Here is a 57671-nt window from a genome sequence, read left to right as displayed (position 1 = left end):
GCGATGTCAGCCGCTCGGCGTATGCGGCCAGCGGGTCACCCGAAGGCAGCTGCGCCCGCAGCAACCGGCCCACGTCGGACAGCGACACGTCCGGGGCGGCCCCGCGCACGTCGCCGCCGGCCAGCGGGATCTCGAAGTCCAGTTCCCGCAGGCGATCCCGCAGGCCGATCCGGCGCAGCGTCATGCCGGGCGCGAGCGGTCCCAACGGCGTGTCGAACATCGGGACCAGCGCGACGGCCAGCTCGGGCGCGGTGACGCCGACCGGCCACCACGCCAGGGCGCGCCGCACCTGCTCTTCGAGCTCGGCGGCCAGGTCGGCGGCGCCCGGGTCGGCGGTCTCGAGCACCGCGTGCACCAACGAGCCGAACGCCGCGCCCGCCGGCAGCGCCGCCATCGGCGAGACGACCGTCGCGTCGGGGCTGGGTGTCGTGACTGCGGTGTCCACCTCGTCGTCGCGCGTGCCGACCTCCGGCTCGCTTTCCACCCCGGCCGCCTCGCCGCCCGTTTCCATGCCGCGGACCAGCGCCGAGTACGAGGTCCGCCGCCACCGGGTGTCGATCGCCCGATGAAAGTGCCGCACGCCGAAATCGGCCGATTCGCTAATTGTTTCGACCGCGGCGGGGGCGACGACGGCCGATTCCTCCACCGCGGGCCCGCCGGCGTCCTCCCATCCCTTGAACACCGCCCAGGCGTCCTCGTCGGTGAGGGTGGCCGCGTCGCACCTGTCGGGCACCCCGGCCTCGTCCGCGCCGCGGCCGCGCAACAGCCGCGACAGGCCGCCGTTGCGCTCGTCCCACGACGGCGCCCACCAGGCGACCACCTGCGACTCGGCGCGGGTCAGCGCCACATACGTGACCCGAATGTTGTTGCGGGCCTCTTCGGTTCGGTGCAATTCGTCGGCGCGGCGACGGTCGCGGTCGTTCTTGGCGCCGAGGTAGAAGCAGCGCCGTTCGTCCTCGTCGTGATAGAGCAGGATGTCGTCTTTGCGGATGTTGCGGTTGAACGCGAACGGCAGGTACACGATGGGGAACTGCAGGCCCTTGGCCACATAGACCGTCATGATCTGCACGGCGGCGGCATCGCTGTCCAGGCGGCGGTTGTGTTCGGTGGCGCCGTTGCGGCGGTCGCATTGACGGCGCAGCCAATCGCGCAACGACGGCAGGCCGTAGTGCTCGCGATGGGCGGTGTCGTGCAGCAGTTGCGCGATGTGCGCCAGGTCGGTCATGTGCCGCTCGCCGCCGTACTGCGAGAGCACCCGACGACCCATGCCGCCCAGCTGCGCGGCCTCGAACACCGCCGCGATGCCGCGCTGCCGCGCGTAGTTCGCCCACTCCCGCAGCGTGTCCGCGACCCGGTCGGTGAGCACATCCCCTTCGGCGGCAAGGGTTTCGGCGGTGGCGCCGAAGAACATGGTGCAGGCTGCGGCGCGGACCAGCCCGCTGCGGTGCGGTGCGTCGAACGCTTCCAGCAGGCACAGCCAGTCTTTGGCGGCCTGGGATTCGAACACGTCCGTGTCACCGGTGTAGATCGCCGCGATGCCGGCCGCCGCCAACGCGTCACGGCATGCCCGCGCTTCCTCGTGCCGTTCGACGATCACCGCGATGTCACCGGCGCCGACCGCGGAGCCGTCATGGGTGGCACCGCTCGCCAGCAGCGCCCCGATATCGGCGGCCAGGTCGGCGGGGATGTGGCGCCGCAGCACCCCGATCGGGATGGTGTCGGTGCCGGCGAAGCCGAGCCCGGCCCGCTTTACCACGCGCAGCCGAAACGGCGCATTGTGCGGCGCACCGGCCAGTCGATGTCCGTCGTGGTGGGCCTTGATGTCGCGTACGACGATCTCGGGATGGCCCAGCGCCGCGCCCCGCAGGACCGTCTGCAGCCGCGAGACCAACGCGCTGTCGCTGCGCCAGTTGACGCTCAGCGTGTACCGGGCATCGGCGCTGCGGGCCGCCTCCAGGTAGGTGAAGATGTCGCCGCCGCGGAAACCGTAGATGGCCTGTTTCGGATCGCCGATCAGAACCAGCGTCGAGTGGCCGCTGAACGCGCAGTTGAGCACTCGCCACTGGATGGGGTCCGTGTCCTGGAACTCGTCCACCATCACGATCCGCCAGCGACCCCGCATTCGCTCGCGGGCCGGGGAGCCTTCCTGCTCAAGGGCTTTGGCGAGCCGGGTGAGGAGGTCGTTGAAGCCGAGGATGCGTAGCCGGCGCTTGCGGTGCTCGAGTTCCTCGCGGACCGCCGCGGCGAAGCGCAACCGCACCCCGGCCTCGCTGTCCGGGTCGGGGTCCAGCGGCCGCCAGTCGGCGCAGGGGTCGTTGACGACGGCGCGGGACAGTTCGAGTGCCTGCCGGTAGCTCAACACCGGGTCGCCTTCTTCTCGCCCGAACCGGGCGAGGTAGCGGTCGTCGACGATCTCGGTGACCAGGTCGTCGAGGTCTTCCTCCAGCCTGACGTCGGAGCCGGTGTCGCCTGCCACGCCCAGCGACCGCAGCACCGACCCGCAGAACTCGTGCGTCGTGGCGATGGTGGCCGCGTCGAAATTCGCCAGCGCATCCCGCAGCCTGGCCCGTCGGCAACGGCGTTCCTCGGCGCTGCCGCGCAGCAAGTGCTCGACCAACTCGGAGCCGGCCGGGGCGCGGCCCTCCAGCGCCGCCACCGCGGCGACGATCTGACCGCGGACGCGCTCGCGCAACTCCCGACTTGCGTTGCGGTTGAACGTGATCAGCAGCATCTCGCCGAGCGTCACGCCGGTCTCGGCGAGAAACCGGGTGACCAGACCGGCCAGCGCGAACGTCTTACCGGTGCCGGCGCTGGCTTCCAGCACGGTGGTCGAGCCGTGTCGGGGCAGCGGGCCCAGGAGGTCGAAGCGATCCATCAGCCCAGGTGTCCCTCGGCCGCCAGCACCGGCGACCACAGCCGTGCGGCCAGCGCGCCCAACCGGGTGTCCTCCCCGGGCATTTCCTCGCCCGGTCGGGGTGGCCGCAACAGCACGGACAGCGGTGCGCGTTCCCCCCAGACCCGCACGTGCGCACGGTCGGCGTCGTCACCGGGACTGAACTTGCTGCCCGCCCACCTGGCCTGCGCGGCCGCGCGCGGGTCCTCGCCGTTCCGGCGGGCCTCGGCCCAGGCATACGAGGTTTTCAGCGGCAGCGGCAGCGGCTCGCGGCGGCCCGCGTCGTACAGCGCCACCAAGCCCTGCAACACCGTGAGCGGATCCGGCGGCGGCGCGAAAACCCGTTGTGCGATTCGGTTTTGGCTCTGGCCGCGGCCGATGCACAGCGCCGTCCAGGGGTGGCCGGGCATTCCGGCGGCCAGCGCGACCAAGCAGATCCACGATGCCAGCACATGCTTGGGCGCCAGCTTCGAGTAGCTCACCGACACCGTCCGCTCGGCGAACACCGGGGTGACCGTGCCGGTGAGCCGCCGACCGGCGCCGAGGTCGATCGCCAGGTCGTGCGCTTCGCCGTCGACGGTGCGGTGCCGCAGCGCGGTCAGCGCGAGTTCGCGTGCGCGGTCGCGGATGTCCTTCGCCTTGCGCACGCCGAGCCGCCCGGGCGGCAGCGTCCCGCGGCGCCACTCGGCGTTGGCGGCGGTGTCCGGGTGCATGCCGCCGAGCATGTCGTGCAGCATCCGGTCGCCGACGGCCCAGGCCTCCAGGGCGTCGATCTCCACCGGCATCGCGTCGCTGATCTCGTCGACGTCCCACGGCAGTGTGCAATCCAGCGCGCGGAAGAAGCCCTTGACCGGGTCTTTGAAGAAGTCGAGCAGATCGGCGAGGGCCACGTCCGTCTTGGGCGGCGGCGGCAGCAGGTCGGTGATGAAAGGCGCTGGGGGGCAACGCTTCCCGGTTGCGGCCCGGGCGGCGGCCAGCGCGGTCGGGTCGAAGGTGAACGGCTTGCCGGGCACCACGAAGCCCGGGGTGACGTTGCGGCGGTCGAACGGCTGCAACGGGTGCTCGGTGACCACGTGGGAGCGCACCGGGCCCGGCGTCGTCTGGTCCAGCGCATCGAGCAACTCGTCGAGCGGCACCGCGGGCGGGCGCGGGTAGCCGGCGTACGGGTCGGCGCCGGTGTAGGTGATCACCAGCGTCTCGGTGGCCGCGCACACCGCGTCGAGCAGCAATTGCCGGTCCTCCGAACGGACGTCGCGGTCCCCGGTCATCGGGTGGCGCGCCAGCGCGTCGTCACCGTCTGCGACCAGCAGGCGCGGGAACACGCCGTCGTCCAGGCCGACCAGGCACACCACCCGGTGCGGCACCGAGCGCATGGGCACCATCGTGCACACCGTGAGCGTCCCCGTGCGGAAATTCGCGCGGGTGGGCCGCCCCGCCAGGTGGGCGGAAAGCAGCGCCCGCACGTCGGGCAGCCGCAGCGGCGTGGAGCTGTGCGCGTCGGCCTGCTCGACGACCTTGGCGAACTCCCGCTGCAGCTGCGCCTCCTGCCAGGCGTCGTCGGAGTGGGTCAATCCCGCGACGCCCTCCGCCAACGTCGACAGCCATTCGGTCAAAGGCTTTGCACCGCCGAGATTTTGGACGACGCCGTGCAGCCGGGCCACGTATTCGGCCAGCCGCCCGGCCAGTTGCACCTTGTCGCTGCCGACGTCGTCGAGCGGCAGCGCGGTGTCCAGCCAGGCCTGCGAGTCGTCGGACATCGCCACGCCGGTGAGGATGCGGTCCAGGCCGAAGCGCCAGGTGTTGTGGACGATGTGGTCCAGCCCGTACGGCGCGCGATCCTCCTTGTCGAAGCCCCATCGGATGTTGGCCTCCCGGACCCAGTCGGTGATCGCCTCCAGGTCGTCGTCGCTGAACCGGAAGCGGGACCGGATCGGGGCGGCCTGCGCGAGGTTGAGCACCTGGCTGGCGGTGGCGCGGGTTCCGGCCAGCGAAAGCAATTCGGCCGCCACCGCGAGCAGCGGGTTGGTCTGCGTGAGCGCCCGGTCGGCCAGGCGAACCCGCAGCTGGTGCGCCGGATGGCTGTCGCCCGCGGTCTCGCCGAGCCCGAACCCGGCGACGATCAACGAGGCGTAGGTCTCGATGTCGGGGCACATCACCACGATGTCGCGCGGCTCCAGCGTCGGGTCGTCCTGCAGCAGGCCGAGCAGAACCTCGCGCAGCACGTCGATCTGGCGGGCCGGCCCGTGACAGCTGTGCACCTGCACCGAGCGGTCGCCGGGCGCGAGCGCGCGTCCTTCGGGCCGCACCGCGTTGGCGGCGATGTCCGATTGCAGCCAGCCCAGCAGCGTGCCGGGAGTGCTTGCGCGCGTGAGGTATTCGTCGCTGGCGGGGTGGGCGGGCAGCATGCGTTGCAGCTCGCGCAGGTCGCGGCCGAGGGTTTCCAGCAACGGATGACGGGCGGCGTGGCGGCTGCCGTCCTCGTCGCGGGGGACCGCGCCGTGCAGATTGGCGAGCGCCTGCCACAGGTCGTCGCTGGGGTGCGGCAGCCACAGGTGCAGATCGTGGTGGGTGGCCAGCGCGTCGAGCAGTTCCACCTCGGTCCGGGCCAGCCGGGTGTGCCCGAACAGCGACAGCCGCGACGGCAGCTCGGTCGGGCCCTCGCGCAGCCGGGTCACGGTCTTCTCGTGCCGGACATGCGGTGGATCGGCGTCGACGCGTTCGACCAGCGCGCGCCACAGCTGCGGCTGCCAGTCCAGGTCGGCGTCGAGGCCGCCCTCCCGGCCGTCCAGCCAGTCGGCCAGCAGGTGCGGGCGCTGCCGGGCGTAGGAGGCGAACAGCCCGGCCAGCCGGCGGGCCACCGAGTAGCGCCGCCCGCGGCGCAACTCGGCTTCCAGATCGCCCAGGCCGTGACCCAAATGCGTTGCCAGCGTTGCACACCACGGCTCGTCGAGGCTGCAGTCGATGACCTCCAGCAGCGGCCACGTCATCGCCTCCGGCGACCAGGGATCCTCGTCGGCCGTGCCGGTGATTTCGGCGATCAACGAGGCCGGGCTGCGGAACGCCACCCCCGCACACACCCCGTCGCCGGCGCCGGGCCGGCGGCCCAGGACGTGTGAGAGCCGCTGGCTGAGCCAGCGTTCCACGCCGCGCGCCGGGACCAGCACCAGCTCCTCGGCGAACGGGTCGGCGAGCGGGTTGGCCAACAGCGCGCCGAGACCGGCGGCGAGTAGGTCGGTGCGTTCGGCACGGTGGAGATGGAGGGCCATTGCGCTGCCACCATAGAACGCCGCACCGACAGGCGGGGATGATTCCGCGCCGACATGCCGTTCGGTGGTGGTGGCAGCATGGGCAGAAAACAAAGGAACGGGGCGAACATATGGAAGCGTGGGACGCGATCTGTGCGCGGCGCAATGTGCGGCAATACCAGCCGGAGCCGGTGCCCGAGGCCGACCTCGACCGCATCGCCGAGGCCGGCTGGCGGGCGCCGTCGGCGAAAAACCGGCAGCCGTGGGACTTTGTGATCGTCACCGACCGGGCCCAGCTTCAAGAGCTGTCGACGGTCTGGCGAGGCGCCGGCCACATCGCCGCGGCCGCGGCCGCGATCGCGATCGTGGTGCCGGTGCCGCCGGATGAGCGCCGGCTCGTCACCGACAACTACGACGTCGGCCAGGCCACGATGGCGATGATGATCGCCGCGACCGACTTGGGCATCGGGACGGGCCATTCCTCGGTGGGGGACCAGGAGAAGGCGCGCGCCATCCTGGGTGTGCCCGACGGCCACCAGGTCGCTTTCCTGCTGGGGATCGGCTATCCCGCCGACCGTCCGCTCGCCCCGATCCGCAAGCCGGATCGGCGGCCGTTTTCCGAGGTCGTGCATCACGGAGGGTGGTGACCTCCGTGCATGATCACCGCGGCGACTACGGGACCGACGGCTCGTTCAAGACCATCTCGGCACGCGGGCAGGCGATCGGCATCGTCGCCCAGGCGGCCGCCCTGGCGGCGTGGGCCGGGCTCAGCTGGGCGCGCGGCAGGCGGGTGACGGCCGCGCTGACCGCGGGATGGGCCATTGCGCTGCTGACCGCGCTGGCGTCCTACGTCTATGCGACGCGCTCGGGCAAGTTCGTCGTGTGGGACCGGGTGCTCGACGAGCTGCGGCTGCGCGGTGACGAAACGGTGCTCGACATGGGCTGCGGACGCGGCGCGGTGTTGCTGGCCGCGGCCAAGCGGTTGCCGCGGGGCCGCGCGATCGGTGTCGACCTCTGGCACGCCGACCAGACCGGCAACTCCCGGGACGCCACGCTGGCCAACGCGGCGCTGGAGAACGTTGCCGGCCGCATCGAGGTGCGCACCGCCGACATGACGGCCCTGCCGCTGGCCGACGAGAGCGTGGACGTGGTCGTCAGCAACCTCGCCATCCACAACATCCCGACCCGCGCCGGCCGGCGGCAGGCGCTGATCGAAGCGGCTCGCGTGCTGCGGCCGGGTGGTCGGCTCGCCATCGCCGACCTGTGGGAGACCCGGCAGCACGCCGCCCGGCTGCGGGAGATGGGATGGCGAAACGTGAAGCGCCGCAACGTCGGATGGCGGATGTGGTACGGCGGTCCGTGGTTTTCGACGCGCCTGGTCACGGCGACGAAACCGGCGTGAGGCCCGCGCCCGGCGCCGACGGCCCGGCGGTGCCATGCTGTTCGCATGACGAGAAACGAACTCACCGAACAGATCGTCGTCGCACGGCTGGCGAAAGGGCTGACCTGGCAGGAGTTGGCCGACGCGATCGGCAGGCCGGTGCTGTGGACCACGTCGGCGTTGCTGGGTCAGCACCCGGTACCCGCCGAGCTCGGCAAGGTTCTCGTCGAGATGCTCGGCCTCGACGAGTCGGCGGTGCCCGTGCTGGCGGCGCCGCCCATGCGCGGTGGCCTGCCGACGGCCGTCCCGACGGATCCGACCATCTACCGCTTCTACGAAGCGCTGCAGGTGTACGGCGGCGCCATCAAGGAACTGATCCACGAGCAGTTCGGCGACGGCATCATGAGCGCGATCAACTTCAGCGTCGACCTGCAGAAGAAGCCGCACGAGTCGGGCGACCGCGTCGTCGTGACGTTCGACGGGAAGTTCCTCCCCTACCAATGGGTCTCGGCAGAAGGGTGAAGTGACCGCACCCCGCGTGCGTGTCACACTGGCCACGAGGAGGCGAGCAACGCGGTGGCCAGGGACTTTTCCCGGTCACCGCGTTCGCACGATCAGCGACCGAACTCGGCCTCCAGCCCGTCGATTCCGGCACGGATCGCCTTCAGCGCGTCGGCCCGGGCGCGCAGCTTGGTCGCGGCGTGGGCGTGCTGGTGCAGGCCGGCGAATTCGCGCGCGGCCTCCTCGGCGCGGTCGACGACCATCTCGGGCAACACGATCTCGTCGACAAAGCCTGCGGCAAGCGCGGTTTCACCGAAGAACGTCTTGGCCAGCCCGACGGCCTGCTGGTACGCCGACTGCGTCAGGCGCAGCTTCATGATTTCCAGCGCCGCGTACGGGATCACCATCCCGATCGCCACCTCGTTGGCCTGGATGTTGTAGGCGTGCGCGGCCACCCGGTGGTCGCCCGACGACAACAGGAACGCCCCCATCGCGATGGCGTGGCCGGTACAGGCCATCACCACCGGTTTGGGATGGGACAACAGCCGGTAAGCCAGCTCGAAGCCGCCCCGCAGCATGTCGATCGCGGGTTGCACCTCGCCGGAGGTGAGGATCTTCAGGTCGAATCCGCCGCTGAAAACCCGCTCGTTGCCGGTGATCACCAACGCACCGGCGTTGTCGCTGTCGGCCCGGTCGATCGCCTCGCCCAGGGCCTGCTGCATCGTCGGGCCCAACGCGTTGACCTTGCCGTCGTCCATCCTGATGACCGCGATCGAGTCCTTCAGGGTGTAGGCGACCGGGCCGCTCATAGTTGCTCCTTCGATCCTGGGTCAGACGTGCTGGCTGCGGTGCTTGGCCAGGTCGGCTTCGGCGTTGCCCCAGCGCAGGCTGACGTCGGTGGGCTGGTCGAGCAGCCGGGTGCGCCACCGGTCCTGCGTCTCCTGCACGGCGCCGTTGATCCGTTCGATCTCGCTGCGGAACACATCGGGGCGCGTTTCCTTGCTCGCGTAGTGGAAGTAGGTGAGCAGCCCCCGCAACAGCTCCAGCTTCTGCTTTTCCCGCTTCGCCAAGTCGTGGGTGGTCATCAACTCGATGCGCTGAACGGGCGGCAGCGCGTCCCAGTCCAGCACCACGTTGGTCTGCAGCACGGGCCGGTCGCCCTGCCAGAACCGCCAGCCGCGCGGCTTGTCGGGACGGTCGTGATAGATCACCGACCCGGTGAAGCGCGACTCGATGCCCGTTCCGATCTCGGCGCGATCCAGCGCCGAGTCCCACACCATGCGCCATTCCTGGCCGGGCGCCAGCACCGGCAACTCGCGCGGAAGCTGCAGTTCGACGACGTCGGCGTAGCCGTCGGCGGCGTTCTCGTATTCGGCCACCGTCGGCGGGTTGGGAAACGCGAACCGGATGTCATACGCCGCGGTCTGCCCGAAATTTCGGACGACGAGTTCGATCACGTGCCAGTCGGCGGGATGCGGCTCCATGAACATCGCGACTTGGGGCCTCGTTCGCTCGGCGGCCAGCCGGCGATTGAGTCCGAGTTGCCGGCTGATGAAGATCAGCGTGACGACACCCAGCAAAATCGCGGCCCACGCCGCCCACGCCAACCAGGTGTCGGACCCAACATGGGTGACCCCCTGCCAGGCGCTCTGGATCCACCCCATGAGACCCACCCTTCCGCTCATATCACAGCGGGCTTCCGCAGAGATTCGCTGGCCCGATACTAAAGGCGTGCGGCGCTTGTCGCCGACCCGGGACTATTCAGCGGTAACTGAGCGGAAATGGCCGCCGAGTCGCTTAGCCGCCCATCAACATTCGCCACTGATCGAGATCGGCGGCGCGATACACGTAGTTCGAGCGCTTGACCTCCGATAGCGAAGCGCTCGGCTCGGCCGAATACCAATGTCCGGGAAACACGGTCGGGTCACCCGGCAGCGCGGCGAGCCGCTGCAGGCTGCGATACATCTCATCGGAGTCGCCACCGGGGAAATCGGTGCGTCCGCAGCCGTCGAGAAACAGCGTGTCACCGGCCACCAGGCGGTCCCCCAGCAGGAAGCACTGGCTGCCCGGCGTATGGCCGGGGGTGTGCAGCAGCTCGATTTCGATGTCCCCGACGCTGACCTTGTCGTGGCCTTCATGGGTGGTGAGATCACCCATGCCGATTCCGGTGACCCGCGAAACCCAAAGGGCCTCATGCGTGTTCACATGGACGGGCACGGGTGCTCGCTCGAGCAACTCCGCCAGGCCCTTCAGCTGGAAGCCCATCATCGAACCGCCCACGTGGTCGGGGTGATGATGCGTCACCAGCACCCCGGACAGGTGCATGCCGTCGGCCTCGAGCGCGTCGAGCAGATCGCCGGCGGCGTAGGCGGGATCGACCACGAGGCAGTCCCCGGTTTGCCGGTCCCCGATGAGATAGGAAAAGTTGCGCATCTGCGTCGCGAACATGTCGCCGGCGGCGAAATCGCGACCGGACAGCAGCTGGCGGAAGTACAGCCGGTCCTCAGGCACCCGACCAGACTAGTGCCGATCGCGAGCGCGGCGTAGCCGGGCGATGCGGGTCGGCACCGTCGGGTCGGGTGCCGATCGCGAGCGCGGCGTAGCCGGGCGATGCGGGTCGGCACCGTCGGGTCGGGTGCGATCGCGAGCGCGGCGTAGCCGGGCCCCAGTTTGCCGGGGGGCCGTCGCGCATCGGTTGGGCCCCTGCCTGATGGGTATTGTTGGCCCATGAAGAAGAGGGTCGAGATCGAGATCGACGACGATCTGGTCCAAGAAATAATTCGTCGGTTTCATGTGGCCGACACGCGCGAGGCCGTACATCTCGCGTTGCGGACGTTGGTGGGCGAGTCGGACGCGGCGGACGAGCAAGGTGACGAGTACGACGAGTTCAGCGATCTCAGCGCGTGGCAACCCCGCCATGACGAAAACTAGTCGAGGAGCGGAGCCGCCCCGGGTCACTCCGTGGTTTGGTGACGTTGTGCGCCAGGTTGTACCCTCTTTTAGGCCCGCGGCACGACTGTCGCTTGGCTGAACGGCCCCCTTAGCTCAGTCGGTAGAGCGTTTCCATGGTAAGGAAAAGGTCAACGGTTCGATTCCGTTAGGGGGCTCGGCGGACGCCGAGCTGGCAGGCGGCGCGTAGCAGAGGCGATGTAGCTCAGTCGGTTAGAGCGAACGACTCATAATCGTTAGGTCGCCGGTTCGAGTCCGGCCATCGCTACAGCACAACAACGTGAGTTTTACAGAGCAGAGAGAACGGACATGGCTTCCAGTACCGACGTGCGGCCGAAGATCACCTTGGCATGCGAGGTGTGCAAGCACCGTAACTACATCACCAAGAAGAATCGCCGCAACGACCCCGACCGGATGGAGCTGAAGAAGTTCTGCCCGAATTGCGGCAAGCACCAGCCGCACCGGGAGACCCGCTAGGCGCGTCCCGCCGGCAGTTATCGAGACCGACTAGGTAGGTTCAAAAGCCGTGTCGTTGAGCGCGAACATCGTCGGGATGCACTATCGCTATCCCGACCATTACGAGGTGGAACGGGAGAAGATCCGCGAGTACGCGGTGGCCGTGCAAAACGACGACCCTTACTTCTTCGAGGAGGACGCGGCGGCCGAGCTGGGCAACAAGGGTCTGCTGGCCCCGCTGACGTTCATCTGCGTGTTCGGCTACCAGGCGCAGTCGGCGTTCTTCAAGCACGCCAAGATAGCCGTCGAGGACGCGAAGATCGTCCAGGTCGACCAGGTGCTGAAGTTTATGAAGCCGATCGTGGCGGGCGACAAGCTGTACTGCGACGTGTGGGTGGACTCGATGCGTGAGTCGCACGGCACCCAGATCATCGTGACCAAGAACATCATCACCGACGAGTCCGGTGACGTTGTACAGGAGACCTACACGACCCTGGCGGGCCGTGCCGGCGAGGATGGAGAAAAGGGATTTTCTGATGCCACTGCGTGAGTTCAGTTCGGTCAAGGTGGGCGACAAGCTGCCGGAGAAGACTTATCCGCTGACCCGTCAGGATCTGGTGAACTACGCGGGGGTGTCCGGCGACCTGAACCCGATCCACTGGGACGACGAGATCGCCAAGGTGGTCGGGCTGGATACCGCGATCGCCCACGGCATGCTGACCATGGGGCTGGGCGGCGGCTACGTCACCTCGTGGGTCGGCGACCCCGGCGCGGTGACCGAGTACAACGTGCGGTTCACCGCCGTGGTGCCGGTTCCGAACGACGGCAAGGGCGCCGAGCTGGTGTTCAGCGGACGGGTGAAGTCGGTCGATCCCGACAGCAAGTCGGTGACCATCGCGCTGACGGCGACCACCGGCGGCAAGAAGATTTTCGGACGGGCGATCGCGTCGGCAAAACTGGCGTAGGCGGGGGCTTGCTTTTATGGCTTTGAAAACCGACATCCGCGGGATGATCTGGCGGTACCCGGACTACTTCGTCGTGGGCCGCGAACAGCTCCGCGAGTTCGCCCGCGCCATCAAATGTGACCATCCCGCCTATTTCGACGAGGACGCTGCCGCCGAGCTCGGCTACGACGCGATAGTCGCGCCGCTGACGTTCGTGACGATCCTCGCCAAGTACGTGCAGCTGGATTTCTTCCGGAACGTTGACGTGGGCATGGAAACGATGCAGATCGTCCAGGTCGACCAGCAGTTCCTCTTCCACAAGCCGGTGCTGGCCGGCGACAAGCTGTGGGCCCGGATGGACATCCACTCGGTGAGCGAGCGCTTCGGCGCTGACATCGTCGTCACGAAGAACATCTGCCACAACGACGTCGGCGAACTCGTGCTGGAGTCCTACACCACGCTGATGGGCCAGCAGGGCGAAGAATCCGCCAGGCTCAAGTGGGACAAAGAGTCGGGGCAGGTCATCAGGACGTCGTGATCAGCGTCGGGATTTCTGCCCTCGAGGGGTATCGAGTACACTCGAACCTCGGGGTTTTCCCAGCATCAGCGCGCTTTCCGGGATTCGAAACAATCGGGGAGCGCGCGTGTCATGTAAGCCCCGGCAGGTAAGCGCAGGTTGGCCTGCCAACCGCGAAGGGGCGTAGCTCAACTGGCAGAGCAGCGGTCTCCAAAACCGCAGGTTGCAGGTTCAAGTCCTGTCGCCCCTGCAGAGACGGACCATCGAGGTGGTGCCATGGTGGACACTAGAAGAAGTGCACGATCCACAGTGGGACGGCTCGCGGGACACTAGCAAACAAAGGAGCATGCGGTGAGCGACGAGGGCGACGCAGCCAACGACGCCGCACGCGACGGCGGCGACACCGAGGAGAGCCGCGACAGCGGCGGTCGGACGGCCCTGGTGACCAAGCCGGCGCGGCCGACAGGCAAGCGGTCGCGGCTGCGCGTGGCCGAGGCCGACGACGACGTCGAGGCGGAGTCGCCGGACGAGGTCGAGGCCGCCGAGGAGGACAAGGGCAAGAAGGGTCGCGCCGCCAGGAAGGCCAAGGCCGGCAAGAAGCCGCGGAAGCCCGGCGACCGCTCGGCCAACCCGTTCGTGTTCGTCTACAACTACCTCAAGCAGGTGGTTGCGGAGATGCGGAAGGTGATCTGGCCGAACCGCAAGCAGATGCTCACCTACACCTCGGTGGTGCTCGCGTTTCTCGCCTTCATGGTGGCGCTGGTCGGCCTGGCGGACTTCGGCCTGGCCAAGCTCGTGCTGCTGGTGTTCGGCTGAGCTTTGACAGTGATAGAGAGGACTGAAAACCGTGACTACCTTCGACGGTGACACGTCCGCGGGTGAAGCGGTCGACGTGCAAGAGGTCACTGAAACCTCAGAGACCCCGGAGACCACCGAGATCGCGGTGCAGGCGGAACCGGCCGAGCAGGCGGAACCGGCCGAGGAGGTCGATCCCGCCGCCGCGCTCAAGGCGGAGCTGCGCAGCAAGCCCGGCGACTGGTACGTCATCCACTCGTACGCGGGATACGAGAACAAGGTGAAGGCCAACCTGGAAACGCGCGTGCAGAACCTGGACGTCGGCGACTACATCTTCCAGGTCGAGGTGCCCACCGAAGAGGTCACCGAGATCAAGAACGGCCAGCGCAAGCAGGTCAACCGCAAGGTGCTGCCCGGCTACATCCTGGTGCGCATGGACCTGACCGACGATTCGTGGTCCGCGGTGCGCAACACCCCGGGGGTCACCGGCTTCGTCGGCGCGACGTCGCGCCCGTCGGCGCTGGCCCTCGACGACGTGGTGAAGTTCCTGCTGCCGCGGGGGGCGGCGAAGAAGGCCGCCAAGGGCGCGGCCAGCACCGCGGCCGTCGCCGAGGCGGGCGGCCTGGAACGTCCGACCGTCGAGGTCGACTACGAGGTCGGCGAGTCGGTGACGGTGATGGACGGACCGTTCGCCACGCTGCCCGCCACCATCAACGAGGTCAACGCCGAACAGCAGAAGCTCAAGGTGCTGGTGTCGATCTTCGGCCGCGAAACCCCCGTCGAGCTGACCTTCAGCCAAGTCTCCAAGATCTAGTCCCCCTTAACCCCCAAGAGAAGGAACCGCAACATCTCATGGCCCCGAAGAAGAAAGTCGTCGGGCTGATCAAGCTCCAGATCCAGGCCGGGCAGGCCAACCCCGCCCCGCCCGTCGGGCCCGCCCTCGGCCAGCACGGCGTGAACATCATGGAGTTCTGCAAGGCCTACAACGCCGCCACGGAAAACCAGCGCGGCAACGTGATCCCGGTGGAGATCACGGTCTACGAGGACCGCAGCTTCACCTTCGCGCTCAAGACACCGCCGGCCGCCAAGCTGCTGCTCAAGGCAGCCGGCGTGGGCAAGGGCTCCGCGGAGCCGCACAAGACCAAGGTCGCCAAGGTCAGCTGGGATCAGGTTCGCGAGATCGCCGAGACGAAGAAGGCCGACCTCAACGCCAACGACATCGACGCCGCCGCGAAGATCATCGCCGGCACCGCGCGGTCGATGGGCATCACCGTCGAATAGCAAGTCAAGCCGTGGGAGGGCCAGCTTCGGCCCGCCGACAACCACGACCCCAACATCGGATTGGATGAATCAATGAGCAAGAACAGCAAGGCATTCCGCGCCGCCGCCGAGAAGGTGGACCGCAGCAACCTGTACACCCCGCTGCAGGCGGCCAAGCTCGCCAAGGAGACCTCGTCGACCAAGCAGGACGCGACCGTCGAGGTGGCGATCCGGCTCGGTGTCGACCCGCGCAAGGCCGACCAGATGGTCCGCGGCACGGTCAACCTGCCGCACGGCACCGGCAAGACGGCCCGGGTGGCGGTGTTCGCCGTGGGCGACAAGGCCGAGCAGGCGCAGGCCGCCGGCGCCGACATCGTCGGCAGCGACGACCTGATCGAGAAGATTCAGGGCGGGTTCCTGGACTTCGACGCGGCGATCGCCACCCCGGACCAGATGGCCAAGGTCGGTCGCATCGCCCGCATCCTGGGCCCGCGCGGCCTGATGCCGAACCCGAAGACGGGCACCGTCACCCCCGACGTCGCCAAGGCCGTGTCCGACATCAAGGGCGGCAAGATCAACTTCCGAGTGGACAAGCAGGCCAATCTGCACTTCGTCATCGGCAAGGCGTCGTTCGACGAGAAGAGCCTGGCGGAGAACTACGGCGCCGCGATCGACGAGGTGCTGCGGCTCAAGCCGTCGTCGTCGAAGGGCCGGTACCTGAAGAAGATCACGGTGTCGACGACCACTGGGCCCGGCATTCCGGTGGACCCGGCCGTCACCCGCAACTTCGCCGAGGCCTAGTTCCGGGCTGTCACCCGCCGCACTCGGCGATGCGCCGCCGCAGGAATTCGCGGCCGGGCTCGGAGCCGTTGGACTCCAACGCCATGCGGTACCACCCCGCCGCCTCCCCGGGCCGCCCGGCGCGCCGCAGCAGGTCGGCGCGCACCGTCGCGACGAGGTTCGACCGACCCAGCCGGGGGTCGTGCGCGACCATGTCCAGGGCGGCCAGGCCGGCGTCGGGTCCGTCGCGGAAGCCGAGCGCCAGCGCCCGGTTGGCGCGCACCACCGGCGAGTCGGTGATCTCCACCAGCCGGTCATAGGCCGCGCAGATGGTGGCCCAGTCCGTCTGCTCCCAGGACGGCGCGGTGGCGTGCAGCGCGGCGATCACCGCCTGCGGCAGATAGGGGCCCGGGGATCCCTGGGCCTGCCGCAGCCGGTCCAGCCCACGGGCGATGCGGCCGCGGTCCCAGCGGCGACGGTCCTGTTCGTCGAGGGGCACCAGCATCCCCTCGGCGTCCACCCGGGTCGCGCGCCGCGAATCGTGCAACAGCACAAGGGCGGCCAACGCGTGGGCCTCCCGCTCGTGCGGCATCAGCCCGCACAGCTCCTGCGCCAACCGGACCCCCTCATCGCACAGTTCGTCCCGGATCGCCGACGGCCCCGCCGTCGACCAATAGCCCTCGGTGAACACCGAGTAGATGCAACTGAGCACGTGCGGTGTGCGTTCGGGCAGCAGCTCGGGTGGTGGCACCCGCAGCGGGATGTTGGCGTGGCGAACCTTGTTCTTGGCGCGCGTGATTCGCTGCCCGACGGCCGCCTCGCTCTGCAGCAGCGCGCGGGCGATCTCGCCGACGGTCAACCCGGACACCAGCCGCAGCGTGAGCGCCAGTTGCGACGGGCGGTCGAGCGCCGGGTGCGCGCAGGTGAACATCATCCGCAGCTCGTCGTCGCGAACCGGATGCGGGTCGGTGCCGTCGGTGCGCGCCAGGATATCGTCCATCACGGCCGCCAATTCCTTTCCGGGGCGCACGGATTCGCGGCGCAGCCGGTCGCGGGCGCGGTTGCGCGCGACGGTCACCAGCCACCCGCCGGGACTGTCCGGCACACCATCGCGAGACCAGGTGCGCAACGCCTCGGCGCAGGCCTCCTGGACGGCGTCCTCCGCGATCGTGAGGTCGCCGGACCACCGCGCGAGCGCGGCGACCGCGGGGCCCCACTCCCGACGGAAGACGCCGTCCAGGTCGGTCATTCGCGCATCTAGAGCGCGGAGACCCCGGCCAGGTGCCGCAACTCCACGGCCGAGGCCGGGATCATCGCGGCCACCTTGACGGCCTCGTCGCGATCCGTGGCGCCGAGCAGGTAGAAGCCGGTGGCCACCTCCGCACCCTCCGCGTAGGGGCCGTCCGTGATGAGGGCCTCGCCGTCGCGCACCCGTACCGTCGTCGCCGTGGACCGGTCGTGCAGGGCGGCGCCGCCGAGCAAGTGATCGCCCGCCGCGGCCATGAACTCCCCGTGGCGCCCGGCCATCGCCTCCCACTCCGGCGTGCCCGGCGTGTGCGCGGACGCGGGGGGCTCGAGCAGCAGCGCGAGCCAGTCGTCGCCGGTGAGCTTGCGCGACGGTTCAAACGAGTGGAACATCGGCCAGACCTCCACGGCCCCGTACTGCGCCACCGGGACGCCACGCGCCAGCGCCAGCGCCTCGTCGAGGTTCTCGGCCTCGAACACGTAGTAACCGCACGCCACCTCGGCGGCCTCGGCGAACGGGCCGTCGGTGGTCACCGGCGCGTCCGGGCCCCCGCTGATGCGCACCGCGGAACCGGGCTGAGCCGTCGGGAGCAGGGCGTCGCCGGCGCGGATCGCCGACCCCGCCTTCGCGTGGAACTCCTCGAAGGCCGTCATGACCTCAGCCCGCTCGTCGGGCGTGAGGTCGCGGTCGCTTTCCCTGCTGATCAATAGGGCGAAGTACTGCATTTGTCGTCACCTCCGGTAGTGAGCGAAACCTGCTGTTCCACTCTCTACCGATTCGACGAACGGCGCAGCCCCGATCCGACAGTCAGGCCGCGCCCGGCTTGAGGTAGGTCACCAGGCGCACGTCAAGCATCTCGTCGGTGAAGTAGTGCTCGCAGCCGCGCAGGTACTTCATGTACCGCTCGTAGACCTCTTCGGAGGTGACCTCGATGGCCTTCTCCTTGTTGGCTTCCAGCGCGTCGCCCCAGATGTGCAGCGTCTTGATGTAGTGCGGCCGCAGCGAAAGTGATTCGGGGACAACAAAACCCGCTTTTTCACCATGCTCGACCATCATCTCGGCGGACGGCAGGCGCCCGCCGGGGAAGATCTCGGTGATGATGAACTTGATGAAGCGCGCCGTCTCGAAGCTCAGCTTCTTTCCGCGGGCGGCCATGTCGAAGGGGTGGTAGCCGACGCTGCTCTGAATGGTCATCCGGCCGTCGTCGGGCATGATGTCGAAGCACCGCTTGAAGAAGTCGTCGTAGTTCTCGTGCCCAAAGTGCTCGAAGGCCTCGATCGACACGATCCGGTCGACCGGCTCGTTGAAGTCCTCCCAGCCGTGCAGGCGGATCTCGTGTGAGCGGCCGGTGTCGAGCGTCCCCAGCACCTGCTCGCAGCGGGCCCGCTGATTTTTGGACAGCGTCAGGCCGATGACGTTGACGTCGAACCGCTCCACGGCGCGTTTCATCGTGGTGCCCCACCCGCAGCCGATGTCCAGCAGCGTCATGCCCGGCTTGAGGTCGAGCTTGTCCAGGTTCAGGTCGATCTTGGCGTACTGGGCCTCTTCCAGCGAGATGTCCCACGGCTCGAAATACGCGCAGCTGTAGGTGCGGGTCGGATCCTGGAACAGCGCGAAGAAATCGTCGGAGACGTCATAGTGCGCCTGGATGTCTTCGAATTGGCGCGTCCGCGTCTTCGTCGGGCCAGTCGGTTGATCAGCCATTTTCCGTCTTGTTCTCCTGGAAGTTCACTGCGGCGATAACGCGGGCACACGTCGTCGCGATAACTGACGTACCACCGTACCGAAGTTCACTTCTCCAACGTGAACTGGTTGCAGTCGATGTAGCCCATGCGGAACGCCTTGGCGCAGCCGGTCAGGAACTTCATGTACCGCTCGTAGACCTCTTCGGACTGGATCGCGACGGCCTCGTCCCGGTGGGCCTCGAGCGCCTCGGCCCAGAAGTCCAGGGTCTTGCCGAAGTCCTGCTGCAGCGACTGTATGCGGGTCACCTTGAAGCCGACCTTCTCCGAGTGTTCCTCGACGGTCTCGATCATCGGCAGCCGCCCACCCGGGAAGATCTCGGTCACGATGAACCGGATGAACTTGGCCATCTCCATCGTCAGGGGGATGCCGCGCTCCATGACCTGCTTCACGTGCAGCCCGGTGATCGCGTGCAGCGCCATCACCCCGTCCGCGGGCATCGCCTCGTAGGCGAACTTGAAGAAGTCGTCGTAGCGGTGGAAGCCGAAGTGCTCCAACGCCTCGATGACGACGATGCGGTCCACCGGATCGCTGAACTCGGCCCAGTCGCGCAGCAACACCCGGCGCGAGCGCGGGCTGTCGACCCCGTCGAGCACCTGCTGGCAATAGGCGTGCTGGTTGCGCGACAGGGTCAGCCCGACGACGTTGACGTCGTAACGCTCGATGGCCCGCTTCATCACCGAGCCCCAGCCGCAGCCGACGTCGAGCAGCGTCATCCCGGGCTGCAGTCCGAGCTTGTCCAATGTGAGGTCGATCTTGGCGACCTGGGCCTCCTGCAGGGTCATCCCCTCGCGCGGGAAGTAGGCGCAGCTGTAGGTGCGGGTCGGATCCACGAACAGCGCGAAGAACTCGTTCGACAGGTCATAGTGCGCCCGCACGTTGTCGGAATCAGACCGCATCCGCGTGGCCCCCACTCGATTTTCAGCCATGTGTCCTCCCGACTGGACAGGCACCTGCACCAGGTGGCCATCCCCGGCACCCTACACGGGGCGGGACGCATCCTATGCATTTAAGGTCGCATGCCCCTGGGTTTTTCGGTCGAGTCCCCCACCTCAGTGTGACGGGTGCTACCGCTATTTCTCCAGGGTGAACTGATTGACGTCGATGTAGCCGGTCCGGAACGCGTCGGCACAGCCGGTCAGGTACTTCATGTACCGCTCGTAGACCTCTTCGGATTGGATCGCGACGGCCTGGTCCCGGTGCGCCTGCAGGGCCTGCGCCCACAGGTCGAGCGTCCTGGCGTAGTGCGGCTGCAGCGACTGCCTGCGGGTCAGCGTGAAACCCGCCTTCGCCGAGTGGTCCTGCACCATCTCGATCGACGGCAGCCGGCCCCCCGGGAAGATCTCGGTGACGATGAACTTGATGAACCGGGCCATCTCGAACGTCAGCGGTATGCCGCGCTCGATACATTGCGGCCCCGTCAGCCCGGTGATGGTGTGCAGCAGCATCACTCCTGGATCGGGCCGGCCGGGCAGGATGCGCCGCGCCATCGCGAAGAAGTCGTCGTAGCGATCGTGGCCGAAGTGCTCGAACGCGCCGATCGACACGATGCGGTCGACCGGCTCGTCGAACTGTTCCCAGCCGGCCAGCAACACCCGCTTGGTGCGGGGGCCGCCCATCGCGTCGAAGGACTTCTGCACGTGGGCGGCCTGGTTCTTCGACAGCGTCAGGCCGACGACGTTGACGTCGTAGCGTTCGACCGCCCGGCGCATCGTGGCACCCCAGCCGCAGCCGACGTCGAGCAGCGTCATGCCGGCCCGCAGCCCAAGCTTGCCCAGCGCCAGGTCGATCTTGGCGAGCTGCGCCTCCTCCAAGGTCATGTCGTCGCGCTCGAAGTACGCGCAGCTGTAGGTCTGGGTGGGGTCCAAAAACAGGCGGAAAAAGTCGTCGGACAGGTCGTAGTGCGCCTGCACGTCGTCGAAGTGCGGCGTCAGATCCTTGGCCATGGCCAGGTAGCCTCCCTCGGCCGTGTCACTTCGTGAGGGTGAATTGCGCGACGTTGATCAGCCCTCGGCGGAACCGCACGGCGCACCCGGTGAGGTAGTGGATGAAGTTGTTGTAGACCTCTTCGGACTGGATGGCGATGGCCCGATCCCGGTTGGCCTCCAGGTTGGCGGCCCAGGTGTCCAGGGTTCGCGCGTAGTGCTGCTGCATCAGCTGGATCTGCCCGACGGAGAACCCCGCGGCGCGCGCGTTGTCGACGATGTCGGGCTCGGAGGGCAGTTCACCCCCGGGGAAGATCGACTCGCGCAGGAACTTCAGGAAGCGCAGGTCGCTCATCGTCAGCGCGATGCCCTGCTCGTGCAACCAGCGACGGTCGTAGGTGAACAAGCTGTGCAACAGCATCCGGCCGTCGCCGGGCAGGATGTCGTAAGACCGTTCGAAGAACGCGCCGTACCGCTCCTTGTGGAAGGCGTCGAAGGCCTCGAACGAGACGATCCGGTCGACCTTCTCCTCGAACTCCTCCCAGCCCTGCAGCCGAGCCTCGGCGCGCCGGCTCGTATCGAGCGCGGCCAGCCTGGCTTTGCTGCGCTCATAGTGGTTGCGGCTCAAGGTAAGTCCGACGACGTTGACGTCGTACTTCTCGACCGCGCGCACCAGCGCACCGCCCCAGCCGCACCCGACGTCGAGCAGCGTCATGCCGGGCTCGAGCTCCAATTTGTCCAGCGCCAAATCCAATTTGGCGAGTTGCGCCTCTTCCAGCGTCATGTCGTCGCGCTCGAAGTAGGCGCACGTGTAGACCCAGGTCGGGTCGAGAAAGAGGCCGAAGAAGTCGTCCGAAATGTCGTACGCCGCTTGCGAGTCCTCGTAATAGGGTTTCAGCTCGGCCATTATTAGACATCCTCCCAACGCCAACCGTACAACGCGGCAAGTGCTCCGTGAAATCGACAGGGTGCTGAAGAAAGCCGCCCGACGCTGGCCTCAGCCGGCCTCGGCGAAGTTGCCGGTCAGCACGTTGATCAACCGATCCCACAGTTGCTGGGGCAGGTCGTGGCCCATGCCGTCGAATAAGAATAGTCGAGCGCCGTCGATGGCGCGTGCGACTGCGCGTCCGCCCGAGGGACGCATCAGTTTATCGGCCCGGCCGTGCAGGACCACGGTCGGTGCGACCGTCCGCCTGTTGTAGCCGAGCAGGCTGCCGCTCGCCATGATCGCGCTGAAGTGCCGGGCGACGCCCCACGGGTAGTAGCAGCGTTCGTAGCCCTCGATGGCCTCGGCGCGGACCTGCTGCTCGGGCGCCCGGTAGCGCGGGCTGCCGGTGATCTCGGTGACGCGCACGACGTTGTCGACGATCACGTCGCGCGGCGATCCGGGCGGCGGGCCTTTGAGGACCGCCAGCAGGGCGCGCGGCGCCGGCGGCGGCAGGAACGGGCGGTTGTTGCTGGAGAAGATGACCGCCAGGCTCCTGGTCCGCTCGGCGAAACGCCCCGCGAAGACCTGCGCGATCATGCCGCCCATCGACGCCCCGACGATGTGCGCGCGTTCGATGCCCAGGTGATCGAGCACCGCGGCGGCGTCGTCGGCCAGGTCCTCCAGCGCGTAAGCCGCCTCGCCGCGCAGCCCGAACCAGAACCGCAGCAGCCGCGGGACCATGGGCTGGCCGGCGCCCGCCTTGGGGGTCTTGCTGGACAGGCCGACGTCGCGGTTGTCGTAGCGGATGACCCGCAGGCCCTGGGCGACGAGCTTCTCGCAGAACCCCGTCCGCCACAGCAGCAGCTGGGCGCCCAAACCCATGATCAGCAGGACGGGCGGGTGGTCGACGTCGCCCATGTCCTCGTAATACAGCTTCAGGTCGCCCGAGATGGCATGCCCGTTACGGATTTCCATCGGGCCGCCCCTAGACCTCCACGTCGCTTTGGTGCTCGCGGCTGACCTCGACCATGAAATTGGCGAAGTAACCCGTCAGCTGCGGGTCCGACATCATCTGCCACTTCGGTGCCAGCAGCTTCATGTACCGCTCGACGTAGAGGAACTGCTTGCCGATCAACACCAGCTCCCGGGGCAGCTTGACGTCGTAGGCGTCGGCGAGCGCCGACAGCTGCCGCCCGATGTCGGCGTAGGACATGTCGCCCAGCGTCTGCATGGTCAGCGGGGTGGCGAACTTTTCCAGGTCCTTGGCGGCCTCGGCCTCTGGCCTCATGGTGCCGACGGCGCCCATCAGCACGACGATCTTGCCGGCCGAGGCGTGGTCCTTCTTCACCAGCAGCGCATACACCAGCTCGCGCAGCAGCCAGCGGGTGCGGGGGTCGATGCGGCCCATGATGCCGAAGTCGAAGAACACGATGCGGCCCTCGTCGTCGACGTACAGGTTCCCGGCGTGCAGGTCGCCGTGGAAGAGCCCGTGTCGCAGCCCGCCCTCGAAAAGCGAGAACAGCAGCGCCTTGACCAGCTCGGTGCCGTCGAAGCCGGCCTGGCGGATGGCCTTGACGTCGTCGATGCGGATGCCGTGCACCCGCTCCATCGTCAGCACCCGGTCGCTGGTGAAGTCCCAGAACACCTGCGGCACCCGGATGTTCTTGCCCAGCGGCGAGGCGTGCAGGTGGGAGACCCAGGCCTCCATCGACTGGGCCTCGAGGCGGAAGTTCAGCTCCTCGGCCAGGTTGTCGGAGAAGTCGGCGACCACGTCCTGCGCCGACAGGCGGCGTCCCAGCTTGGCCAGCTCGACGGCCTGGGCGAACCGCTTGAGGATCTGCAGGTCGGCGGCGACCCGGCGCCGGATACCCGGGCGCTGGATCTTGACGACGACCTCCTCGCCGCTGTGCAGGGTCGCGTAGTGCACCTGCGCGATGGACGCCGACGCGAACGGAGTTTCGTCCCACTTGGCGAACAGGTCGGCGGGGTCGCCGCCGAGCTCCTCGACGAAGAGCTTGTGCACCTCTTTCGGGTCGGCGGGCGGCACCCGGTCGAGCAGCCCGCGAAATTCGCGGGACAGCGACTCGCCGAACGCGCCGGGACTCGAGGCGATGATCTGTCCGAATTTCACGTACGTCGGCCCGAGGTCGGCGAACGTGTCCGGGAGCTGCTTGATCACCTTCTGCTGCCACGGCCCCCTGCCGGGCAGCTTGGTGACGACGCGGGCGGCGGCGCGGGTGACCTGCCAACCGGTGGCTGCTACCCGGGCCGCTTCGACCGGCAGCGGCACCCGGTCGAGCTTGGCCACCTCGCGGTGTTTGGTAGTAGTCATTCCAGCAGTCTGCCAAATCGTGGCTGTCAAGTCCCAATTGCTGTGAGCGCGCTCACCGGGCCCCGGCGAGGGCGAAGTGCGCGGTCCGCTACTTCTTCCAGGGCCGGACCCATCCTTCGATCTCCCAGTTCTCCAGACCGGCGATCAACTCGTACATGGTGGCGCCGTCGATGGTCTCCCGGACGATGTCGGCGTGCCCGGCGTGGCGCGCCAGCTCGTTGATCGCGTGCAGGATCACCCAGCGCACCGACCAGGCCTTCTGATTCTTGGGGAACCAGGGGATGTCCTGGGGAACGGGCACCGCGGCGTCGAGGTCGGCGGTGTCGACCAGCCGCAGCGATTCGGCGTTCTGGGCCTCGAAGGCGGCCAGCAGCCCGGCCAGCGTCTCGTCGGGCCGCATCACGTGCTGGTCGCCGAATTCCTTGGTGATCTCGTCGAACGGCCGCGGGTCCTTCGGCGGCGCCTCCGGTGCGGCGGCGACCCGCGCCATCCAGTTGCGCTGCATGGCGGTGACGTGCTTGATCAACCCGCCGACCGAGAGCGCGCTGGCCGACGGCGTCGAGCGGGCCTGTTCGTCGGTGAGGCCGTAAGAGACGGCGAAATAAGCGCTTTGGTGGAACGCCAGGAATTCGCGCAGGGCGTTGCGTTCGTCGGTGACGGGCGGGGCGAGGGCGGGCATGACCAGATCCTAGGTCCAGATGCCGACACCGCCGCCCCTCGCGTCGTAAGGTGCGGGGGTGCAGGTGATTTCGGCGGGCTCGACCGAGCTTTTCGTCGGGCCGCCGGACGCGCCGCTGCAGCTGGCGCGCGTGGACGTGGCGGGCTGCGCCGAGCCGACCCCGATCCGCATCGACGGCGACGGCCTGAGCGGCGAGGCGGTGGCCCCGGCCGGGGCCGGGGTCGTCGAGGTGCCGGTCACGGTCGACGGTGCGGCCGTCGGTCAGCGCCGGGCCGCGCGGGTGCGAGCCGGTTCGGTCACCGCGCCATTCGAGTTCACGGTCGCCGAGCCGGGGTGGACCATGTTCATGGTCAGCCACTTCCACTACGACCCGGTCTGGTGGAACACCCAGGGCGCCTACACCAGCGAGTGGGCCGAAGACCCGCCGGGGCGGCAGACCAACGGCTTCGAGCTGGTCCACGCGCACCTGGAGATGGCGCGCCGCGAGCCCGAATACAAGTTCGTGCTGGCCGAGGTGGACTACCTCAAGCCGTACTGGGACACCCACCCCGAGGACCGTGCCGACCTGCGCCGGTTCCTGGCCGAGGGCCGCGTCGAGGTGATGGGCGGCACCTACAACGAACCCAACACCAACCTCACGGGACCGGAAACCACCATCCGGAACCTGGTGCACGGCAGCGGGTTTCAGCGCCGCGTGCTGGGCGCCGACCCGGCCACCGCGTGGCAGCTCGACGTGTTCGGCCACGACCCGCAGTTCCCCGGCATGGCCGCCGACGCCGGCCTGACGTCGAGCTCGTGGGCCCGCGGGCCGCACCACCAATGGGGCCCGGGCGGCGGCATCGAACGCATGCAGTTCTGCAGCGAGTTCGAGTGGATCGCGCCGTCGGGTCGCGGCCTGCTCACCCACTACATGCCCGCGCACTACGGGGCCGGGTGGGGGATGGACGAGTCGGCCTCGCTCGCCGAGGCCGAGGCCGCCACCTTCGCGCTGTTCGATCGGCTCAAGAAGGTGGCCCTGACGCGCAACGTGCTGCTGCCCGTGGGTACCGACTACACCCCGCCGAACAAGTGGGTGACCGCCATCCACCGCGACTGGGCCGCGCGCTACACCTGGCCGCGGTTCGTGTGCGCGCTGCCGCGCGAGTTCTTCGCCGCGGTGCGCGCCGAGCTGGCGCAGCGCGGGCGCGAGCCGTCGCCGCAAACCCGCGACATGAACCCGATCTACACGGGCAAGGACGTGTCCTACATCGACACCAAGCAGGCCAACCGGGCCGCCGAGAACGCTGTGCTTGCCGGCGAGCGGTTCGCCGTGTTCGCCGCGCTTATGACGGGCGCCGAGTATCCGCAGCCCGCGTTCGCCAAGGCGTGGGTGCAGCTGGCCTACGGCGCGCACCACGACGCCATCACCGGCTCGGAGTCCGACCAGGTCTACCTGGACCTGCTGACCGGCTGGCGCGACGCCTGGGAGCTGGGGCGGGCGGCCCGCGACAACTCGCTGGCGCGCTTGTCGGCCCTGGTGGTCGGTCAGGTCCTTGGTGACCTCGTGGTGTGGAACCCCCTGGCGCACAGGCGCTCCGACGTCGTGACCGCCCGCCTCGACCCGTCGCCGACCGCCGGGGTTCGGGTGCTCGACCCCGACGGTGTCGAGGTGCCCGCGCACGTCGAACACGACGGGCGCTCGGTCACCTGGCTGGCGCGCGACGTGCCGTCGCTGGGCTGGCGCGCCTACCGGCTGGCGCCTGCCGACCACGCGAACGGCTGGGAATCCATGGCGGGCACGGCGATCGGCAACGAGCACTACCGGCTGGAGGTCGACCCGCGCCGCGGCGGAGGGGTGGTGTCCCTGGTGCGGGAGGGCCGGCAGCTCATCGCCGCCGGCCGGGTGGGCAACGAGCTGGCGCTCTACGAGGAGTACCCGGCGCACCCGCAGCAGGGGGAGGGGCCGTGGCACCTGCTGCCCAAGGGCCCGGTCGTCTGCTCGTCGGAAGCGCCGGCGCGGGTGCGGGCGTACCGCGGCCCGCTCGGTCAGCGACTGGTGGTGCGCGGCCGCGTCGGCGGACTGCTGCGCTACACCCAAACCCTCACGCTGTGGCACGGGGTGGACCGGCTGGACTGCCGCACCGCCATCGACGAATTCACCGGTGCAGACACCTTGTTGCGGCTGCGCTGGCCGTGTCCGGTGCCCGGCGCCATGCCGGTCAGCGAGGTGGGCGACGCCGTCGTCGGGCGGGGCTTCGCGTTGCTGCATGACGGGGACCGCTCCGTGGACACCGCACAGCACCCGTGGACGCTGGACAACCCGGCCTACGGGTGGTTCGGGCTGTCCTCGGCGGTGCGCGTTCGGGTCGGCGACGACGTGCGGGCGGTGTCGGTGGCCGAGGTGGTGACGCCGGCCGAGTCGGTGTCCGGGCCGCTGGCCCGCGAGCTGATGGTCGCGCTGGTCCGCGCCGGCGTCACGGCCACCTGCAGCGGCGCCGACCGGCCGCGCTACGGCTGTCTCGACGTCGACTCCAACCTGCCCGACGTCCGGATCGCGCTAGGCGGCCCCGCCCGCAACTCCTTCGCCAAAGCCGTTCTGGCACAAGCAGATCCGCAATATACCGCCGAGCTCGATCGTCAGCTGGCGGCGACGGGTCGGGCCCGGGTCTGGGTGCCGGCCGAGGCCCCGCTGGCGGCGGCCTGGGTGCCCGGCGCGGACCTTCGATCGCCGCGGGCGCTGCCCGTCCTCGTGGTCGACGGTGACCCGGGGCTCCCCGACGACGGCCTGGCCGCCGCGATCGCGTCGGTGGTCGACGACCTCGGCGACTTCGAGATCGTGGTCGCCCAGGACCCGCGGCGGGCGCCGCCGGGCATGCAACGCTTCGAATCCCACACCGTCGCGCTGCTCAACCGCGGGGTGCCGAGCTTCGCCGTGGACACCGACGGCACCCTGCACACCGCGCTGATGCGGTCTTGCACCGGCTGGCCGTCGGGCACCTGGATCGACGATCCGCGCCGCACCGCCCCCGACGGATCCAACTTCCAGCTTCAGCACTGGACGCACGCCTTCGAATACGCATTGGTCAGCGGCGACGGCGACTGGCGTCAAGCCGAAATCCCAAGCCGCGCCGCACAATTCGCCGATCCGCTGCTGGCGGTCGTCCCGGGCGGGGCACGCGGGGGGCTGGCGCCGTGCGGTTCGCTGCTGCACGTGGAACCGGCCAACACGGTGCAGCTGGGCGCCCTCAAGGCGGCCGGCAACCCGCTGACGACCGGCAGCGCGCGGCCCGTCGACCCCGGCGCGGTAGCCCTGCGATTGGTGGAAACCACCGGAAACGGCGTCCGCGTCGACCTCGGCTCGGGGCCGGGCACGGTGCGCGGGCTGCAGTTCGCCGACCTGCTGGAAAATCCGGGCCGCGACACGACGTCGATAGACCTGCACGGCTACCAGATCGCCACCGTGCTGGCCCGTCTCGAAATACCCTCGTTTTCAACGGCTTCTGAGCGTTCGGCGCGGCTGGCGCCGGACGCGGAGGCCGCTCAGCCGCTGTACGCCCGTTACTGGCTGCACAACCGCGGACCCGCGCCGCTGGGGGGGTTGCCGGCCGTCGCGCACCTGCACCCCCGGCGGGTGACGGCCGTGCCGGGCGGCCAGGTGGCGCTGCGGCTCACCGCGGCCAGTGATTGCAGCGACGCCGCGCTCGCCGGCGCGGTGACCCTGGTGTGTCCGGACGGCTGGTCGGCCGCACCGGCCGAGCTGCCGTTCAGGCTGCGCGCCGGCGAGCACCGCGAGGCCGACCTGGTGCTGTCGGTCCCGCCGCGCGCGCGACCCGGCCTGTACCCGGTGCGCGCCCAGCTGGGCCTCACGGGGGACGACGTTTCCGCGGCCTGGCGGCAGGTGGTCGAGGACGTGTGCGTGGTCGAGGTGGGCGACTGTGCCGAGGCGGAGCTGCTCCACCTCGTCGACGGGCCGGCCGACGTCGAGCTCGCGGCGGGCGGGACGGCCCGGCTGGCCGTGACGGTGGGTTCCCACGCCCGGGCCGACCTGGCGCTGGAGGGGCACTTGATCAGCCCCTGGGGCACGTGGGAGTGGATCGGCCCGGCCGCGCTCGGTGCGGTGCTGCCCGCCGGGGGCGCGGTCGAGCTCGGCTTCGACGTGGCGCCGCCGCCGTGGCTGGACCCCGGCCGGTGGTGGGCGCTGGTCCGGGTGGGCTGCGCCGGCCGGCTGCTCTATTCGCCGGCGGTGCGGGTGACGGTGACATGAGCGCCCGGGTGGTGGCGACCGTCGCCGGGGAGCCGGTGCCCGTCGAGGAGGTCGACGCGGCCGAGGCGCGGCTGCGGGACCGCCCGGGCGCGGCCGCGCTGCCGGCGAGCGGCACCGCCGAGGGCCGGCAGCTGCGGCGCTGGCTCACCCAGCTGCTCGTGACCGAGCGGGTGGTCGCCGCCGAGGCCGCCGCGCGCGGCCTGACCGCGCGGGGCGCCCCGGCCGAGGCCGAGCTGCTGCCCGACGTGACCGCCCGGCTGGAGATCGGCAGCGTCGCCGCCGCCGCGCTGGCCGACCCGCGGGCGCGGGCGCTGTTCGCCGACGTCACCGCCGCGGTCGGGATCGGCGACGACGACGTCGCCGCCTACCACGCCCGCAACCCGCTGCGGTTCGCCGCGCCGCTTTCCGGCCCGCACGGCTGGCGGGCGCCCGCGCGGGTCGGGCCCCCGCTGGAGGAGGTGCGCCCGGCGATCGCCGAGCACCTGCGGGGCGCCGCGCGGCGCCGCGCCTTCCGGGTGTGGCTGGACGCCCGGCGGGCGGCGCTGGTCCGGCTCGCGCCCGGATACGAGCATCCCGGCGACCCGCGCCAACCCGACAACACCCACCGCCACTGATGACCGCGCTCACCCTTTGCCTGGACATCGGCGGCACAAAAATCGCTGCCGCCCTGGCCGATCCCGAAGGCACCCTGGTGCACACCGCCATCCGGCCCACGCCCGCCGGCGGCGCAGCCGAGGAGGTTTGGGCCGCGGTCGCGGCGAGCATCGCCGACGCGATGCGCGTCGCCGACGGTCCCGTCACGGCCGTCGGCATCGGTTCGGCCGGGCCCATCGACCTGCCCGGAGGGAGCGTCAGCCCGATCAATATCCGGTCCTGGCGCGGCTTCCCGCTGCGCGACCGGGTCGCCGCCGCGGTCCCGGGCGTGCCGGTCCGGCTCGGCGGCGACGGCGTGTGCATGGCGCTGGGTGAGCACTGGCGCGGTGCGGGCCGCGACGCGCGCTTCATGCTCGGCATGGTGGTGTCGACGGGCGTGGGCGGGGGATTGGTGCTCGACGGCGTCCCGTACACCGGGCGCACCGGCAACGCCGGCCACGTCGGGCACGTGGTCGTCGAACAGGACGGCCGGGCGTGCGCGTGCGGGGGCCGTGGCTGCGTCGAGACCGTCGCGGCCGGCCCGGCGCTGGTGCGCTGGGCGCGGGACAACGGCTGGTCGGCGCCGCCCGGAGCCGGCGCGAGGGACCTGGCCGCCGCTGCGGCGACCGGCGATCCGCTGGCGGTGCGGGCGTTCCGCCGGGGCGCCACCGCGCTCGCGGCGATGATCGCGTCGGTCGGGGCGGTGTGCGACCTCGACCTCGTCGTCATCGGGGGCGGCGTCGCCAAGTCCGGCGTCGTGCTCTTCGACCCGCTGCGCGCCGCGCTGGCCGATTACGCCGGGCTGGATTTTCTGGCCGCGCTCCGGGTGGTGCCGGCCGGGCTGGGTGGCGAGGCCGGCCTGGTCGGCGCGGCCCGGCTCGCGAGTTTTGGCTGACCGCGGGGCGTCACGCTATTGTGGTGGCGATCCACCGAAGACCGTCGGTCACCGAGCAATCGGTTGAAGGTCCGGGAACATCCCGGCGGCCCACGCAGGAGGACTGAGGCAACTTTCGCCGGCCCGTGCCGGCGCATCTCCACGCCCCGGCCGCTTCCTGCGCCGGGGCGTACTTCCTTCTCAGGCGTTCCTCCGGTGTATCGCGACGACTTTCACCGACAGGAGGTATGCATGGCCAGAGCTGACAAGGCCACCGCCGTTGCAGACATCACGGAGCAGTTCAGGGAGGCGACCGCCACCCTGATCACCGAGTACCGCGGCCTGACCGTGGCCAACCTGGCCGAGCTGCGCCGTTCGCTGGCGGGATCGGCCACCTACACCGTGGCGAAGAACACGCTGATCAAGCGGGCCGCGTCGGAGGCCGGGATCGAGGGCCTCGACGAGCTGTTCGCCGGCCCGACGGCCATCGCGTTCGTCAGCGGGGAGCCGGTTGACGCCGCCAAGGCCATCAAGACCTTCGCCAAGGACAACAAGGCCCTGGTCATCAAGGGCGGCTACATGGATGGCCACCCGCTGACGGTCGCCGAGGTCGAGCGCATCGCGGACCTGGAGTCCCGCGAGGTGCTGCTGGCCAAGCTGGCCGGAGCGATGAAGGGCAACCTCGCCAAGGCGGCCGGCCTGTTCGCCGCCCCGGCCTCGCAGATGGCCCGGCTCGCGGCCGCGCTGCAGGAAAAGAAGGCCACGGAGGCCCCCGCCGCCGCGGCCGAAGCCCCAGCCGAAGCCGCGCCCGAAGCCGAAGCCCCGGCCGAAGCCGAAGCACCGGCAGCAGCCGAATAACCCCCAAAACCCCAAACCAGGAAGGACCCACAATGGCAAAGATGTCTACCGACGACCTGCTCGACGCGTTCAAGGAAATGACGCTGCTCGAGCTCTCCGACTTCGTCAAGAAGTTCGAGGAGACCTTCGAGGTCACCGCGGCCGCCCCGGTCGCCGTCGCTGCGGCGGGCCCCGCCGCCGGTGGCGCGCCCGCCGAGGCCGCCGAGGAGCAGTCGGAGTTCGACGTCATCCTCGAGGCCGCCGGCGACAAGAAGATCGGCGTGATCAAGGTGGTGCGCGAGATCGTCTCCGGCCTGGGCCTCAAGGAGGCCAAGGACCTCGTCGACGGCGCCCCCAAGCCGCTGTTGGAGAAGGTCGCCAAGGAGGCCGCCGACGACGCCAAGGCCAAGCTCGAGGCCGCCGGCGCCACGGTCACCGTCAAGTAGTTCCGTTCACGAAACCCCCGGACCGCCCCGGCGGGCCCCGGGGGTTTCGTGCGCTCAGTGGCCGCCGAAGGCCGCGCGTCGTGACTTTTCGATGCGCTCTGGTGAATCCCCCAGAGCAACAAGGAAATTCGACGTCATCGAGCCGAGTACCGGCGCGACGGCCGCGCCGTCCTCTCCGTAGAAGCCGGCCAATTCGAGCATCACGAACCCGTGCACCAACGCCCAGAACTGCGCGGACGTGGTCACGATCGCTTCATCGGCCGCGATTTCGATTCGGCCCGCCCGCGCGCAGCGCCGCACGGCGCGCACCACGTGCGCGAAGCTGGGGATGTGCTGCTCGATCTCCTCGACCGTCAGCGTCAGTACGTTGCCCGCGGGTGCGGTGATGCCGTGTGCGCTGGTGCTGCCGAACATCAGCCGATACAGGTGCGGGCGCTCGATGGCGTAGCGCCGGTAGGCGGCCCCCAGGGTCAACAGGTCGGCGACCGGGTCGTCGGTCTGTGGCACCGTCAGCGCGGCGTCGAACTGCCGCAGGCCTTCCTCCGCGACCTCGGCGATGAGGCCCCGCATCCCGCCGAAATGGGTGTACACCGCCATCGTCGAGGTCCCCGCGGCGCCGGCCACCCTGCGGGTCTGCAGCGCGTCGGGCCCCTGCTCGTTGAGCAGGCCGACGGCGGCGTGCAGCATCTCGTCGCGAACGCTGCGCTGGGTCTCCGAAGTCATCTTGGGGAACATTATTGCCATGTTCTCATCGCGGGCGTAAGGTTCTCATAACGCTGAAATAACAATGTTATAGGAGCTTGGCAATGACTTCCACGCAGACCGCGCGGTCCCGGAATCCGTACCTCGAGGGCTTTCTGGCGCCGGTGGGCGCCGAGGTGACCGCCACCGACCTGCGGGTCACCGGGCACATCCCCGAGCACCTCGACGGCCGCTATCTGCGCAACGGCCCCAACCCGGCGGAAGAGGTCGACCCGGCCACCTACCACTGGTTCAGCGGCGACGGCATGGTGCACGGCGTCGCGCTGCGCGACGGGAAGGCCCGCTGGTACCGCAACCGCTGGGTGCGCAGCCTGTCGCTGTGCCGCACGCTGGGCGAGCCGGCGCCGGCCCGGCTCGACCCGCGGGCGGGCATGCTTTCGCTGGGCGCCAACACCAACGTCCTGACCCACGCGGGACGGACCCTGGCGCTGGTCGAGGGTGGCGTCGCCAACTACGAGCTGACCGACGAGCTCGACACCGTCGGGACGTGCGACTTCGACGGCACCCTGTCGGGCGGCTACACCGCACATCCGCACCGCGATCCGCGGACCGGCGAATTGCACGCGGTGTCCTATTCGTTTGCCCGCGGGCGCACCGTGCAGTATTCGGTGATCGACACCCGGGGGCGGGCCCGCCGCACCGTCGACATCAAGGTGTCCGGGTCGCCGATGATGCACGACTTCTCGCTGACCGACAAATATGTGGTGATCTACGACCTGCCGGTGACGTTCGACGTGGTGCAGGCGCTGCCGGCGGACATGCCGGGCTGGCTGTCGATGCCGGCCCGCCTGGTGATGCAGTCGCTCATCGGACGCGTCCGGGTGCCGGGCCCGCTCAACGCGATGATGAACCGCGACCCGAAGCACTCCGACCGGATGCCGTACGCGTGGAACCCGAGCTACCCGGCGCGCGTCGGGGTGATGCCCCGCGAGGGTGACAGCTCCGACGTGCGCTGGTTCGACATCGAACCCTGCTACGTCTATCACCCGCTCAACGGCTATTCCGAAACGCGGGGCGGGGCCGAGGTTTTGGTGCTCGACGTGGTCCGCTATTCGCGGATGTTCGACCGCGATCGGCGCGGCCCCGGCGAGGCGCCGCCGACGCTCGAGCGCTGGACCGTCAACCTGGCCAGCGGCGCCGTGTCCACCGAATGCCGCGACGACCGGCCGCAGGAGTTCCCCCGCATCAACGAGGCCCTGCTCGGCCGGCAACACCGCTACGGCTACACCGTCGGTGCATCCTTCCAGGGCGACGAGCCGGCGCTGTACAAGCACGACTACGCGTCCGGGTCCTGCGAGGTCGCCGCGCTCGATCCCGCCCTTGTGCTCGGCGAGATGTCTTTCGTCCCGAACCCCGCGGACGGCCCCGGGGACCGAGCCGAGGACGACGGCGTCCTGATGGGCTACGGCTACCACCGCGACCGCGACGAAGGGCAGCTGGTGTTGCTGGACGCCCAGACCCTCGAATCGGTGGCTACCGTGCACCTGCCGCAGCGGGTGCCGATGGGGTTCCACGGCAACTGGGCGCCGGCTGGCTAACACCCGCGTCAAATAACCGCGCCCCGCGCCGGCGCTCCGATCTCAGGTCGGCCACTTTTTGCCGGCGGCGGCGTCCAACCCTGATGCGGCCCCGCGAGCGTGCGCTACAGTGACTCATGCCACAGAAAAGGGCAGGTGGCGGGCACAAGCGTCGACGGAAGGATCTCCCATGGGCGTCGCTATCGAGGTGAGGGGACTGACCAAGTCCTTCGGTCCCTCGAGGATTTGGGAAGACGTGTCGTTGGATATCCCCGCCGGGGAGGTCAGCGTGCTGCTGGGGCCGTCGGGTACCGGCAAATCGGTGTTCCTGAAGTCGCTGATCGGTCTGCTGCGGCCGGAGCGCGGCTCGATCATGATCGACGGCACGGACATCCTGGAATGCTCGGCCAAGGAGCTGTACGAGATCCGCACCCTGTTCGGGGTGATGTTCCAGGACGGCGCGCTGTTCGGGTCGATGAACCTGTTCGACAACGCGGCGTTCCCGCTGCGCGAGCACACCAAGAAGAAGGAAAGCGAGATCCGTGACATCGTCATGGAGAAGCTGAGCCTGGTGGGTCTGGGCGGCGACGAGAAGAAGTTCCCCGGTGAGATCTCCGGCGGTATGCGCAAGCGCGCCAGCCTGGCCCGGGCGCTGGTGATGGACCCGCAGATCATCCTGTGCGACGAGCCCGACTCGGGTCTGGACCCGGTTCGTACCGCCTACCTGAGCCAGCTGATCCTCGACATCAACGCCCAGATCGACGCCACCGTCCTGATCGTGACGCACAACATCAACATCGCCCGCACCGTGCCGGACAACATGGGCATGCTGTTCCGCCGGAAGCTGGTCATGTTCGGCCCGCGCGAGGTGCTGCTGACCAGCGACGAGCCGGTGGTGCGGCAGTTCCTCAACGGCCGGCGCATCGGCCCGATCGGCATGTCCGAGGAAAAGGACGAGGCGACCATGGCCGAAGAGCAGGCCCTGCTCGACGCGGGCCACCACGCCGGCGGTGTGGAGGAAATCGAGGGCGTGCCGCCGCAGATCGTCGCGACGCCGGGCATGCCGGAGCGCAAGGCCGTCGCGCGCCGCCAGGCCCGGGTCCGCGAGATTCTGCACACGCTGCCCAAGAAGGCCCAGGCGGCGATCCTCGACGACCTGGAGGGCACCCACAAATACCGCGCGAACGAGTTCGGCGGCGGCTAGCGGCCCGGCGGCGGCCTGGCCCGGCGGTGTCATCTGAGAAATTTGCGATAACTCAGTGCAACTTGCCGCCCCGCCCCCTTGACGACAGGGCGTAAACGGGTCAGTCTGTTGGGCAGCATGTGCTCACGGGAAAGTCGATATGCCAGCCAGCGCCGATGTCCCTGGGCAGTTTGTTGTGGGTAGTTGAGGAATGCGCGCGCCTGCGCTATTGTTGGACGTTGCGCTGGCTACCTCCTGCCCACCTCACCCGCCACTTGACACTGTGGTCTTAGCCTGAGCCCCCACCCCGCGGCTTAGCTACTTAGTTGCGCGCGTGAGATCCGGGCAGTTCGTTCGCCGGCCATACCGAAGAAATTGATGCGGCGAGCAGACCGGTGTTCCCGGTTCCCGTGAGTCGCACGAGGTGCTGGAAGGATGCATCTTGGCAGATTCCCGCCAGAGCAAGCGTCGCCAACAGAGTTCCGAAAACTCAAGTTCCACCAATGGCTCCGTGCCCGGGGCACCTAACCGAGTTTCCTTCGCCAAGCTCCGCGAACCGCTCGAGGTTCCGGGGCTTCTCGACGTGCAGACCGACTCCTTCGAGTGGTTGATCGGCTCGTCGCACTGGCGCGAGGCCGCCGCGGCTCGCGGAGAGGCCAACCCGGTGGGCGGCCTGGAAGAGGTCCTCTACGAGCTCTCGCCGATCGAGGACTTCTCGGGCTCGATGTCGCTGTCCTTCTCTGACCCGCGCTTCGACGAGGTCAAGGCGCCGGTCGACGAGTGCAAAGACAAGGACATGACCTACGCGGCCCCGCTGTTCGTCACGGCCGAGTTCATCAACAACAACACCGGTGAGATCAAGAGCCAGACGGTGTTCATGGGCGACTTCCCGATGATGACCGAGAAGGGCACGTTCATCATCAACGGGACCGAGCGCGTCGTCGTCAGCCAGCTGGTGCGCTCGCCCGGCGTGTACTTCGACGAGACCATCGACAAGTCCACCGAGAAGACGCTGCACAGCGTCAAGGTGATCCCCAGCCGCGGGGCCTGGCTGGAGTTCGACGTCGACAAGCGCGACACCGTCGGCGTGCGCATCGACCGCAAGCGCCGGCAGCCGGTGACCGTGCTGCTCAAGGCGCTCGGCTGGACCGCCGAGCGGATCACCGAGCGGTTCGGTTTCTCCGAGATCATGATGTCGACGCTGGAGAAGGACAACACCGCCGGCACCGACGAGGCGCTGCTGGACATCTACCGCAAGCTGCGTCCGGGCGAGCCGCCGACCAAGGAGTCCGCGCAGACCCTGCTGGAGAACCTGTTCTTCAAGGAGAAGCGCTACGACCTGGCCCGGGTGGGCCGCTACAAGGTCAACAAGAAGCTGGGCCTGAACGCGAAGGATTCCGCGAACCCGATCACGACGACGACGCTGACCGAAGAGGACGTCGTCGCGACCATCGAGTACCTGGTCCGCCTGCACGAGGGCCAGGCCACGATGACCGTCCCCGGCGGCGTCGAGGTGCCGGTGGAGACCGACGACATCGACCACTTCGGCAACCGCCGGCTCCGCACGGTCGGTGAGCTGATCCAGAACCAGATCCGGGTCGGCATGTCCAGGATGGAGCGCGTCGTCCGGGAGCGGATGACGACTCAGGACGTCGAGGCGATCACGCCGCAGACGCTGATCAACATCCGGCCGGTGGTCGCCGCGATCAAGGAGTTCTTCGGCACCAGCCAGCTCTCGCAGTTCATGGACCAGAACAACCCGCTGTCGGGGCTGACCCACAAGCGCCGCCTGTCGGCGCTGGGCCCGGGCGGCCTGTCCCGTGAGCGCGCCGGCCTCGAGGTCCGCGACGTGCACCCGTCGCACTACGGCCGCATGTGCCCGATCGAGACCCCGGAGGGCCCGAACATCGGCCTGATCGGTTCGCTGTCGGTGTATGCCCGGGTCAACCCGTTCGGGTTCATCGAGACGCCGTACCGCAAGGTGGTCGACGGAGTGGTCAGCGACGAGATCGTCTACCTGACCGCCGACGAGGAGGACCGCCACGTGGTGGCGCAGGCCAACTCGCCGATCGACGCCGACGGCCGGTTCGTCGAGGGCCGCGTGCTGGTCCGCCGGAAGGCGGGCGAGGTCGAGTACGTGCCCTCGTCCGAGGTGGACTACATGGACGTCTCGCCGCGCCAGATGGTGTCGGTGGCCACCGCCATGATCCCGTTCCTCGAGCACGACGACGCCAACCGTGCCCTGATGGGTGCCAACATGCAGCGCCAGGCGGTTCCGCTGGTGCGCAGCGAGGCGCCGCTGGTGGGCACCGGCATGGAGCTGCGCGCCGCGATCGACGCCGGCGACGTCGTCGTCGCGGACAAGGCCGGGGTGATCGAGGAGGTCTCCGCCGACTACATCACCGTGATGGCCGACGACGGCACCCGGCACACCTACCGGATGCGCAAGTTCGCCCGGTCCAACCACGGCACGTGCGCGAACCAGTCGCCGATCGTGGACGCCGGTGACCGCGTGGAGGCCGGCCAGGTCATCGCCGACGGTCCGTGCACCGAGAACGGCGAGATGGCGCTGGGCAAGAACCTGCTCGTGGCGATCATGCCGTGGGAGGGCCACAACTACGAGGACGCGATCATCCTCTCCAACCGCCTGGTCGAAGAGGACGTGCTCACCTCGATCCACATCGAGGAGCACGAGATCGACGCCCGCGACACCAAGCTGGGCGCCGAGGAGATCACCCGGGACATCCCGAACGTCTCCGACGAGGTGCTGGCGGACCTGGACGAACGGGGCATCGTGCGCATCGGCGCCGAGGTCCGCGACGGCGACATCCTGGTCGGCAAGGTCACGCCCAAGGGTGAGACCGAGCTGACCCCGGAGGAGCGGCTGCTGCGGGCGATCTTCGGCGAGAAGGCCCGCGAGGTTCGCGACACCTCGCTGAAGGTGCCGCACGGCGAGTCCGGCAAGGTCATCGGCATCCGGGTGTTCTCCCGCGAGGACGACGACGAGCTGCCGGCCGGGGTCAACGAGCTGGTCCGCGTGTACGTGGCCCAGAAGCGCAAGATCTCCGACGGCGACAAGCTCGCCGGCCGGCACGGCAACAAGGGCGTGATCGGGAAGATCCTGGCGCAGGAGGACATGCCGTTCCTCCCGGACGGCACCCCGGTGGACATCATCCTGAACACGCACGGTGTGCCGCGACGGATGAACATCGGCCAGATCCTGGAAACGCACCTCGGCTGGTGCGCGCACAGCGGCTGGAAGGTCGACAGTGGCAACGGCACCCCGGAGTGGGCCGCCAACCTGCCCGAGGACCTGCTGCACGCGGAGCCCAACGCCATCGTGTCGACGCCGGTGTTCGACGGCGCGCAGGAGGCCGAGCTGCAGGGCCTGCTGTCCGCCACGCTGCCCAACCGCGACGGCGACGTGCTGGTGAACGGCGACGGCAAGGCGGTGCTGTTCGACGGCCGCAGCGGCGAGCCGTTCCCGTACCCGGTGACCGTCGGCTTCATGTACATCATGAAGCTGCACCACCTGGTGGACGACAAGATCCACGCCCGCTCCACCGGCCCGTACTCGATGATCACCCAGCAGCCGCTGGGTGGTAAGGCGCAGTTCGGTGGCCAGCGGTTCGGCGAGATGGAGTGCTGGGCCATGCAGGCCTACGGCGCCGCGTACACGCTGCAGGAGCTGTTGACCATCAAGTCCGACGACACCGTCGGCCGGGTCAAGGTCTACGAGGCGATCGTCAAGGGCGAGAACATCCCGGAGCCGGGCATCCCCGAGTCGTTCAAGGTGCTGCTCAAGGAGCTGCAGTCGCTGTGCCTCAACGTCGAGGTGCTGTCGTCCGACGGCGCGGCCATAGAGCTGCGCGAGGGCGAGGACGAGGACCTGGAGCGGGCCGCGGCCAACCTGGGAATCAACCTGTCCCGCAACGAATCCGCCTCCGTAGAAGATCTGGCTTAGTGGACTTGGCAACACAATTACTAAACCCGCAAGGGGAAAGGGAGTTACGTGCTCGACGTCAACTTCTTCGATGAACTCCGTATCGGCCTGGCCACCGCGGAGGACATCCGGCAATGGTCTTACGGCGAGGTCAAGAAGCCGGAGACGATCAACTACCGCACGCTGAAGCCGGAGAAGGACGGCCTGTTCTGCGAGAAGATCTTCGGACCGACTCGCGACTGGGAGTGCTACTGCGGCAAGTACAAGCGCGTCCGCTTCAAGGGCATCATCTGTGAGCGCTGCGGCGTCGAGGTGACCCGCGCCAAGGTGCGCCGCGAGCGGATGGGCCACATCGAGCTCGCCGCCCCCGTCACGCACATCTGGTACTTCAAGGGCGTGCCGAGCCGGCTGGGGTACCTGCTCGACCTGGCCCCGAAGGATCTCGAGAAGATCATCTACTTCGCGGCGTACGTGATCACCTCGGTCGACGACGAGATGCGGCACAACGAGCTGTCCACGCTCGAGGCCGAGATGATGGTGGAGCGCAAGGGTGTTGAGGACCAGCGCGACGCGGAGCTGGAGGCCCGGGCCCAGAAGCTGGAGGCCGACCTGGCCGAGCTGGAGGCCGAGGGCGCGAAAGCCGATGCGCGGCGCAAGGTTCGCGACGGCGGCGAGCGGGAGATGCGCCAGATCCGCGACCGCGCCCAGCGCGAGCTGGACCGGCTGGAGGACATCTGGAGCACCTTCACCAAGCTGGCTCCCAAGCAGCTGATCGTCGACGAGAACCTCTACCGCGAGCTCGTCGACCGCTACGGCGAGTACTTCACCGGCGCCATGGGTGCGGAGTCGATCCAGAAGCTGATCGAGAACTTCGACATCGACGCCGAGGCCGACTCGCTGCGTGAGGTGATCCGAAGTGGCAAGGGGCAGAAGAAGCTTCGCGCGCTCAAGCGGCTGAAGGTGGTCGCCGCCTTCCAGCAGTCGGGCAACTCCCCGATGGGCATGGTGCTCGACGCGGTCCCGGTGATCCCGCCGGAGTTGCGCCCGATGGTCCAGCTCGACGGCGGCCGGTTCGCCACGAGTGACCTCAACGACCTGTACCGCCGCGTGATCAACCGCAACAACCGCCTCAAGAGGCTGATCGACCTCGGCGCGCCCGAGATCATCGTCAACAACGAGAAGCGGATGCTGCAGGAGTCGGTGGACGCGCTGTTCGACAACGGCCGCCGCGGCCGCCCGGTCACCGGGCCGGGCAACCGCCCGCTGAAGTCGCTGTCCGATCTGCTCAAGGGCAAGCAGGGCCGGTTCCGCCAGAACCTGCTCGGCAAGCGCGTCGACTACTCCGGCCGTTCGGTCATCGTGGTCGGCCCGCAGCTCAAGCTGCACCAGTGCGGCCTGCCCAAGCTGATGGCGCTGGAGCTGTTCAAGCCGTTCGTGATGAAGCGGCTCGTCGACCTCAACCACGCGCAGAACATCAAGAGCGCCAAGCGGATGGTCGAGCGCCAGCGTCCCCAGGTGTGGGACGTGCTGGAGGAGGTGATCGCCGAGCACCCGGTGCTGCTGAACCGCGCGCCCACCCTGCACCGGCTGGGCATCCAGGCCTTCGAGCCGATGCTGGTGGAGGGCAAGGCGATTCAGCTGCACCCGCTCGTGTGTGAGGCCTTCAACGCCGACTTCGACGGCGATCAGATGGCCGTGCACCTGCCGCTCTCCGCCGAGGCGCAGGCCGAGGCCCGCATTCTGATGCTGTCGTCGAACAACATCCTGTCGCCGGCATCCGGCCGTCCGTTGGCCATGCCGCGACTGGACATGGTCACCGGGCTGTACTACCTGACCACCGAGGTCCCTGGCGACAAGGGCGAATACTCGCCGGCCGCCAAGGACACCCCGGAGGTCGGCGTGTACTCCTCGCCGGCCGAGGCGATCATGGCGTCCGACCGCGGGGTGCTCTCGGTGCGCGCCAAGATCAAGGTGCGGCTGACGCAGCTGCGTCCGCCGGCCGAGATCGAGGCCGAGCTGTTCGGCGCCAACGGCTGGCAGCAGGGCGACGCCTGGATGGCCGAGACCACGCTGGGCCGGGTGCTGTTCAACGAGCTGCTGCCGGTGGGCTACCCGTTCGTGAACAAGCAGATGCACAAGAAGGTCCAGGCCGCCATCATCAACGACCTGGCCGAGCGCTACCCGATGATCGTGGTCGCGCAGACCGTCGACAAGCTGAAGGACGCCGGCTTCTACTGGGCGACCCGCAGTGGTGTCACGGTCTCGATGGCCGACGTGTTGGTTCCGCCGCGCAAGAAGGAGATCCTCGACCACTACGAGGAGCGCGCCGACAAGGTCGAAAAACAGTTCCAGCGTGGCGCTTTGAACCACGACGAGCGCAACGAGGCGCTGGTGGAGATCTGGAAGGAAGCCACCGACGAGGTGGGTCAGGCGCTCCGCGAGCACTACCCCGCCGACAACCCGATCATCACGATCGTCGACTCGGGCGCCACGGGTAACTTCACCCAGACCCGGACGCTGGCCGGCATGAAGGGTCTGGTGACCAACCCGAAGGGTGAGTTCATCCCGCGTCCGGTCAAGTCGTCGTTCCGCGAGGGCCTGACGGTGCTGGAGTACTTCATCAACACCCACGGCGCCCGGAAGGGCTTGGCGGACACGGCATTGCGCACCGCCGACTCGGGCTACCTGACCCGTCGTCTGGTGGACGTGAGCCAGGACGTCATCGTGCGCGAGCACGACTGCGAGACCGAGCGCGGCATCGTCGTCGAGCTGGCCGAGCGCCAGCCGGACGGCACGCTGATCCGCGACCCGTACATCGAAACCTCGGCGTACGCGCGGACTTTGGGCACCGACGCGGTCGACGAGGCCGGCAACGTCGTCGTCGCGCGCGGCGAGGACCTGGGCGACCCGGAGATCGACGCCCTGCTGGCGGCGGGCATCACGTCGGTCAAGGTGCGCTCGGTGCTGACCTGCACTACCGGCACGGGTGTCTGCGCGACCTGCTACGGCCGCTCGATGGCCACCGGCAAGCTGGTCGACATCGGCGAGGCCGTCGGCATCGTGGCGGCCCAGTCCATCGGTGAGCCCGGCACGCAGCTGACGATGCGTACCTTCCACCAGGGTGGTGTCGGTGAGGACATCACCGGCGGTCTGCCCCGGGTGCAGGAGCTGTTCGAGGCCCGCGTCCCGCGCGGCAAGGCCCCGATCGCCGACGTCACCGGTCGCGTCCGCCTCGAGGACGGTGAGCGCTTCTACAAGATCACCATCGTCCCCGACGACGGTGGCGAGGAGGTTGTCTACGACAAGCTGTCCAAGCGGCAGCGGCTGCGGGTGTTCAAGCACGAGGACGGCTCCGAGCGGGTGCTGTCCGACGGCGACCACGTCGAGGTGGGCCAACAGCTGATGGAGGGCTCGGCCGACCCGCACGAGGTGCTGCGCGTGCAGGGCCCGCGCGAGGTGCAGATCCACCTGGTCCGCGAGGTCCAGGAGGTGTACCGGGCGCAGGGTGTGTCGATCCACGACAAGCACATCGAGGTGATCGTTCGCCAGATGCTGCGCCGCGTCACCATCATCGACTCGGGCTCGACGGAGTTCCTGCCCGGCTCGCTGATCGACCGCGCGGAGTTCGAGGCGGAAAACCGCCGGGTGGTCGCCGAAAGCGGCGAGCCCGCCGCCGGCCGTCCGGTGCTGATGGGTATCACGAAGGCGTCGCTGGCCACCGACTCGTGGCTTTCTGCGGCGTCGTTCCAGGAGACCACGCGAGTGCTGACCGATGCGGCGATCAACTGCCGCAGCGACAAGCTCAACGGTCTGAAGGAGAACGTGATCATCGGAAAGCTGATCCCGGCCGGTACCGGCATCAACCGGTACCGCAACATCCAGGTGCAGCCCACCGAGGAGGCCCGCGCCGCGGCGTACACGATCCCGTCCTACGAGGATCACTACTACAGCCCGGACTTCGGCCAGGCGACTGGCGCCGCGGTCCCGCTGGACGACTACGGCTACAGCGACTACCGGTAGTCAATCGAGAAAGAGCCCCGGGTTTCGCCCGGGGCTTTTTCGTTCGCGCCCCAGGGCTCAGTGCCGGTTGCCGTACAGGCGAGGCTCGTCGATCACAGGCCGATCTCGAGCTCGGTCGTGCTTCGCCGATGACGTTCGTGTCGGCTGCGTATACCGGTACGTCTCGGGAATATCTGACGGGTGCTCGGGGAGACTGTCGCGCGGGAAGCCGAACCACCAAATGGTGTCGGGCTCGCCTGGCCGGCGAAGAGATGAGGAGGGTTGATTCTCCTCAAAGTCAACCAGGTAGTAGTAAAGCACCGCCTCGTCCAGGTCCGGCCACGGGCCGGGGTCGATGATCGAGTCTCTGGTGTCGCGAACGAGTCCCCAAGTTCTGTCCGATGGCGGTGCGGTGTACACCAAATACATCATCGGTCCATCTGTCCAAGCATGGGAAACAAGAAACGGCTCGTGTCCTGCGCAGTTCTGACGGTGGATGTGGCGCAACAGATTTCGCAATACATCTACCGCGAACTCGCGTTGGGCGTCGGTAGCTTCAGTTGATGGGCACATTTTTATTCACCCATGGCGGGCACAGTGTCCAGCCCGGTTCCACTTCGACCACTCCACTTCCGCCCGCGACGGGATACATCGAGATAACGCCTTTCTGACCCCCGTCGGGGATGCCGCCGCGCCCTTCGTTGATATTTGCCACGATCCTCATCGTCACCTGTTCGCCAGTATCCTCGCAGTCGGTGAGTCCCAACGGCCCTTGTGTGCAGTGGACGCGGTTGATCGGAACCTCATAAACGAGAGTGCCATCATCATTGCTGATCGGCCGACTATGTGAGATCAGATCTTTGAACACGTTGGGGTTGACCACATGATGCCTCCAATAAGCCTTGTCCCACCCAAACCCCTGTTGCGTGCGCTCGTCGTAGTAGCCGCGCCGAAGCACAACATAGTTGCCATCTAGGTCCGTAGCCTGGGCGATCACGTCGTTGATCGGGTATGGCGGAGGCGATGGGTCTTGTTTGAAAGTGTGGTTGTCGACGGTTTGTATCATCGGTTTCAGCGACGGCGTGTCGGAGGCGCGGCTTTGCGGCGGGAAGGTTTCCCGAATTCCGGCCATGGCTGCGGCGACTTTGCCGGCGACCTGTTGATCGAGCGCGACCAGTTGAGCGGCACGCTGGCGGATGTCTGCGGCGAGGGTTTGCGCCTGAGCTTGCCGCGCGGCGCGCTGCGCGGCCGATCCGCCAGTGGAGCGGTCGGTCACCGACATGTCTTCACCCACATCGAATCCCGCCGTATTCGCGTCTTCGATCGCGTAGCGCACCCGCGATCGCGCCGCGTAGAGATCTGAGGCGCCGCTGCGGGCCACCTTGGCCGCCGTTTGCAACTGGTCGGCGGCTGCGCTGGTCGTCAGCATGTCGGCATGCGTCGCGGTACGCAGCGCCTCGGCGCCCTCGCCGTGCCAATCCGTCGATAGCGCGTCGCGCCACACCTGACTGGCCACCGCGTAGCTGCGCCCGGCCACCGCTTCCCAGTGCTCGGCGGCCTCGGTGAGATGCTCCGTGGGCCAGGCCGCCAGCTCCGAGAGGCCGGCAATTCCCGCAACCGATGCCATGGCTACGCGGAGGTGAAGGGAGCCATCATTGCCGTCATCGCGTGCGTGGCATCGGCTTCGTTGGCCAGGTAGGCGGCGTCGGCATCGCCGACTCGGGTGGCGTGGCCGCCGACCCGGATGGCCAGCCCTGCAGTGAACGCCGCGACGTCGGCACGGGCGGCTGCTACCGCCGCGGCGCTGGCTTGACAGGACAAGCCGACCCCGGCAGGAGCCACGGTGGCCGTAAGTTCGCCCGCGGCGGCGGCCCACCGGTCGGACATCGCCTGCACAGCGCCGGTATCCACCCGCACGAGCTGCATGAGAAAAAAGTCTATTCGCTCAGGCATACAGCGAAAGTCAGCCAGGTATCGCGGCACATCCGTCGCATCAGCACCACGCGGGCCCACCACTCGATCCGCGAATGCGATAGCGCCGGTGCTACCGCTTTTGAAAGTCACCTATCGGTGCGTGGGCGGTCCATGGCGTCGCCACTCCTCACTAGACTGGCCACCGTGCTCATCGGTTCGCACGTCCACAGCGACGATCCCCTGGCCGCCGCGCAGGCCGACGGCGCCGACGCGGTGCAGTTCTTCCTCGGCAACCCGCAGAGCTGGAAGAAGCCCAAGCCGCGCGACGACGCCGACGCGCTGAAGGCGTCGACGATCCCGCTGTACGTCCACGCGCCCTACCTCATCAACGTGGCGTCGGCCAACAACCGCATCCGCATCCCGTCGCGCAAGATCCTGCAGGACACCTGCGACGCGGCGTCGGAGATCAACGCGACAGCGGTGATCGTGCACGGCGGCCACGCCGACGACAACGACATGGAGGCCGGCTTCGAGCGGTGGGTCAAGGCGCTGGACTACCTCGAAACCGACGTGGCGGTCTATCTGGAGAACACCGCCGGCGGCGACCACGCGATGGCCCGCTACTTCGACACCATCGGCAGGCTGTGGGATCGCATCGGCGACAAGGGCATCGGCTTCTGCCTGGACACCTGCCACGCGTGGGCCGCGGGCGAGGAGCTGATCGACGCGGTCGACCGGATCAAGGCGCTGACGGGCCGCATCGACCTGGTGCACTGCAACGACTCGCGGGACGCGGCGGGCTCGGGCGCCGACCGGCACGCCAACTTCGGCACCGGACAGATCGATCCCGAGCTGCTGGCCGCGGTCGTCGAGGCCGCCGACGCGCCCGTCATCTGCGAAACCGCTGACGAGGGCCGCAAGGACGACATCGCGTTCCTGCGGGAAAAGACCGGCGGCTGACCCGCGGCCCATGCTCGGTCGGCTGGCGACGCTGTTCGGGGTGGTTCTCCTGGCCGCGGGTTGCTCGCCGTGGCCCGAGCCGCCGTCGGGCTTCGTCAACGGGACCAGCCTGCACCACCTCAGTGTCGGCGGGCGGGATCGCACCTATCGGCTGTACAAGCCCCCGGCAGCGTCCACGCCGGCCCCACTGGTGGTGGTTCTGCACGGCTATTCCGGCAGCGCCAGGCAGGCCGAAAGGGATTACCACTGGGACGGTTTGGCCGATTCGGGCAAGTTCATCGTCGCCTATCCCGACGGCCTGGGCCGGGCCTGGAACGTCGACGGGGAAACCTGCTGCGGCCGGCCGGGACGTGAGGGCGTCGACGACGTCGGGTTCATCAGCGCCGCCGTGGCCGACGTCGCCAAGAACCTCGGCATCGACCCCGCCAAGGTGTATGCCACCGGCATGAGCAACGGCGCCATCATGTCCTTCACGCTGGCGTGCGCCACCGACATCTTCGCGGCGATCGGCCCGGTCGCCGGGACGCAGCTGAACGCGTGCGGCGCCCCGCGTCCGACGTCGGTCATCCACGTTCACGGCACCACCGACCGCCTCGTTCCGTACAACGGCGGGCAGGGCTTCAGCGTCATCAACGGTCCGTCGGTACCGGAGGTGAATGCGTTCTGGCGCAACGTCGATCGATGCGGCGCCCCGACGGCCACCACCAGCGGCCCGGTCACAACATCGACGGCCGGATGTGCCGACGGCCGCGGCGTCGTGCTCGTCACCGTCGACGGGGGCGGTCACGAGTGGCCGCCTTTCGCGACCCAGACGCTGTGGCAATTCTTCGCGGCCCACCCAGGCTGAGCATTACAGGTCTTGTGCGGCTGTCGCAAAAATGTAACATGGGGTGCATGCCGGAGACCCACGTCGTCACCAACCAGGTTCCCCCGCTGGAAAACCACAACCCAGCGACGTCCGTTGTGCTCGTCGAGGCCCTGATCCGCGAGGGCGGGCAGTGGGGCGTCGAAGAGGTGACCGAGCTCGGGGCGCTTGCGGGCACCCGCGAAGCTCAGCTTTGGGGCGAGCTGGCCGATCGCAATCGGCCCGTGCTGCACACCCACGACCAATACGGGCACCGCGTCGACGAGGTGGAGTACGACCCGGCCTACCACGAGCTGATGCGCGCGGCGATCGCGCACGGCGTCCACGCCGCCCCATGGGCCGACGAGCGGCCGGGGGCCCACGTGGTGCGCGCCGCCAAGATGTCGGTCTGGAACGTCGAGCCCGGCCACACCTGCCCCATCTCGATGACGTATGCCGTAGTCCCGGCGCTGCGCCACAACCCCGAACTCGCCGCGGTGTACGAGCCGTTGTTGACCAGTCGGGTGTACGACCCCGAGCTCAAGCCGGCCACCACGAAGGCGGGCATCACCGCGGGCATGTCGATGACCGAGAAGCAGGGCGGCTCTGACGTGCGCGCCGGCACCACGCAGGCGATCCCCATTGGCCCCAACGGTGACGGCAGCTACAGCCTGACCGGCCACAAATGGTTCACCTCGGCGCCGATGTGCGACATCTTCCTGGTGCTGGCGCAGGCCCCGGGCGGGCTGTCGTGCTTCTTGTTGCCGCGGGTGCTGCCCGACGGCACCCGCAACCGAATGTTTTTGCAGCGCCTCAAGGACAAGCTCGGCAACCACGCCAACGCCTCCAGCGAGGTCGAGTACGAGGGCGCCGTCGCGTGGCTGGTGGGCGAGGAGGGCCGCGGCGTCCCGACGATCATCGAGATGGTCAACCTCACCCGGCTGGACTGCACGCTGGGCAGCGCGACCAGCATGCGCACCGGCCTGACCCGCGCCATCCACCACGCCCAGCATCGAAAGGCGTTCGGCGCCTACCTGATCGACCAGCCGCTGATGCGCAACGTACTGGCGGACCTGGCCGTGGAGGCCGAGGCGGCCACGATCGTGGCGATGCGGATGGCCGGCGCCACCGACAGGGCGATCCGGGGTGATGCGAGCGAGGCACTGCTGCGCCGGATCGGCCTGGCGGCCAGCAAGTACTGGGTGTGCAAGCGCGCGACCCCGCACGCCGCCGAGGCGCTGGAATGCCTGGGCGGCAACGGATATGTCGAGGATTCCGGGATGCCGCGCCTCTACCGCGAGGCGCCGCTGATGGGCATCTGGGAGGGCTCGGGCAACGTCGGCGCGCTGGATACGTTGCGCGCCATGGCGACTCGCCCCGAATGCATCGAGGTGCTGTTCGCCGAATTGGCGGACGGCGCCGGACAGGACCCGCGGCTGGGCGGCCACGTCGATCGGCTGCGACAGGACCTGGGCGAGCTGGACACGATCCAATACCGGGCCCGCAAGGTCGCCGAGGACATCTGCCTCGCGCTGCAGGGCTCGCTGCTGGTGCGCCACGGACACCCCGCCGTGGCCGAGGCGTTCCTGGCCACCCGGCTCGACGGCCGGTGGGGCGGGGCGTTCGGCACCATGCCCACCGGCCTGGACCTGGCGCCGATTCTGGAGCGAAGCCTGGTAAAGGGCTGAGCCGCAACATGACTCACGCCATCAGGCCGGTCGACTTCGACAACCTGAAGACGATGACCTACGAGGTCACCGATCGGGTTGCGCGCATCACCTTCAACCGGCCCGAGAAGGGCAACGCGATCGTCGCGGACACGCCGCTGGAGCTCTCGGCGCTGGTCGAGCGCGCCGACCTCGATCCCGCCGTGCACGTCATCCTGGTGTCGGGCCGGGGTGAGGGTTTCTGCGCGGGGTTCGACCTGAGCGCCTACGCCGATCGCACCGGCTCGGCCGGGGGGACCGGCGCGTATCAGGGCACGGTGCTGGATGGCAAGGCCCAGGCGGTCAACCATCTGCCGAACCAGCCGTGGGACCCGATGATCGACTACCAGATGATGAGCCGCTTCGTGCGCGGCTTCTCCAGCCTGATGCACGCCGACAAGCCGACGGTGGTCAAGATTCACGGTTACTGCGTGGCCGGCGGCACCGACATCGCGCTGCACGCCGACCAGGTGATCGCGGCCGCCGACGCCAAGATCGGCTACCCGCCCACGCGGGTATGGGGAGTGCCGGCGGCCGGCCTGTGGGCGCACCGGCTCGGTGATCAGCGCGCCAAACGACTGCTGCTCACCGGCGATTGCATCACCGGTGCGCAGGCCGCGGAGTGGGGCCTCGCCGTCGAGGCGCCGGCTCCCGAGGACCTCGACGAGCGCACCGAGCGGCTCGTGGAGCGCATCGCGGCGGTGCCCGTCAACCAGCTGATCATGGTCAAGCTCGCGCTCAATTCCGCTCTGCTGCAACAGGGTGTCGCCACCAGCAGGATGGTCAGCACGGTGTTCGACGGCGTCGCCCGGCACACGCCCGAGGGGCACGCCTTCGTGGCCGACGCGGTCGAGCACGGCTTTCGGGAGGCGGTGCGGCATCGCGACGAGCCGTTCGGGGACCACGGCCGCAAAGCGTCGGGGGTATGAGCCATGCCGGACATGACGGCCCGGTCGGTGGTGCTCAGCGTGCTGCTCGGCGCCCACCCGGCATGCGCCACCGCCGGCGAATTGATCAGGCTCACAGCTGATTTCGGAATCAAGGAGTCGGCGCTTCGGGTGGCGCTGACTCGCATGGTCGGCGCGGGCGACCTGATCCGCTCCGCCGGCGGCTACCGGCTCTCAGATCGCTTGCTGGCCCGTCAGCGCCGGCAGGACGATGCCATCGACCCGCAGGTGCGGCGGTGGCGCGGGGAGTGGGTCGTGCTGATCGTGACCAGCGTGGGTGGTGACGCCCGTACCCGGGCGGCGCTGCGAACCGCCATGCACGACAAGCGCTTTGGCGAATTGCGCGAAGGAGTCTGGATGCGGCCCGACAACCTCGGCGTCGACCTGGGTGACGACGTGTCGAACAGAGGGCGCATCCTCACGGCTCGCGATCCGGCCCCCGCCGACCTGGCCGCCCAGCTGTGGGACCTGACCGCCTGGTCGCGTACCGGCCACCTCCTGCTCGACGAGATGGCCGCCGCCGCCGACGTTCCCGCCCGTTTCGTGGCAGCCGCGGCCACCGTGCGCCACCTGCTCACCGACCCGGTTCTGCCCGAGGAGCTGTTGCCGGCCGACTGGCCCGGCAAGCGGCTGCGCGCCGCGTACCACGACTTCGCCACCGAACTGCTCGAACGACGTGACCCGAACCTATTGGAGGTGACATGAGCGATCCAGTGCGCGTGGAGCGCAACGGCGCCGTGACCACGGTGATCCTCGACCGGCCGGGGGCGCGCAACGCCGTCAACGGCCCGACGGCGGCCGCGCTCTATGCGGCGTTCGAGGAATTCGACCGCGACGACAAGGCGTCGGTGGCCGTGCTGTGGGGCGACAACGGAACCTTTTGCGCCGGAGCCGATCTGAAGGCGTTCGGCACGCCCGACGCCAACGCCGTGCACCGGACGGGTCCCGGCCCGATGGGGCCGACGCGGATGGTGCTGTCCAAACCTGTGATCGCCGCGGTCAGCGGCTACGCCGTCGCCGGTGGCCTGGAGCTGGCCCTGTGGTGTGATCTGCGGGTTGCCGAGGAGGACGCCGTGTTCGGGGTGTTCTGCCGGCGCTGGGGCGTGCCGCTCATCGACGGCGGCACCGTGCGGCTGCCCAGGCTGATCGGGCAGAGCCGCGCGATGGACATGATCCTCACCGGCCGCGGCGTGCAAGCCGACGAGGCGCTGGCGATGGGCTTGGCCAACCGCGTCGTGCCCAAAGGCCAAGCCAGGCAAGCCGCCGAGGAACTGGCGGCCCAATTGGCCGCCCTGCCGCAGCAGTGCCTGCGGTCGGACCGACGCTCGGCGCTACACCAATGGGGGACGCCGGAACCCGAGGCCATCGACTTCGAATTCGCAAGCATCGCAAGGGTTGCCGCGGAAGCCGCGGAAGGGGCCGGGCGATTCGCCGCGGGCGCGGGCCGGCACGGAGCGCCGGCGAGTTAGCCCTTGCTGATGGTGTTGCTCGAGCCGAGGTTGTCGACCTTGGGATCGCCGTCTTTGTAGGTGACGGTGTTGTTCAGCCCGACCACGGTGATGCGCGTATTGACCTTGTCCAGGGTGATCTTGTTGCCGGCACCGCCGATGGTCACCGTCTCGCAGGTGCCGGTGATGGTCAGCGTGTTGTTCGAGCCGCCCACGTTCAGCGACTTGCCGCTGGCGCAATCGAGGGTGGCTGTGGTCCCCATCGACCCGTAGTTCAGCGTGTTGCCGATCTCGACCGACGCCGTGGTGCTCGCCCCGCTGGTGCTCGTCGGGCCCGCCGCGGCGCTCGTGCTCGTGCTGGTGCTCTTCGTCGTCGTCGCGGTGGAGCCCCCGGGCGGGTTGGCGGTGGAACTGCAGCCCGCCAGCACTAACGCCGCGGCCGCCGGCGCCCAGGCGAGCGCGGCCAGCCGGGACGGGCGGTCGGTGATGTGGTCACGCATTGATCCTCGATTCCCTCGGTTCGGTGCGTCAGCCCGGCACCTGCTGGAGCCGGTTGGTCATGCCCAGTTCGCGGCCGCGGTCCCACAGGATCGGGTCGCCGCCGTGAAAGAACACGGTCTCGTCGTAGCCGTACACGGTGATGTCGTGCGTGACCGAATCGGCGATCACGGTGTTGCCCGAGCCCATCACCGTCACCGCCCAGCAGTTGCCCTTCGCGTTGACGACGTTCGCCGTGCCGTTGACGATCAGCGTGGCATCGTTGCAGTCCAGCGTCTGCTCGAGGCCCTGCCCGGTGACGTGGGTGTCGCCGTTCTTGGCGTGCGCGGGCGGGAAGGGGGCGACGATGACGAGCGCGCAGGTGACCAGCGGCCCCGCGGCGGTTGTCCACTTCACTGCGAGCCCCCTTACGGCGTGCGGATCGGCCTGGAAAGAGATTACGTGCATCCGCCCAGTCGACGGCAGGGTTATCGGCTCACCGGTTTTGCGCCCATCGTCAACTAGAGTCATTAGTCAACCAACCCGGACCACTCGAAGGGCGATCGCCATGGCAGCTCCAGAACCGCCGCCGGCGGCGGGGCGCCAGCGCGCCGGGAAGTCGGGTTCGCGCCCGGCCAAGCTGAGCCGCGAGGGCATCGTCGACGGCGCCCTGACCTTCCTGGACCGCGAGGGCTGGGACTCGCTGACGATCAACGCGCTGGCCACCCAGCTCGGGACCAAGGGACCGTCCCTGTACAACCACGTGGACAGCCTGGAGGACCTGCGCCGCGCCGTGCGGATCCGCGTCATCGACGACATCATCACGATGCTGAACAGGGTCGGCGAGGGCCGCGCCCGGGACGACGCGGTGCTGGTGATGGCCGGCGCCTACCGCAGCTACGCCCATCACCACCCCGGTCGGTACTCGGCGTTCACCCGGATGCCGCTGGGCGGCGACGACCCCGAGTACGCGGCCGCCACCAGGGGCGCGGCCGCGCCCGTGATCTCCGTGCTGGCGTCCTACGGCCTGGGCGGCGAGGAGGCCTTCCACGCCGCGCTGGAATTCTGGTCCGCGCTGCACGGCTTCGTGCTGCTGGAGATGACCGGGGTCATGGACGACATCGACACCGACGCGCTCTTCTCCGACATGGTGTTGCGGCTGGCGACAGGTCTGGACAGGCGCACCGCGCAGCATCACCCTGCGCCGAACTAGTCTGCCGCCGCTTTGACCTGCGAGACCGGCGACGGGTATTGTGGTGGCTCGTGCCTGGCGGCTTACGGCGCCTGACGTAAGGAAGCGGATGCCGGGCTACTTCGCATGTCCCCGACGCACCGGATCGACGCCCGTGCCGAGCGCTTGCGACACACCCGGCCGCGGGGTACTGGAGTCATCCCGGGGCGGGGCAAAACTGCAGTACACAGACTTAACAGCTTGACCAGAACACGAACCTCAACACAGAAAGCCGGTAGATGCCAACCATTCAGCAGCTGGTCCGAAAGGGTCGCCGCGACAAGATCGCCAAGGTCAAGACCGCGGCCCTGAAGGGCAGCCCGCAGCGCCGTGGCGTATGCACCCGCGTGTACACCACCACCCCGAAGAAGCCGAACTCGGCGCTTCGGAAGGTCGCGCGCGTGAAGCTGACGAGCCAGGTCGAGGTCACCGCCTACATCCCGGGCGAGGGTCACAACCTGCAGGAGCACTCGATGGTGCTGGTGCGTGGGGGCCGGGTCAAGGACCTGCCGGGTGTCCGGTACAAGATCATCCGCGGTTCGCTCGACACCCAGGGGGTCAAGAACCGCAAGCAGGCTCGCAGCCGCTACGGCGCCAAGAAGGAGAAGAGCTGATGCCGCGCAAGGGGCCCGCACCCAAGCGTCCGCTGGTCAACGACCCGGTCTACGGGTCGCAGCTGGTGACCCAGCTGGTGAACAAGGTTCTGCTCAAAGGGAAGAAATCGCTCGCCGAGCGCATTGTTTATGGTGCGCTCGAGCAGGCCAGGGAAAAGACGGGCACCGACCCCGTGATCACGCTCAAGCGTGCTCTCGACAACGTCAAGCCCGCGCTGGAGGTCCGCAGCCGCCGCGTCGGTGGTGCGACCTACCAGGTGCCCGTCGAGGTGCGTCCGGACCGGTCCACCACGCTGGCGCTGCGCTGGCTTGTCAGCTTCTCCCGGCAGCGCCGCGAGAAGACCATGATCGAGCGGCTGGCAAACGAGCTCCTCGATGCCAGCAACGGCCTCGGGGCCTCCGTCAAGCGGCGTGAGGACACCCACAAGATGGCCGAGGCAAACCGCGCCTTCGCGCACTATCGCTGGTGAGCACGCCGGCATCGTCGCCGGCGTAAACACGACAGCAAACCGAGCAATCGAAAGAGTGGGAAGACTTCTGTGGCACAGAAGGACGTGCTGACCGACCTGACCAAGGTCCGCAACATCGGCATCATGGCGCACATCGACGCCGGCAAGACGACGACGACGGAGCGCATCCTCTACTACACCGGCATCAGCTACAAGATCGGTGAGGTCCATGACGGCGCCGCCACCATGGACTGGATGGAGCAGGAACAGGAGCGGGGTATCACCATCACCTCCGCGGCCACCACCTGCTTCTGGAACGACAACCAGATCAACATCATCGACACCCCCGGCCACGTCGACTTCACCGTCGAGGTGGAGCGCAGCCTGCGCGTGCTCGACGGCGCAGTGGCCGTGTTCGACGGCAAGGAGGGCGTCGAGCCGCAGTCCGAGCAGGTCTGGCGGCAGGCCGACAAATACGACGTCCCGCGGATCTGCTTCGTCAACAAGATGGACAAGATCGGTGCCGACTTCTACTTCTCGGTCCGCACCATGGAGGAGCGCCTCGGCGCCAACGTCATCCCGATTCAGTTGCCCGTCGGCTCCGAGGGTGACTTCGAGGGCGTCGTCGACCTGGTCGAGATGAAGGCCAAGGTGTGGAGCGCCGAGGCCAAGCTCGGCGAGAAGTACGACGTGGTCGACATTCCCGCCGACCTGCAGGAGAAGGCCGACGAGTACCGCACCAAGCTGCTCGAGGCCGTCGCCGAGACCGACGAGGCGCTGCTGGACAAGTACCTGGGCGGCGAGGAGCTCACCGTCGCGGAGATCAAGGGCGCCATCCGCAAGCTGACCATCAGCTCGGAGGCCTACCCGGTGCTGTGCGGCAGCGCGTTCAAGAACAAGGGCGTGCAGCCGATGCTGGACGCGGTCATCGACTACCTGCCCTCGCCGCTGGACGTGCCGCCGGCCATCGGCCACGCGCCGGGCAAGGAGGACGTCGAGGTCGTGCGCAAGCCGTCGACCGACGAGCCGTTCGCCGCCCTGGCGTTCAAGGTCGCCACGCACCCGTTCTTCGGCAAGCTGACCTACGTCCGGGTGTACTCGGGCAAGGTCGACTCCGGCAGCCAGGTCATCAACTCCACCAAGGGCAAGAAGGAGCGGCTGGGCAAGCTGTTCCAGATGCACTCCAACAAGGAGAACCCGGTGGACACGGCGTCGGCGGGTCACATCTACGCGGTGATCGGCCTGAAGGACACCACCACCGGCGACACCCTGTGCGACCCGAACGACCAGGTCGTCCTCGAATCGATGACCTTCCCCGACCCGGTCATCGAGGTGGCCATCGAGCCCAAGACCAAGAGCGACCAGGAGAAGCTGAGCCTGTCGATCCAGAAGCTCGCCGAGGAGGACCCGACGTTCAAGGTGCACCTGGACCAGGAGACCGGCCAGACCGTGATCGGCGGGATGGGCGAGCTGCACCTGGACATCCTGGTGGACCGCATGCGTCGCGAGTTCAAGGTCGAGGCCAACGTCGGCAAGCCGCAGGTGGCCTACAAGGAGACCATCAGGCGGATCGCGCAGAACGTGGAGTTCACCCACAAGAAGCAGACGGGTGGCTCGGGTCAGTTCGCGAAGGTGATCATCAACCTCGAGCCGTTCACCGGCGAAGACGGTGCGACCTACGAGTTCGAGAACAAGGTCACCGGTGGCCGCATCCCGCGGGAATACATCCCGTCGGTGGACGCCGGTGCGCAGGACGCGATGCAGTACGGCGTGCTGGCGGGTTACCCGCTGGTGAACCTCAAAGTCACCCTGCTCGACGGCGCCTTCCACGAGGTCGACTCCTCGGAGATGGCGTTCAAGATCGCCGGTTCGCAGGTGCTGAAAAAGGCTGCCGCGCAAGCACAACCGGTGATCCTGGAACCGATCATGGCCGTCGAGGTCACCACGCCCGAGGATTACATGGGCGACGTGATCGGCGACCTGAACTCCCGCCGTGGCCAGATTCAGGCCATGGAGGAGCGGAGCGGTGCACGCGTGGTCAAGGCGCACGTGCCGCTGTCGGAGATGTTCGGCTACGTCGGCGACCTGCGGTCCAAGACTCAAGGCCGGGCGAACTACTCCATGGTGTTCGACTCGTACGCCGAAGTGCCGGCGAACGTGTCGAAGGAGATCATCGCTAAGGCGACGGGCCAGTGAGGATCTGGTCGGAGTAACCTTGCCGGGTCACTAACCGCGGCACAACTAAAAACATCAACACTGCTTAACAAGCACCAACAAGTCGGAGGACACAACAGTGGCGAAGGCGAAGTTCCAGCGGACCAAGCCCCACGTCAACATCGGGACCATCGGTCACGTTGACCACGGCAAGACCACCCTGACCGCGGCTATCACCAAGGTCCTGCATGACAAGTTTCCGGACCTGAACGAGTCCAAGGCGTTCGACCAGATCGACAACGCCCCCGAGGAGCGTCAGCGCGGTATCACCATCAACATCGCGCACGTCGAGTACCAGACCGACAAGCGGCACTACGCCCACGTCGACGCGCCCGGTCACGCGGACTACATCAAGAACATGATCACCGGCGCCGCCCAGATGGACGGCGCGATCCTGGTGGTCGCCGCGACCGACGGCCCGATGCCGCAGACGCGCGAACACGTGCTGCTGGCCCGCCAGGTCGGCGTGCCCTACATCCTGGTCGCCCTGAACAAGGCCGACGCCGTCGACGACGAGGAGCTGCTCGAGCTCGTCGAGATGGAGGTCCGCGAGCTGCTGGCCGCCCAGGAGTTCGACGAGGACGCCCCGGTGGTGCGGGTCTCGGCGCTGAAGGCGCTCGAGGGCGACGCCAAGTGGGTCGAGTCCGTCGAGGAGCTGATGAACGCCGTCGACGAGTCGATCCCGGACCCGGTCCGCGAGACCGACAAGCCGTTCCTGATGCCCGTTGAGGACGTCTTCACGATCACCGGCCGTGGCACCGTGGTCACCGGTCGTGTGGAGCGCGGCGTGATCAACGTCAACGAGGAAGTCGAGATCGTCGGCATCCGCCCGTCCACCACCAAGACCACCGTCACCGGTGTGGAGATGTTCCGCAAGCTGCTCGACCAGGGGCAGGCCGGCGACAACGTCGGGCTGCTGCTGCGCGGCATCAAGCGTGAGGATGTCGAGCGCGGCCAGGTCGTCACCAAGCCGGGCACCACGACGCCGCACACCGAGTTCGAGGGCCAGGTCTACATCCTCTCCAAGGACGAGGGCGGCCGGCACACGCCGTTCTTCAACAACTACCGCCCGCAGTTCTACTTCCGCACCACGGACGTGACCGGTGTGGTGACGCTGCCGGAGGGCACCGAGATGGTGATGCCGGGTGACAACACCAACATCACGGTGAAGCTGATCCAGCCGGTGGCCATGGACGAGGGCCTGCGGTTCGCCATCCGCGAGGGTGGCCGCACCGTCGGCGCCGGCCGGGTCGTCAAGATCATCAAGTAGGTCTGGTTCGATACGAAGCCCGGGCTGCCGATGGGCCGCCCGGGCTTCGTGCATTCCCGGTCCGCGCAATTGGCGAAACCCGGCGGGGACCGCGAAGGTTACGATAGATTTACGGCTATTGCGTCCGTGTCTAATGACCGGACGATCGCTTTGTCACTCGTGGCCCGCCCGGGAGGTTGGGATGTCGTTCGTGTTCGCGACGCCGGAGTACCTGGCCGCGGCGGCGTCCGACCTGGCGAATATCGGCTCGTCGCTCAGCTCGGCCAACGCGGCGGCGTTGGGCCCGACGTCGGGGGTGCTGGCCGCGGGCGCCGATGAGGTGTCGGCCACCATCGCGAGCCTGTTCGGCGCGCACGCCCAGGTCTACCAGGCGCTCAGCGCCCAGGCCGCGTTTTTCCATCAGCAGTTTGTCGAGCTCATGAGCGGCGGCGCGGCGCAATACGCCCTCACCGAGGCCACTAACGCATCCCCGCTGCAGACGGTGGAGCAGGCGGCGCTGGGCGCGGTCGGCGCGCCGGGCCAGGCGTCGGCGGCGGCCGTCCCGACCGGCAACGCGGTCAGCCTCGCACCGGCGATGCCGCCGGGC

Annotated in this window: 51 protein-coding genes, 3 tRNA genes and 1 pseudogene (1 of these 55 running past the window's edge); 36 read left to right on the top strand and 19 right to left on the bottom strand. The window is 68.5% G+C overall.

The window, feature by feature from the left end:
- Both recB and recC read right to left on the bottom strand, forming a co-directional pair.
- Positions 1-2875: the 5' portion of an exodeoxyribonuclease V subunit beta gene (gene recB / locus A5696_RS10040; protein WP_067877219.1), read on the bottom strand. It extends 410 nt beyond the left edge of the window; 2875 of the gene's 3285 nt are visible here — the first part of the coding sequence; its start codon is at positions 2873-2875; the stop codon falls past the left edge of the window.
- Positions 2875-6159 carry an exodeoxyribonuclease V subunit gamma gene (recC, locus tag A5696_RS10035; protein WP_067877217.1) on the bottom strand — a complete coding sequence of 1095 codons (3285 nt, stop codon included), beginning with the start codon at positions 6157-6159 and terminating at the stop codon, positions 2875-2877. The genes recB and recC overlap by 1 nt, the downstream gene beginning before the upstream one ends.
- Before the next feature lie 110 nt (positions 6160-6269).
- Between recC and A5696_RS10030 the strand changes: the two genes are divergently transcribed.
- From A5696_RS10030 to cynS, 3 genes are read left to right on the top strand one after another with little or no spacing between them, the layout of a single operon-like run.
- Positions 6270-6785 (top strand): nitroreductase family protein, encoded by a 516-nt coding sequence (locus tag A5696_RS10030; protein ID WP_067877214.1) that lies wholly within the window; start codon positions 6270-6272, stop codon positions 6783-6785.
- Between the two features lie 5 nt (positions 6786-6790).
- Complete coding sequence (locus A5696_RS10025; RefSeq protein WP_067877402.1) at positions 6791-7540, top strand: class I SAM-dependent methyltransferase; 750 nt, start codon at positions 6791-6793, stop codon at positions 7538-7540.
- A gap of 45 nt (positions 7541-7585) precedes the next feature.
- Positions 7586-8041 carry a cyanase gene (gene cynS, locus A5696_RS10020; RefSeq protein WP_067877210.1) on the top strand — a complete coding sequence of 152 codons (456 nt, stop codon included), beginning with the start codon at positions 7586-7588 and terminating at the stop codon, positions 8039-8041.
- Positions 8042-8133: 92 nt separating this feature from the next.
- Here cynS and A5696_RS10015 read toward each other — a convergent pair whose 3' ends face one another.
- From A5696_RS10015 to A5696_RS10005, 3 genes and pseudogenes are all read right to left on the bottom strand, one after another.
- Positions 8134-8829 (bottom strand): crotonase/enoyl-CoA hydratase family protein, encoded by a 696-nt coding sequence (locus A5696_RS10015; RefSeq protein WP_067877208.1) that lies wholly within the window; start codon positions 8827-8829, stop codon positions 8134-8136.
- 13 nt (positions 8830-8842) lie between these two features.
- Positions 8843-9705: pseudogene (locus A5696_RS10010) on the bottom strand (hypothetical protein); the annotation flags it as partial.
- 112 nt (positions 9706-9817) lie between these two features.
- Positions 9818-10531 carry an MBL fold metallo-hydrolase gene (locus A5696_RS10005; RefSeq protein WP_067877200.1) on the bottom strand — a complete coding sequence of 238 codons (714 nt, stop codon included), beginning with the start codon at positions 10529-10531 and terminating at the stop codon, positions 9818-9820.
- A gap of 216 nt (positions 10532-10747) precedes the next feature.
- Between A5696_RS10005 and A5696_RS10000 the strand changes: the two genes are divergently transcribed.
- The 12 genes from A5696_RS10000 to rplA all read left to right on the top strand — a co-directional run bounded on the left by A5696_RS10000 (position 10748) and on the right by rplA (position 15742).
- Complete coding sequence (locus tag A5696_RS10000) at positions 10748-10951, top strand: type II toxin-antitoxin system VapB family antitoxin (protein WP_067877197.1); 204 nt, start codon at positions 10748-10750, stop codon at positions 10949-10951.
- Positions 10952-11054: 103 nt separating this feature from the next.
- Positions 11055-11127: transfer RNA gene (locus tag A5696_RS09995), tRNA-Thr, on the top strand.
- Positions 11128-11163: 36 nt separating this feature from the next.
- Positions 11164-11237: transfer RNA gene (locus A5696_RS09990), tRNA-Met, on the top strand.
- Between the two features lie 41 nt (positions 11238-11278).
- Entirely contained in the window at positions 11279-11446 is a 168-nt protein-coding gene (rpmG, locus tag A5696_RS09985) for a 50S ribosomal protein L33 (protein WP_066907182.1), read from the top strand.
- A 49-nt stretch (positions 11447-11495) separates the two neighbouring features.
- The gene (gene hadA, locus A5696_RS09980; protein ID WP_067877194.1) at positions 11496-11975 is read left to right on the top strand and encodes a (3R)-hydroxyacyl-ACP dehydratase subunit HadA; all 480 of its coding nucleotides are present in this window, start codon (positions 11496-11498) and stop codon (positions 11973-11975) included.
- A complete protein-coding gene (gene hadB, locus A5696_RS09975; protein WP_067877192.1) occupies positions 11962-12390 on the top strand; it encodes a (3R)-hydroxyacyl-ACP dehydratase subunit HadB in 429 nt (142 codons plus the stop codon). The genes hadA and hadB overlap by 14 nt, the downstream gene beginning before the upstream one ends.
- Positions 12391-12406: 16 nt before the next feature.
- A complete protein-coding gene (gene hadC, locus A5696_RS09970; RefSeq protein ID WP_067877189.1) occupies positions 12407-12907 on the top strand; it encodes a (3R)-hydroxyacyl-ACP dehydratase subunit HadC in 501 nt (166 codons plus the stop codon).
- Positions 12908-13063: 156 nt separating this feature from the next.
- Positions 13064-13136: transfer RNA gene (locus A5696_RS09965), tRNA-Trp, on the top strand.
- Positions 13137-13237: 101 nt separating this feature from the next.
- Complete coding sequence (gene secE / locus A5696_RS09960) at positions 13238-13702, top strand: preprotein translocase subunit SecE (RefSeq protein ID WP_067877186.1); 465 nt, start codon at positions 13238-13240, stop codon at positions 13700-13702.
- Between the two features lie 121 nt (positions 13703-13823).
- Positions 13824-14495, top strand: coding sequence for a transcription termination/antitermination protein NusG (nusG, locus tag A5696_RS09955; protein WP_156738325.1), 672 nt, complete (start codon positions 13824-13826; stop codon positions 14493-14495).
- Between the two features lie 38 nt (positions 14496-14533).
- Positions 14534-14962, top strand: coding sequence for a 50S ribosomal protein L11 (rplK, locus tag A5696_RS09950; RefSeq protein WP_067877180.1), 429 nt, complete (start codon positions 14534-14536; stop codon positions 14960-14962).
- 72 nt (positions 14963-15034) lie between these two features.
- The gene (rplA, locus tag A5696_RS09945; RefSeq protein ID WP_067877177.1) at positions 15035-15742 is read left to right on the top strand and encodes a 50S ribosomal protein L1; all 708 of its coding nucleotides are present in this window, start codon (positions 15035-15037) and stop codon (positions 15740-15742) included.
- A gap of 10 nt (positions 15743-15752) precedes the next feature.
- Here the strand turns inward: rplA and A5696_RS09940 are convergent, their stop codons facing one another.
- The 9 genes from A5696_RS09940 to A5696_RS09900 form a co-directional block, all read right to left on the bottom strand.
- The gene (locus A5696_RS09940; RefSeq protein WP_067877174.1) at positions 15753-16970 is read right to left on the bottom strand and encodes an RNA polymerase sigma factor; all 1218 of its coding nucleotides are present in this window, start codon (positions 16968-16970) and stop codon (positions 15753-15755) included.
- An 8-nt stretch (positions 16971-16978) separates the two neighbouring features.
- On the bottom strand, positions 16979-17692 hold the full coding sequence (locus A5696_RS09935; RefSeq protein WP_067877172.1) for a YciI family protein: 714 nt from the start codon (positions 17690-17692) through the stop codon (positions 16979-16981).
- Between the two features lie 82 nt (positions 17693-17774).
- The gene (gene mmaA4, locus A5696_RS09930) at positions 17775-18671 is read right to left on the bottom strand and encodes a hydroxymycolate synthase MmaA4 (RefSeq protein WP_067877168.1); all 897 of its coding nucleotides are present in this window, start codon (positions 18669-18671) and stop codon (positions 17775-17777) included.
- Positions 18672-18757: 86 nt separating this feature from the next.
- A complete protein-coding gene (gene mmaA3, locus A5696_RS09925) occupies positions 18758-19639 on the bottom strand; it encodes a methoxy mycolic acid synthase MmaA3 (RefSeq protein ID WP_067877165.1) in 882 nt (293 codons plus the stop codon).
- 144 nt (positions 19640-19783) lie between these two features.
- Complete coding sequence (mmaA2, locus tag A5696_RS09920) at positions 19784-20656, bottom strand: cyclopropane mycolic acid synthase MmaA2 (RefSeq protein WP_067877162.1); 873 nt, start codon at positions 20654-20656, stop codon at positions 19784-19786.
- Positions 20657-20681: 25 nt separating this feature from the next.
- Positions 20682-21542 carry a mycolic acid methyltransferase MmaA1 gene (gene mmaA1 / locus A5696_RS09915; RefSeq protein ID WP_067877159.1) on the bottom strand — a complete coding sequence of 287 codons (861 nt, stop codon included), beginning with the start codon at positions 21540-21542 and terminating at the stop codon, positions 20682-20684.
- Between the two features lie 90 nt (positions 21543-21632).
- Positions 21633-22538 carry an alpha/beta fold hydrolase gene (locus tag A5696_RS09910; RefSeq protein WP_067877156.1) on the bottom strand — a complete coding sequence of 302 codons (906 nt, stop codon included), beginning with the start codon at positions 22536-22538 and terminating at the stop codon, positions 21633-21635.
- A gap of 10 nt (positions 22539-22548) precedes the next feature.
- Positions 22549-23895, bottom strand: coding sequence for an AarF/ABC1/UbiB kinase family protein (locus A5696_RS09905; protein ID WP_067877153.1), 1347 nt, complete (start codon positions 23893-23895; stop codon positions 22549-22551).
- An 88-nt stretch (positions 23896-23983) separates the two neighbouring features.
- Positions 23984-24574, bottom strand: coding sequence for a DinB family protein (locus tag A5696_RS09900; RefSeq protein WP_067877150.1), 591 nt, complete (start codon positions 24572-24574; stop codon positions 23984-23986).
- A 58-nt stretch (positions 24575-24632) separates the two neighbouring features.
- Here A5696_RS09900 and A5696_RS09895 point away from each other — a divergent pair, with 58 nt between their 5' ends.
- From A5696_RS09895 to rplL, 5 genes are all read left to right on the top strand, one after another.
- A complete protein-coding gene (locus A5696_RS09895) occupies positions 24633-28817 on the top strand; it encodes an NEW3 domain-containing protein (RefSeq protein ID WP_067877147.1) in 4185 nt (1394 codons plus the stop codon).
- Entirely contained in the window at positions 28814-29431 is a 618-nt protein-coding gene (locus A5696_RS09890) for a malonyl CoA-ACP transacylase (RefSeq protein ID WP_067877145.1), read from the top strand. The genes A5696_RS09895 and A5696_RS09890 overlap by 4 nt, the downstream gene beginning before the upstream one ends.
- Entirely contained in the window at positions 29431-30345 is a 915-nt protein-coding gene (locus A5696_RS09885; protein ID WP_067877142.1) for an ROK family protein, read from the top strand. The genes A5696_RS09890 and A5696_RS09885 overlap by 1 nt, the downstream gene beginning before the upstream one ends.
- A gap of 231 nt (positions 30346-30576) precedes the next feature.
- Positions 30577-31182 carry a 50S ribosomal protein L10 gene (rplJ, locus tag A5696_RS09880; protein ID WP_067877139.1) on the top strand — a complete coding sequence of 202 codons (606 nt, stop codon included), beginning with the start codon at positions 30577-30579 and terminating at the stop codon, positions 31180-31182.
- A gap of 32 nt (positions 31183-31214) precedes the next feature.
- A complete protein-coding gene (rplL, locus tag A5696_RS09875; RefSeq protein ID WP_067877137.1) occupies positions 31215-31607 on the top strand; it encodes a 50S ribosomal protein L7/L12 in 393 nt (130 codons plus the stop codon).
- A 54-nt stretch (positions 31608-31661) separates the two neighbouring features.
- On the opposite strand, the gene A5696_RS09870 is transcribed toward rplL, so the two are convergent.
- Positions 31662-32330: a TetR/AcrR family transcriptional regulator gene (locus tag A5696_RS09870; protein ID WP_067877398.1), complete on the bottom strand. Its 669-nt coding sequence runs from the start codon at positions 32328-32330 to the stop codon at positions 31662-31664.
- 83 nt (positions 32331-32413) lie between these two features.
- Here A5696_RS09870 and A5696_RS09865 point away from each other — a divergent pair, with 83 nt between their 5' ends.
- The 4 genes from A5696_RS09865 to A5696_RS09850 all read left to right on the top strand — a co-directional run bounded on the left by A5696_RS09865 (position 32414) and on the right by A5696_RS09850 (position 43032).
- Positions 32414-33907 (top strand): carotenoid oxygenase family protein, encoded by a 1494-nt coding sequence (locus tag A5696_RS09865; protein WP_067877134.1) that lies wholly within the window; start codon positions 32414-32416, stop codon positions 33905-33907.
- A gap of 169 nt (positions 33908-34076) precedes the next feature.
- Positions 34077-35090, top strand: coding sequence for an ABC transporter ATP-binding protein (locus A5696_RS09860; RefSeq protein ID WP_067877130.1), 1014 nt, complete (start codon positions 34077-34079; stop codon positions 35088-35090).
- Between the two features lie 421 nt (positions 35091-35511).
- Positions 35512-39033, top strand: coding sequence for a DNA-directed RNA polymerase subunit beta (locus A5696_RS09855; RefSeq protein WP_156738322.1), 3522 nt, complete (start codon positions 35512-35514; stop codon positions 39031-39033).
- Positions 39034-39081: 48 nt separating this feature from the next.
- Positions 39082-43032 carry a DNA-directed RNA polymerase subunit beta' gene (locus A5696_RS09850; protein ID WP_067877124.1) on the top strand — a complete coding sequence of 1317 codons (3951 nt, stop codon included), beginning with the start codon at positions 39082-39084 and terminating at the stop codon, positions 43030-43032.
- Positions 43033-43567: 535 nt separating this feature from the next.
- On the opposite strand, the gene A5696_RS09845 is transcribed toward A5696_RS09850, so the two are convergent.
- A complete protein-coding gene (locus tag A5696_RS09845) occupies positions 43568-44638 on the bottom strand; it encodes a hypothetical protein (protein WP_067877121.1) in 1071 nt (356 codons plus the stop codon).
- Between the two features lie 2 nt (positions 44639-44640).
- Positions 44641-44937, bottom strand: coding sequence for a hypothetical protein (locus A5696_RS09840; protein ID WP_067877395.1), 297 nt, complete (start codon positions 44935-44937; stop codon positions 44641-44643).
- A 192-nt stretch (positions 44938-45129) separates the two neighbouring features.
- On the opposite strand from A5696_RS09840, the gene A5696_RS09835 reads away from it, so the two are divergent.
- Genes A5696_RS09835 through A5696_RS09810 form a run of 6 tightly spaced genes read left to right on the top strand, consistent with a single transcriptional unit; the run spans position 45130 to position 50851 of the window.
- A complete protein-coding gene (locus A5696_RS09835; protein ID WP_067877118.1) occupies positions 45130-45885 on the top strand; it encodes a deoxyribonuclease IV in 756 nt (251 codons plus the stop codon).
- Positions 45886-45895: 10 nt separating this feature from the next.
- A complete protein-coding gene (locus tag A5696_RS09830) occupies positions 45896-46732 on the top strand; it encodes a PHB depolymerase family esterase (RefSeq protein WP_067877115.1) in 837 nt (278 codons plus the stop codon).
- A 47-nt stretch (positions 46733-46779) separates the two neighbouring features.
- Entirely contained in the window at positions 46780-48417 is a 1638-nt protein-coding gene (locus A5696_RS09825) for an acyl-CoA dehydrogenase family protein (RefSeq protein ID WP_067877112.1), read from the top strand.
- Between the two features lie 8 nt (positions 48418-48425).
- Positions 48426-49364 carry a crotonase/enoyl-CoA hydratase family protein gene (locus tag A5696_RS09820; RefSeq protein WP_067877109.1) on the top strand — a complete coding sequence of 313 codons (939 nt, stop codon included), beginning with the start codon at positions 48426-48428 and terminating at the stop codon, positions 49362-49364.
- A 3-nt stretch (positions 49365-49367) separates the two neighbouring features.
- Entirely contained in the window at positions 49368-50087 is a 720-nt protein-coding gene (locus A5696_RS09815) for a PaaX family transcriptional regulator C-terminal domain-containing protein (protein WP_067877106.1), read from the top strand.
- Positions 50084-50851, top strand: a complete 768-nt coding sequence (locus A5696_RS09810) for a crotonase/enoyl-CoA hydratase family protein (protein ID WP_067877103.1) — start codon at positions 50084-50086, stop codon at positions 50849-50851. Before A5696_RS09815 ends, A5696_RS09810 begins: the two co-directional genes overlap by 4 nt.
- Here the strand turns inward: A5696_RS09810 and A5696_RS09805 are convergent.
- Positions 50848-51330 carry a DUF3060 domain-containing protein gene (locus tag A5696_RS09805; protein ID WP_067877100.1) on the bottom strand — a complete coding sequence of 161 codons (483 nt, stop codon included), beginning with the start codon at positions 51328-51330 and terminating at the stop codon, positions 50848-50850. The genes A5696_RS09810 and A5696_RS09805 overlap by 4 nt on opposite strands.
- Positions 51331-51358: 28 nt before the next feature.
- A complete protein-coding gene (locus A5696_RS09800) occupies positions 51359-51724 on the bottom strand; it encodes a DUF3060 domain-containing protein (protein ID WP_067877097.1) in 366 nt (121 codons plus the stop codon).
- Between the two features lie 151 nt (positions 51725-51875).
- On the opposite strand from A5696_RS09800, the gene A5696_RS09795 reads away from it, so the two are divergent.
- From A5696_RS09795 to A5696_RS09770, 6 genes are all read left to right on the top strand, one after another.
- The gene (locus tag A5696_RS09795; RefSeq protein ID WP_067877094.1) at positions 51876-52520 is read left to right on the top strand and encodes a TetR/AcrR family transcriptional regulator; all 645 of its coding nucleotides are present in this window, start codon (positions 51876-51878) and stop codon (positions 52518-52520) included.
- Between the two features lie 257 nt (positions 52521-52777).
- Complete coding sequence (rpsL, locus tag A5696_RS09790; RefSeq protein WP_007167812.1) at positions 52778-53152, top strand: 30S ribosomal protein S12; 375 nt, start codon at positions 52778-52780, stop codon at positions 53150-53152.
- The gene (gene rpsG / locus A5696_RS09785; protein ID WP_067012878.1) at positions 53152-53622 is read left to right on the top strand and encodes a 30S ribosomal protein S7; all 471 of its coding nucleotides are present in this window, start codon (positions 53152-53154) and stop codon (positions 53620-53622) included. The genes rpsL and rpsG overlap by 1 nt, the downstream gene beginning before the upstream one ends.
- A 69-nt stretch (positions 53623-53691) precedes the next feature.
- Positions 53692-55797 carry an elongation factor G gene (gene fusA, locus A5696_RS09780; RefSeq protein ID WP_067877091.1) on the top strand — a complete coding sequence of 702 codons (2106 nt, stop codon included), beginning with the start codon at positions 53692-53694 and terminating at the stop codon, positions 55795-55797.
- Between the two features lie 97 nt (positions 55798-55894).
- The gene (gene tuf, locus A5696_RS09775; RefSeq protein ID WP_067877088.1) at positions 55895-57085 is read left to right on the top strand and encodes an elongation factor Tu; all 1191 of its coding nucleotides are present in this window, start codon (positions 55895-55897) and stop codon (positions 57083-57085) included.
- Positions 57086-57266: 181 nt separating this feature from the next.
- Positions 57267-57671, top strand: a 405-nt coding sequence (locus A5696_RS09770) for a PE family protein (RefSeq protein ID WP_156738321.1), incomplete at its 3' end; no start/stop codon positions are given.

The organism is Mycobacterium sp. E2699 (assembly GCF_001666745.1).
Lineage (GTDB): Bacteria > Actinomycetota > Actinomycetes > Mycobacteriales > Mycobacteriaceae > Mycobacterium.
The sequence above is the reverse complement of the archived record's forward strand: the minus strand, read 5'-3'. Positions and strand labels throughout refer to the sequence as shown.

Bases quoted from the DNA above. Each gene is read 5' to 3' on its own strand.
- recC (WP_067877217.1), bottom strand. From the start codon at position 6,159: ATGGCCCTCCATCTCCACCGTGCCGAACGCACCGACCTACTCGCCGCC.
- A5696_RS10030 (WP_067877214.1), top strand. From the start codon at position 6,270: ATGGAAGCGTGGGACGCGATCTGTGCGCGGCGCAATGTGCGGCAATAC.
- cynS (WP_067877210.1), top strand. From the start codon at position 7,586: ATGACGAGAAACGAACTCACCGAACAGATCGTCGTCGCACGGCTGGCG.
- A5696_RS10015 (WP_067877208.1), bottom strand. From the start codon at position 8,829: ATGAGCGGCCCGGTCGCCTACACCCTGAAGGACTCGATCGCGGTCATC.
- A5696_RS10000 (WP_067877197.1), top strand. From the start codon at position 10,748: ATGAAGAAGAGGGTCGAGATCGAGATCGACGACGATCTGGTCCAAGAA.
- rpmG (WP_066907182.1), top strand. From the start codon at position 11,279: ATGGCTTCCAGTACCGACGTGCGGCCGAAGATCACCTTGGCATGCGAG.
- hadB (WP_067877192.1), top strand. From the start codon at position 11,962: ATGCCACTGCGTGAGTTCAGTTCGGTCAAGGTGGGCGACAAGCTGCCG.
- hadC (WP_067877189.1), top strand. From the start codon at position 12,407: ATGGCTTTGAAAACCGACATCCGCGGGATGATCTGGCGGTACCCGGAC.
- rplK (WP_067877180.1), top strand. From the start codon at position 14,534: ATGGCCCCGAAGAAGAAAGTCGTCGGGCTGATCAAGCTCCAGATCCAG.
- rplA (WP_067877177.1), top strand. From the start codon at position 15,035: ATGAGCAAGAACAGCAAGGCATTCCGCGCCGCCGCCGAGAAGGTGGAC.
- A5696_RS09940 (WP_067877174.1), bottom strand. From the start codon at position 16,970: ATGACCGACCTGGACGGCGTCTTCCGTCGGGAGTGGGGCCCCGCGGTC.
- A5696_RS09935 (WP_067877172.1), bottom strand. From the start codon at position 17,692: ATGCAGTACTTCGCCCTATTGATCAGCAGGGAAAGCGACCGCGACCTC.
- mmaA4 (WP_067877168.1), bottom strand. From the start codon at position 18,671: ATGGCTGATCAACCGACTGGCCCGACGAAGACGCGGACGCGCCAATTC.
- mmaA3 (WP_067877165.1), bottom strand. From the start codon at position 19,639: ATGGCTGAAAATCGAGTGGGGGCCACGCGGATGCGGTCTGATTCCGAC.
- mmaA2 (WP_067877162.1), bottom strand. From the start codon at position 20,656: ATGGCCAAGGATCTGACGCCGCACTTCGACGACGTGCAGGCGCACTAC.
- mmaA1 (WP_067877159.1), bottom strand. From the start codon at position 21,542: ATGGCCGAGCTGAAACCCTATTACGAGGACTCGCAAGCGGCGTACGAC.
- A5696_RS09910 (WP_067877156.1), bottom strand. From the start codon at position 22,538: ATGGAAATCCGTAACGGGCATGCCATCTCGGGCGACCTGAAGCTGTAT.
- A5696_RS09905 (WP_067877153.1), bottom strand. From the start codon at position 23,895: ATGACTACTACCAAACACCGCGAGGTGGCCAAGCTCGACCGGGTGCCG.
- A5696_RS09900 (WP_067877150.1), bottom strand. From the start codon at position 24,574: ATGCCCGCCCTCGCCCCGCCCGTCACCGACGAACGCAACGCCCTGCGC.
- A5696_RS09890 (WP_067877145.1), top strand. From the start codon at position 28,814: ATGAGCGCCCGGGTGGTGGCGACCGTCGCCGGGGAGCCGGTGCCCGTC.
- A5696_RS09885 (WP_067877142.1), top strand. From the start codon at position 29,431: ATGACCGCGCTCACCCTTTGCCTGGACATCGGCGGCACAAAAATCGCT.
- rplJ (WP_067877139.1), top strand. From the start codon at position 30,577: ATGGCCAGAGCTGACAAGGCCACCGCCGTTGCAGACATCACGGAGCAG.
- rplL (WP_067877137.1), top strand. From the start codon at position 31,215: ATGGCAAAGATGTCTACCGACGACCTGCTCGACGCGTTCAAGGAAATG.
- A5696_RS09870 (WP_067877398.1), bottom strand. From the start codon at position 32,330: ATGACTTCGGAGACCCAGCGCAGCGTTCGCGACGAGATGCTGCACGCC.
- A5696_RS09865 (WP_067877134.1), top strand. From the start codon at position 32,414: ATGACTTCCACGCAGACCGCGCGGTCCCGGAATCCGTACCTCGAGGGC.
- A5696_RS09860 (WP_067877130.1), top strand. From the start codon at position 34,077: ATGGGCGTCGCTATCGAGGTGAGGGGACTGACCAAGTCCTTCGGTCCC.
- A5696_RS09845 (WP_067877121.1), bottom strand. From the start codon at position 44,638: ATGGCATCGGTTGCGGGAATTGCCGGCCTCTCGGAGCTGGCGGCCTGG.
- A5696_RS09840 (WP_067877395.1), bottom strand. From the start codon at position 44,937: ATGCAGCTCGTGCGGGTGGATACCGGCGCTGTGCAGGCGATGTCCGAC.
- A5696_RS09830 (WP_067877115.1), top strand. From the start codon at position 45,896: ATGCTCGGTCGGCTGGCGACGCTGTTCGGGGTGGTTCTCCTGGCCGCG.
- A5696_RS09825 (WP_067877112.1), top strand. From the start codon at position 46,780: ATGCCGGAGACCCACGTCGTCACCAACCAGGTTCCCCCGCTGGAAAAC.
- A5696_RS09820 (WP_067877109.1), top strand. From the start codon at position 48,426: ATGACTCACGCCATCAGGCCGGTCGACTTCGACAACCTGAAGACGATG.
- A5696_RS09815 (WP_067877106.1), top strand. From the start codon at position 49,368: ATGCCGGACATGACGGCCCGGTCGGTGGTGCTCAGCGTGCTGCTCGGC.
- A5696_RS09810 (WP_067877103.1), top strand. From the start codon at position 50,084: ATGAGCGATCCAGTGCGCGTGGAGCGCAACGGCGCCGTGACCACGGTG.
- A5696_RS09805 (WP_067877100.1), bottom strand. From the start codon at position 51,330: ATGCGTGACCACATCACCGACCGCCCGTCCCGGCTGGCCGCGCTCGCC.
- A5696_RS09795 (WP_067877094.1), top strand. From the start codon at position 51,876: ATGGCAGCTCCAGAACCGCCGCCGGCGGCGGGGCGCCAGCGCGCCGGG.
- rpsL (WP_007167812.1), top strand. From the start codon at position 52,778: ATGCCAACCATTCAGCAGCTGGTCCGAAAGGGTCGCCGCGACAAGATC.
- rpsG (WP_067012878.1), top strand. From the start codon at position 53,152: ATGCCGCGCAAGGGGCCCGCACCCAAGCGTCCGCTGGTCAACGACCCG.